A 41,215-nucleotide genomic window follows, 5' to 3' on the forward strand; every position below is an offset into this window, starting at 1 on the left:
CAGCTTGCCGATCTTCTCGTCCATCATCCGGCCGCACATCTTCGGGAACCAGAAGTAGATGCCCGCGTAGGCGGCGAACACGACGGTGCCGAAGACGACGTAGTGGAAGTGCGCCACGACGAAGTAGGTGTCGGAGACGTGCCAGTCCAGCGGGGGGCTGGCCAGCAGCACGCCGGTCAGGCCGCCGAAGAGGAACGTGACCATGAAGCCGATCGACCACAGCATCGGCGTCTCGAAGGTCAGCTGACCCCGCCACATGCTGCCGATCCAGTTGAAGAACTTGATGCCGGTGGGGACGGCGATCAGGTAGGTCAGGAACGCGAAGAACGGCAGCAGCACCGCGCCGGTGGCGTACATGTGGTGGGCCCAGACGGCCAGGGAGAGGGCGCCGATGGCCAGCGTGGCGAAGACCATGCCCTTGTAGCCGAACAGCGGCTTGCGGCTGAAGACCGGGATGATCTCGGTGATGATGCCGAAGAACGGCAGGGCGATGATGTAGACCTCGGGGTGCCCGAAGAACCAGAACAGGTGCTGCCACAGCATCGCGCCGCCGTTCTCGCGGCTGTAGATCAGTGCGCCGAGGTTCCGGTCGGCCAGCAGCGCGAGCAGTGCCGCAGTCAGGATCGGGAAGGCCAGCAGGACCAGCACGCTGGTGACGAGCGTGTTCCAGGTGAAGATCGGCATGCGGAAGAGCGTCATGCCGGGCGCGCGCAGGCAGACGATCGTGGCGATGAAGTTGACAGCACCGAGGATCGTGCCCAGGCCAGCCACGGCCAGCCCGGCGATCCAGAGGTTCGCGCCGGCACCCGGGGAATTGGTGATGTCCGACAACGGCGTGTAGGCCGTCCAGCCGAAGTCCGCGGCACCGCCGGGGGTGAGGAAGCCCAGCATCGCCGTCGTCCCACCGAAGAGGAACAGCCAGTAGGAGAAGGCGTTCAGCCGCGGGAACGCGACGTCGGGGGCGCCGATCTGCAGCGGCATGATCAGGTTCGCGAAGGCGAAGAACAGCGGCGTCGCGAAGAACAGCAGCATGACCGTGCCGTGCATCGTGAACAGCTGGTTGTACTGCTCCGGCGACAGGAACTGCATGCCCGGCCGTGCCAACTCGCCACGCATGAGCATGGCCATCAGGCCGCCCACGATGAAGAACGCGAACGACGTGGTCAGGTACATCAGGCCGATGGTCTTGTGGTCGGTCGTCCGCAGCAGGTTGGCCAGCCGCGACCCCTTCTCCGCCACGTGGACCGGACTCGGCCGACTCACGATGGGCGCCGGTGCAATCGTCACGCTCCGGATCGTAGACGGTGCTTTCCCGGCACTCCGGCGGGACGGTAGAGGCGCGCCGATGACCGCCCCGGACCCGTCCGGCGACGCACCGTCAGGTGCTGCGCGTCGACACTGTCCGGTACGTGCTGATCCGCACGGAGACGGTCACGTCGAGTGGTTCGGGGAGCGCGTCGAGCGACGTCCTGACGTCGTCCCGCGCCAGGTGCCGGGCGTGCGGGCCCATGCCCACCAGTGTCGCGACGGCGGCTCGGTCCAGCCGGAGGCGCTCGCGGTGGACCGCCGTCGTCACCGGTTCCAGGTGCGGCTCCAGGGTCGCCGCGAGCCGGGCCGCCTTGTGCGGGTCGACCCGCAGCAACCCGAGTGGTCCGACCAGCTCGCCCAGGTGGTCCTCGGCCGGGGTGACGACGACGAGGCGGCCGTCGTCCCCCAGCACCCGGGCGATCTCCGGCCCGTTGCGTGGCGCGAACACGACCAGCACCCGGTCGACCGCCAGGTCGGCGATCGGGAGCCGCGCCCACGTGTCGGCCACCACGGCGACCGCCCGTGGATGGGCGCGTGCAGCACGGCGGGCGGCGTACGGGGAGGAGTCGAGCACCACCCCCGCGGCGGCGGGCAGCAGGTCCAGGACGCCGGCGAGGTGGTGGCCGGTGCCGCCGCCGAGATCCAGCAGGCTCGTCGGCGCCGGGCCGTCCGCGACGGCGTCGGCCAGCGCGCCGGTGACACCGGCGTAGTGACCCGCCGCCAGGAACCCGACGCGGTCGGCGACCATCTCGGCCGAGTCGCCCGAGGGGGGTCGGTGGCCGGGCGGCAGCAGGGTGACGTGGCCCTGGCGGGCACGGTCGAACCGGTGGCCCGCGGAGCAGCGCAGGCCGGTCGCCTCCACCGACAGTTCTCCGCCGCAGACCGGGCAGGCCAGGATCTCGACCGCCCGGGGGTCCAGCGGCGGGGCGCTGCTCACGTCCGCGGCGGGACGGCGTGGAAGGTGACGTCCCGCAGCTCGCCGTCGGCCGCGACCGCGGTCACGTAGGTGCCGTGCGGCTGGCGGCGCCGGTCGGTGGGCGACCCCGGGTTGAGCAGCCGCAGACCGCCCGGGGCGGTCGTGTCCCAGGGGATGTGGCTGTGCCCGAAGACGAGGACGTCGGTGTCGGGGAACCGGGCGGCGCAACGGGTCTCGCGCCCCGTCCTGTCACCCGTCTCGTGTATGACGGCGATGCGGACACCCTCGATCTCGGCCCGCGCCACCTCGGGCAACCGCTCGCGGAGCGGCCCGTGATCGTTGTTGCCGTAGACCCCGATCAACCGCCGGGAGCGTGCCTCGAACAGGTCCAGCAGCGCCGCGTCGACCCAGTCACCGGCGTGCACCACGACGTCCGCGACCTCGATCGCCGCCCAGAGGGAATGAGGTAGGTCACGTGCCCGCTGAGGAACGTGCGTGTCAGAGGTCAACACCAGCGAAACAGGCACGACGACATGGTCGCAGGCGGCTACGTTCTGCCCTCGGCCGATGACCTGCGTCCCATCCGCTCGAACACTGAGGACTGCCCGTGACCGACCCTGAGCTGTCCCGCGCCTCCCGGCGCGCAGAACTCCGCGACGACGAGCCCTACGAGAAGCGCTGGCTGGCCCTCGCGGTCATCGCCGTGACCATCCTGCTGGTCATCCTCGACGCCACGATCGTCAACATCGCCCTGCCCGCGGTCTCGACCGACCTGGAGATTTCGGCGGCGAGCCAGCAGTGGATCGTCACCGCCTACACGCTCACGTTCGGCGGCTTCCTGCTGCTCGGCGGCCGCATCGCCGACTTCTGGGGCCGCAAGCGCACCTACTTGGTGGGGGCTGCCGGCTTCGCGGTCGCCTCGGCGCTCGGTGGCCTGGCGCAGAACGAGGCCATGCTGTTCGGCGCGCGGGCGCTGCAGGGCGCCTTCGGCGCACTCCTCGCTCCTGCCTCGCTGGCACTGATCACCGTGCTCTTCACCGACACGAAGGAGCGGGCCAAGGCGTTCGCCGTCTACGGCGCGATCGCGGGCGGTGGCTCGGCGATAGGCCTGCTGCTGGGCGGCGTGCTGACCGAGTACGCCGACTGGCGCTGGTGCTTCTGGGTGAACCTGCCCGTCGCGATCTTCGCGATCGTCGCGGCCATTCCGATCGTGCCGGAGAGCAAGGCACCCGGTGACACGAGCTACGACATCCCCGGTGCCGTTCTGATCACCCTGGGCCTGGCGTCGGTCGTCTACGGCTTCACGCGGGTCGCCATGGAGTCGCAGGAGAACGCCCAGCCCGGTGGGAGTGGTGCGAGCGGCTGGTCCGAACCGCTGGCGCTGCTGTTCATCGGCGCGGGGGTCCTGCTGGTCGCCGCCTTCGTCGTCCTCGAGCTGAAGACCCGAAATCCGCTGCTACCCATGCGGATCGTCCTGGACCGCAACCGCGGCGGGGCCTACCTGACCTCCACGTTGGTCGGGGCGGGCCTCATCGGCGCGTTCTTCTTCCTCAGCCTCTACTTCCAGCAGGTCCTGCAGTACACCCCGGTCGCGGCCGGCTTCGCCTCGCTGCCGACGACGCTGGGCGTGCTCCTGTCGGCCGGGGCGGCGAGTGCGCTGGTGCCGAAGGTCGGACCGAAGCCGCTGATGGTGCTCGGTGGGCTGCTCGCCGCCGCCGGCCTGTTCACGATGTCCTTCCTCAAGGTCGACAGCGGCTTCTGGGAGCTCGCCTTCCCGGGCCAGCTGCTGCTCGGGCTCGGCCTCGGGTTCACGTTCGTGCCGCTGTCCAACCTCGCGCTCATCGGCGCCGGTGTGCATGACGCCGGTGCGGCCAGCGCGATGCTGAACGCCACGCAGCAGGTCGGCGCCTCCATCGGCACCGCGCTGCTGGCGACGCTCTCGGTCGGTGCGATCACGAACTACTTCACCGACGTCGCCGCCTCCGGCGGTGACCCGTCCAGCCCCGCGGTCGGGCTCCAGGCCCAGGTCGAGGGCTACACGACGGCCTTCACCTGGGCCGCCGTCCTGCTCGTCATCGGGGCCCTGGTCTCCGCCTTCCTGATCAAGGCGACCAAGGAGGACCTGCCGGACGAGGCCGCGGTGCACGCGGCCTGACGCGTCGCCTGATGATCAGGTGACCTGATCATCAGGGGTCCTGGCTCACCGTCGACAGTGAGCCAGGACCCCTTCACGTGAGCCAGGACGAGCGCTCGGCCCGCGTCAGCCCTTGTCGGCCATGGCGCGGAGTCGGGCGTTGTAGGCGGCCAACTCGGCGTCGTGCGTCCGGTCGGCCGTCCGGTCGACGGCGCGGCCCCGACGCTCCTCGGAACCGGCCCAGGAGAAGAAGACGACGGCCAGCACCAGCACGGTCGGCAGCTCACCGAACGCCCACACGATGCCGCCGGCCTCGCCCTGGTCGCGGAGCGGGTCGATGCCCCAACCCGCGGGCGGCTGCGCGAACGTCTCCACCACGAGCGACCCGGCCATCATGATCGCGACGCCGAAGAAGGCGTGGAACGGCACCGGCAGGAACAGCTCCAGCAGCCGGCCCGGATGGCTCAGCGTCCGCGGCCACGGGTCCTGGGCCACGATCGGGCCGAAGAAGAGCAGCCCGGTGACGACGAAGTGGGCGAGCATCAGCTGGTGCCCGACCGCGTTGCGCATCAGCGCGTCGAACAGGGGCGTGAAGTAGACGCCGTAGAGGCTCGCGATGAACAGCGGCACCGTGAACAACGGGTGCGACACGAACCGCGCGAACCGGCTGTGCAGGGCGTCGAGCAGGAGCGCCCGCGGGGTACCGGCGGCGCCGTGCCCACGCGGCAGGGTCCGTAGGGCGAGCGTGACCGGCGCGGCCACGAGCAGGAGCAGCGGCGTGATCAGCGACAGCACCATGTGCTGCGTCATGTGCACGCTGAACAGCACCATCGAGTAGCCGTTGAGCCAGGTTCCGGTGACGGCGAACAGGGACGCCGTGCCGCCGATCCACGCCAGCGTCCGCCACCACGGCCACGCGACGCCGGTGCCGCGCAGGCGCACCACGGCGGCGAGGTAGACGAGCAGGCCGACGACGCTGAGCACGGCCAGCACCGACTCCGGCTCCAGGTGCGGCAGGAACATCCGGCCCCACGTGGGCGGCTCGTCGGGCACCCACATGCCCGAGTGGTGCCCGTGCTCCACCGACGCCTCCTCTGCCGCGCGCGCTCTGGTCGGCTCCACTGTCCCACCGCGGCCGGATCGGCGGATGGCCCCCCTGCAGGGGCCGTGCTCAGTCGTGGACGGGCGCCTCGTGGCCGGCGTGCGCCGCGCCCTCCAGTTGGAAGGTGCAGTGCTCCAGGTCGAAGTGCTCGCCGAGACAACTGCACAACGCGTCGAGCACCCGTCCCCCGTGGCCGGCGGCCAGCGCCTCGTCGGTGACGACGACGTGCGCCGAGAGCACCGGCAGTCCGGAGGTGATGGTCCAGGCGTGCAGGTCGTGCACGTCGAGGACACCGTCGACACCCAGGATGTGCGCCCGCACGTCCTGGAGGTCCACGCCTCGGGGTGCGGCCTCCAGGAGGACGTCGAAGGCCTCGCGCAGCAGGTGCCAGGCGCGCGGCACGACGAGGACGCCGATGACGGCGGAGGCGACGATGTCGGCCGGAGTCCAGCCGGTGGTCGCGATGACCACGGCCGCGACGATGACCGCCACGGACCCGAGAGCGTCGGCAGCGACCTCGAGGTAGGCCCCCCGGATGTTCAGGGAGGAATCGCGTCCGCCGTGGAGCACGAGCAGCGAACCGAGGTTGACCACGAGGCCGACCGACGCGATGACGAGCATCAGCCCGGAGCCGATCTCGGGCGGGTCACCGATCCGGCGGATGGCCTCGACCAGCACGTACGCCGCGACGGCGAGCAGGAGCAGCCCGTTGGCCACGGCGGCGAGGATCTCCACGCGCTGCCAGCCGAAGGTGCGCCGTCCGCGTGCGGGGCGCTGGGCGAGGCTGACGGCGGCCAGCGCGAGCGCGAGGCCGGCGGCATCGGTGGCCATGTGCCCGGCGTCGGCGAGCAGGGCCAGCGAACCGGAGAGCACGCCGCCGACGACCTCGGCAGCCAGGACCGCGAGCGTCAGGCCGAGGACGACGACCAGCCGGCGGCGGTGCGCGCCCCCGGCAGTGGCCGGGGCGTGGATGTGCCCCTGTCCCATCCCCCGCCTCCCTGTGTGCGCCGCGCTACGGCGAAAGTGTCCCCCACGAGCGACGCCCCCTGCCGGAAGTCCGGCAGGGGGCGTCATCACTACGGGCGACTCAGATCGCGACGCCGCGCTCGCGCAGCCACGGCAGCGGGTCGATCTTCTCGCCGTTGAGGCCGCCGACGTGCACCTCGAAGTGCAGGTGCGGGCCGGTGGACTGACCGCGGTTGCCGAGCAGCGCGATGGTGTCACTGGCGCGGACGACCTGGCCGGCCTGGACCAGGATCGAATCCATGTGGCCGTAGACGGTCACGTCGCCGTTCTCGTGCTGGATGTAGACCGCCAGCCCGAAGCCGCTCGCCGGACCCGCCTCGAGGACGACGCCGTCCATGGCTGCGTACTCGGGGGTCTGCATCGGAGCGGCCAGGTCGATGCCGGCATGCAGGGTGCCCCAGCGGGCTCCGAACGTGCTCGTCAACCGGGCGCCGTTCACCGGCAGGATCGCCTTGGGCCGGGCTGCCTCGGCGGCCGCCTGCGCAACAGCCTGGTCGGCGGCGGCCTGTACCTGTGCGGCGGCGGCCTGCTCGGCGTCCCGCGCGTTACGGCTGACGGTCAGCTCGCCCAGCCGCTCGGCGGCGTGGGTCTCGGTGACGGCGTCGGTCGGCTGCGACTCGAGGCCGAGCTCCTCGGCGATGCTCACCGAAGAGCTCATCGTCTCCGTGGCGGAGGCGACCGGGTCACCGCTGGTGAATCCGCTGACGCTGATCGCGCCGACCAGGGCGGCGGCCAGGTACAGCGACGGACGACGACGGATCGACGGCGGACGGCGGCGGAGGAACCGCGAGCGGCGCCCCTCGGCAACTGCGGCGACGACCTCGCCGGCCAGGAAGTCGGCGGCCGAGCCTTCGGCGGGGGCCTGGACCTCGACGGCCACGGGCTCCGCGGAGGCGACGCGCTTGTAGGGGGTCGGCCGGACCGCAGCAGCCTTCGCTGCCGGCTTCGCGGTGGCGGTGCGCTGGGCAGCCGCTGTCACCTTGGCAGCAGCCGGCTTGGCGACCGCGGTCGCCTTCGTAGCGGCGGCCGGGGTCGCCTTGGCGGCTGCGGGCTTGGCGGCCGGGGTCGCCTTGGCAGCGGCCGGCTTGGCGACCGGGCTGGCCTTCGCCGCCGCGACCGGCTTGCCGACCGGGGTCGCCTTGGCGGCCGCGGGCTTGGCGGCAGGAGTGGCCTTCGCCGAGGCAGCGGGCTTGGCACCTGCCGCCGGCTTCGCAACCGAGGCAGCCTTCGCGACCGCCGCCGGCTTGGCAGCGACCGGGGCGGCCTTCGCGACCGCAGCCGGCTTGGCAGCCGGGGTGGCCTTGGGAGCGACGGCCTTGGGAGCGACCGTCTTGGGAGCGACGGCCTTGGGAGCGACCGTCTTGGGGGCGGCGGCCTTAGGAGCGACGGCCTTGGGAACGGCGGTCTTGGGAGCGGCGGTCTTCGCAACGGCGGCGGGCTTCGCCGTGGTGCGAGCGGCCGCAGTGCGGTTCGACACCTTGGCAACAGCAGCGGCCCGTGCGGCGGTGGCCGCCTTCGAGGTCGCGGCCTTGGCAGAGGCAGCCCCGGCGGCCGCGGCCTTCACAGTGGCGGTCCTGGCCGTCGCGGCGCGGGCGCCCGCAGCCCTCACGGTGGCGGCCTTCGCAGTCGCCGCCTTGGCCGAGGCGGCCTTGCCGGTCGCCGCAGCCTTCGTGGTGGCCGCAGCCTTGGCCCGCGAGGCCAGGGTGCCGGCCGTCGACGCGGCGGTCTTGCTACGGGTGGCGCGGGAGGCGGGGACAGCCGAGGTAGGCGTCGACCCGTCCGTGATGGTCGAGGTGGACCCGGTGCGCTGCGACTTCCCCTGCCGCTGCGTCGGGACCGTGCTGGTGGCCTTCTCCTCGGTCGACCGGCGAGAGGTTCCGCGGGCCGGGGCGGGGGTGGCTCCAGTGCCCGTCACGGGCTCCGGTCCCTCGACGAGGAGGTGGTCCTGGTGGAGCGAACTCATGCACCTGACTTCCGTTGGACGGCATTACAACGCGCACTCCCGGGGAGAGGAGCGGGACCCATGTAAACACGCCGTGACCAGTTCGTGATCTGAGCCGAGGCGTACCCACCCGCCGTTTAGTGGCGGGCGCCACAAAGCGCCATCAATGTGATTCCGCAGTGCGTGAGGGTTGCGTTACAGCGTGTGAGAAACGCGCCGTGAATTGTTGAAACTGGGGCGATCCAGGTCACGACGGGGCAAAAGACCCTGGAAGCGGCCGACGAACGGCCCTATCGAGGGAGAAACAGACATGCGCGCAGTGACCTGGCACGGCCGAGCCGACGTGCGGGTGGACACCGTTCCCGACCCGGTGATCCAGGAGCCGACCGACGTCATCATCGAGGTCACGTCCTCGGGCATCTGCGGCTCCGACCTCCACCTGATCGAGGTGATGGCGCCGTTCATGTCCGTCGGCGACGTCATGGGTCACGAGCCCATGGGGATCGTCCGCGAGGTCGGCTCCGAGGTGACCGAGGTGAAGGCCGGCGACCGCGTCGTCGTCCCCTTCAACATCTCCTGCGGCACCTGCTGGATGTGCAACCAGGGGCTGCAGTCCCAGTGCGAGACGACGCAGAACCGCGAGCAGGGCTTCGGTGCCTCCCTCTTCGGCTACACGAAGCTGTACGGGCAGGTCCCCGGCGGCCAGGCGGAGTACCTGCGCGTGCCGTTCGGCAACACCCTGCCGATCAAGGTGCCGGAGGGTCCGGCCGACGACCGGTTCGTCTACCTCTCCGACGTGCTGCCGACGGCCTGGCAGGCGGTGCAGTACGCCGGCATCCCGAAGGGCGGGAGCGTCCTCGTCCTCGGACTCGGCCCGATCGGTGACATGGCCGCCCGGATCGCGTTGCAGCAGGGGGCGGGCCAGGTGTTCGGCGCGGACGTCGTCCCCGAGCGACTGGCGCGGGCGCGGGCACGCGGCGTCACCGTCATCGACACGACCGAGCAGGCGGACGTCGTCAGCCGCGTGCGGGACGCCACCGACGGCCGCGGGCCGGACGCCGTGATCGACGCCGTCGGCATGGAGGCGCACGGCTCGCCGCTGGCGAGCTTGGCCCAGAAGGCCACCGCCGTCGTCCCCGACGCGATCATGGAGAAGGTCATGCAGGTGGTCGGCGTCGATCGGATGGCCGCGCTCAACACGGCCATCGAAGCCGTCCGCCGTGGCGGCACGATCTCCCTGTCGGGTGTCTACGGCGGCGCGACCGACCCGATGCCGCTCATGCGGATGTTCGACAAGCAGGTCCAGCTGCGCATGGGCCAGGCCAACGTGTGGCGCTGGATCCCCGACATCCTGCCGCTGCTCACCGACGCGGACCCGCTCGGCGTCGACGACTTCGCCACCCACCACGTGCCGCTGGCGGAAGCACCGCAGGCGTACATGAACTTCCGGGAGAAGAAGGAAGGCACCGTCAAGGTCCTCCTCCAGCCCTGAGCGAGCTCCCCCGCCGGCCTGCGCATGTCCGCGGGCCGGCGGGTAGGGAGGCCCTATGACGACCACCGCGGAGAAGTCCGGCCAGTACGCCCTCGGCGACCGGTCGGTGAACCGGCTCGGGTACGGAGCCATGCAGTTGTCCGGCCCGCACATCATGGGCCCGCCGGCCGACCGCGACGCCGCGATCGCCGTCCTGCGCCGCGCGGTGGAACTCGGCGTCGACCACATCGACACCAGCGACTACTACGGGCCGCACCTCACCAACGAGCTCATCCGGGAGGCGCTGCACCCCTATCCCGATGAGCTGACGATCGTCACCAAGGTCGGCGCCCGCCGCACCCGGGACGGCGAGTGGCCCGAGGCGCTGACGCCCGAGGAGCTGCGGCAAGCCGTCCACGACAACCTCGACCACCTCGGCCTCGACGTCCTGGAGGTCGTGAACCTGCGCCTCCCCGGGTTCGAGCGGCCGATCGAGCGCTCGCTCGCCGAGCCGTTCGAGGCGCTGCTGGAGCTCCAGGAGCAGGGGCTCATCCGCCACCTCGGCGTGAGCAACGTGACCGTCCAGATGTTCGCCGAGGCTCGGTCGATGGGCCGGGTCGTCTGCGTGCAGAACCACTACAACCTGGTGCACCGGGACGACGACCCGCTGGTCGACGCCCTGGCGCGCGAGGGCATCGCCTACGTGCCGTTCTTCCCGCTCGGCGGGTTCACCCCCATCCAGTCCGCGGCACTGGAGGCGGTGGCGCGCAGGCTCGAGACGACACCGATGGAGGTCGCGCTCACCTGGCTGCTCGCCCGCTCCCCCAACCTGGTGCTCATCCCCGGCACGTCCTCGGTCGCGCACCTGGAGGAGAACCTGGAGTCGGCCGCCCGGGTGCTGGGCCCGGTGGAGATGCAGGAGCTGGACCAGATCGGGGGCACCGGCGAGCTGAACCCTGAGCTCTGAGCTCTGAGCTCTCAGCGAACGGAGCGGATCCGGGCCACGGAGGCTGCGCCGAGCACCGTGAACACCCCGGCCACGGCGAACAGGACGCCGTAGCCGCCGAGTTGGGCGATGACCAGGCTCGCCAGCAGCGGGGCCAGCGCCTGCGGGGCGACGACGGCGACGTTCATGACGCCCAGCTCCCCGGCCACCGCCCGCGGATCGGGCAGCACCTGGGTGACGAGGGCCTGGTCGACCGACGTGTAGGCGCCGTAGCCGGCCCCGAGCAGGAGGCCGGCGACCAGGGCACTGGGCCAACTGGGCGCCACGACCAGGACGGCGCAGGCCAGCGCCTGCAGCGCGGCGGCGCCGGCCACGAAGATCCGGCGCCGGCCGGTCCGGTCGGACAGGACCCCGCCTCCCCAGGTCGCCGCCACGGTGGCCACAAGATAGACGAGGGTGAGGATCAGCAGCGAGCCCTCGGGGTCGTCCACCCGCAGCCCGTCGGTGAGGAAGTACAGGAGATAGGTGGTGCCGAGGGCATTGCCCAGGTTGACCAGCAGCCGGCCGGCGAACGCCCAGGCGTAGTCCGGGTGCCGTCCCGGGGCGGCCCAGCTGGATCGCAGCGCGGCGGCCAGCGACCGGGGCCGGCCGCCCGCCCGGGGCTCGCCCTCCCGGGTGCGCAGCACCCAGGGCAACGCCGCGGCGACGAGCAGCACGGCGAGCAGGACGTAGCCGGCGCCCGGCGCACCGCCGAGGGCCGTGACCAAGCCGAGCCCGACGACGATGCCGAGCGCCTGCGGCCCGTAGATCGCCGCAGACACCGTGCCCCGCTGGTCGGGCGGCACGTCGTCGGCGATCGTCGCCGTCAGTCCCGCCATGGCGGCGTACATGCCGAGCTGGGCCACCAGCCAGGCGACGGCGACGGCCTGCCAGGACCCTGCGGCACCGGTGAGCAGCAGCCCGACGACGTAGCCGACGACCCCGCCGGCGACCCAGACCCGCCGGCGGCCCCAGCGGCTGCGGGTGCGGTCGCACAGGGCACCGAACAGCGGCAGCGCCAGGAGCGCGGCGAGGCCGGCCACGCCGTTGACGAGACCGAAGTCGCGCACCTTGTGCGTCGGGTCGAGGGCGGCCAGTTGCAGTGGGAGCAGTAGCTGGATCGGGGCGAGCTGCGCCGCCCACAGGCCCAGCCAGATCAGCGCGAACCGCAGCGTCCAGGCGCGGCCGACGGGCACGCTGGGGACGTCGTCCGCGACGACCGCCGCGGACGGGGAGGCGTCCATCTCAGCCGCGCCGGCCGGCCGGGCCCAGCACGCGGTCCAGGTAGGCGTTGGTGAGGACGCCGCCGGGATCGAGCCGGTCCCGCAGCGCCACGAACTCGCCGAACCTTGGATAGCGCGCCCGCAGGATCTCGGCGTCGAGGCCGTGCAGCTTGCCCCAGTGCGGCCGGCCCCCGACCTCGCCGGCGATGGACTCCAGCGCCGCGAACCAGGATCCCGGATCCGTTCCCGCGGGGACGTGGGCGGCGATGTAGGCGCTGTCCCGGTCGGACGCGGTGGACAGCGGGACGTCGTCCGCGGCGGCGACGCGGACCTCCACCGGGAACGCGGCCCGCCAGTCGTTGGTCTCGTGGACCCGGCGCAGCTCGGCGAGCACGGCCGGTGCGTCGGCGCGCGGGATCGCGTACTCCATCTCCAGGAAGCGCACCCGGCGGCGGCTGACGAAGACGCGGTGGGAGTGGTCGGTCCAGGTGCGGGCACCGAGCGCCTTCGCCGACATCCGGGCCAGCGGCGGGATGAGCGCGGGCACCCGGCGACCGGCAGCGACCACGCCGGCGAAGGCACCGTTGGCGAGGATCTCGTCGTCCCAGACGGCCCGCCACCGTGGCAGCGGGGCGAGCCCCTCCTCCAGAGGCACGCGGGTGTTGCACTTCAGCAGGGTCACGTCGGTGTGCGGGAACCAGTAGAACTCGACGTGGTCGGTCGAGGTCATCAGGTCGTCGAAGCCCTCCAGCGCGGCGGTGAGCGTGCCCGGCCCCTCGACGGCCCGCAGCGCGAACGCGGGGACGGCCTGCAACGTCACCGTCGTCAGCACCCCGAGCGCCCCCAGCCCGATCCGGGCCGCGGCGAACACCTCCGGATGGCGGGTGGCGTCGCAGTCGAGGACAGCGCCGTCCGGCGTCACCAGCTGCAGGCCTCGCACCTGCGTGGCGAGCCCGCCGAACCGGGCTCCCGTGCCGTGCGTCCCGGTCGACAAGGCGCCCGCGATCGTCTGCCGGTCGATGTCGCCGAGGTTGGTGAGCGACCAGCCGCGCCGGACGAGCTCGGCGTTCAGCCGGTGCAGCGGGATGCCCGCGCCGACGGTGACGAGCCCGTCGTTGCCGACCTCGCCGAGACCCGCCAGACCGGCACAGCCCAGCTGGATGTCCTCGGGCCGGCCGATCCCGGTGAAGGAATGGCCACTGCCGATGGGCCGCACCCGACGGCCGGCCGCCGCGGCAGCGGTGAGGACGGCCGCCACCTCGTCGGTCGACCCCGGGTGCACCACCTCGGCGGTGGTGCGCTCGTTGCCGGCCCAGTTGTGCCAGCGCGTACGGGTCCCGGGGGGCGCCGGAGCTTCCGTCACGCAGGCCTCCTTCATCGGTCGCACGCACTCTGCTGCCCCGGGAGTGTGCAGGTCAACGGCTGGTCGGGTTGACCCGCCACCGTGCTCACCGGCACGCTGCGCCGTGATGAGCCTCCCCGAGCCCGCCCTCGCGGCCGACCGCGCCAGGGCCCGGCTGGACGGCGCGACCGCCGACCTCGACCCGCCGCTGGCCGTCCTCGACCTGGACGCACTCGACGCCAACGCCGCCGATCTGGTGCGCCGCGCAGCGGGGACACCGATCCGGGTGGCCAGCAAGTCGGTCCGCAACCGCGGCGTGCTGCGCCGGGTGCTCACCCGGCCCGGCTTCAGCGGCGTCCTGGCCTACACGCTGCCCGAGGCCCTCTGGCTCAGTGGTGGCGAGGACCCGGTGAGCACCGACGTCGTCGTCGGATACCCGTCGGCCGACCGGTCGGCGCTGCGGAGGCTGGCGGCCGACGAGACCGCGGCGGCGAGGGTGACCCTGATGGTCGACTCGGGCGAGCAGCTCGACCTCGTCGACAGCGTCGTCCCCCCGGACCGGAGGGCGCCCCTGCGGATCTGCCTGGACGTCGACGCCTCGCTCCGGGCGGCCGGGGGGCGGGTCCACGTCGGCGTGCGCCGCTCACCCGTGCACTCCGTGGTCGACGCCCTCGCCCTCGCACTGGAGGTGACCGCGCGACCGGGTTTCACGCTGGTCGGCCTCATGGCCTACGAGGCGCAGATCGCGGGCGTCCAGGACGCCCCCGCGCACCGGCCGCTGCGCGGGCTCGCCGTCCGCGGGATGCAGAAGGTGTCGGCGCGCGAGCTGGCCGGGCGCCGGGCCGACGTGGTCGCCGCCGTCTCCGCCGTGGCGCCGCTGGAATTCGTGAACGGCGGCGGGACCGGCAGCGTCGAGCGGACGGCGGCGGAGGACGCGGTCACCGAGGTCGCCGCAGGATCGGGGCTGTACTGCCCCGTGCTCTTCGACGGGTACCGGGCGTTCGCGGCCCGGCCGGCGACGTTCTTCGCCGTCCCGGTGACCCGGATCCCTGCCCCTGGCACGGTGACCGTCGCCGGGGGCGGCTGGACCGCCTCCGGCCCGCCGGGCGCCGACCGGCTGCCCGTGCCGACCTACCCGACCGGGCTCGCCTGGCTCCCGCCGGAGGGGACCGGTGAGGTGCAGACCCCCCTGCGCGGCTCCGGGACGGCGGGGCTGCGGGTCGGCGACCGGGTCTGGTTCCGCCACGCGAAGGCCGGCGAGATCTGCGAGCACGGAAACGAGCTGCACACCCTGGCCGGCGACCGGCTGACCGGCGCGCTGCCCACCTACCGCGGTGAGGGCAAGGCCTTCGGCTGATCGACCCTCGCTGTTGTTGATCAGCGGATGAGTGCACGCGATTCGGGTGGCGACGGGCGGACACACCGACCGCGCGTGCACGTATCCGATGATCAACTCGGGAAGCCGACCGGCCGGCCCTCAGCGGGCGCGCTGGACCCGCGTCTCGTCGAACACCGGCTCGGTCGACTCGTAGACCCGCCCGTCGGCGCCGAACACCAGGAACCGGTCGAACGAGCGGGCGAACCAGCGGTCGTGGGTGACCGCCAGGACCGTCCCCTCGAACGCCCCGAGCGCGTCCTCCAGCGACTCCGCCGAGAGCACGTCGAGGTTGTCGGTCGGCTCGTCGAGCAGCAGCAGCGTGGCGCCGGAGAGCTCGAGCAGCAGGATCTGGAACCGCGCCTGCTGCCCGCCCGACAGCGTCCGGAACTGCTGCTCCCCCTGGTCGGCGATGCCGTAGCGGCGCAGCGCCGCCATCGCCCGCCCGCGGTCGACGCCCGGACGTCCCGGCTCGCCGTGCCAGAGCAGGTCGACCGGCGTCCGGTCCTGCCACTCCGGGTGGGCATGGGTCTGGGCGAAGAACCCGGGGACGACGCGCGCGCCGAGCCGGCATTCCCCCGTGTGCGTCACCGCCTGACCCGCGAGCAGCCGCAGGAAGTGCGACTTGCCCGCGCCGTTGGCACCGAGGACGCCGACCCGGTCGCCGTACCAGATCTCGGCGTCGAAGGGCTTCATCAGCCCGGTGAGCTCGAGCTGCTCGGCGATGACCGCGCGCACGCCGGTGCGTCCACCGCGCAGCCGCATGGCCACCTTCTGCTCCGGCGGGCGGTCCGGGGGCGGGCCGGCGGCCTCGAACTTCGCCAGCCGGGTCTGCATGGCGTGATACCGGTTGGCCATGTCGGGAGAGTTGGCCGCCTGCTGCTGCAGGGTGCGGACGAGGTCGATCAGCCGCTGGTGCTCCTCGTCCCAGCGGCGCCGGAGTTCGGCCAGCCGCTCGTGCCGCGCCGTCCGGGCCTCGTGGTAGCTGACGAACCCGCCGCCGTGCACCCAGGCGGACCCACCCTCGACGGTCACCACGCGGTCGGCGACGCGGGCGAGGAGCTCCCGGTCGTGGCTCACGAAGAGCACGGTCTTCCGGGTGTCCAGCAACCGCTCCTCGAGCCACCGCTTGCCGGGGACGTCGAGGTAGTTGTCCGGCTCGTCGAGCAGCAGCACCTCGTCGGGGCCGCGCAGCAGCGCCTCCAGGGCCAGGCGCTTCTGCTCACCGCCGGAGAGCGTCGACAGCTCCCGGTACTTGCAGCCGTCGTACGGGATGCCGATCGCGGCGACGGTCACCGTGTCCCAGGTGACCTCGGCCTCGTAGCCGCCGACGTCGCCCCAGTGCGAGAGCGCGTGGGCATACGTCATCTGGCCGCGTTCGTCGTCGGTCTCCATGAGGGCCAGCTCCGCGGCCTCCAGTGCGTCCCAGGCCTCGCGGACGGCGGGCGGTGAGAGGTCGACGAGGAAGCGTTGCACGTTCGTGTCGTCGCGGACCGAGCCGATGAACTGGCGCATCACGCCGAGCCCCCCGGTGCGGGCGACCGATCCCGCCTCCGGGACGAGGTCGCCGGCGATGATCCGCAGCAGCGTCGTCTTGCCGGCCCCGTTCTCACCCACCAGGGCGGCGCGGGCGCCCTCTCCGATGCGGAAGTTCACGTCGTCCAGGAGCACCCGCCCGTCGGGAAGGGTGTGCCTGACCCCGCTCACGTCGACGTAGCCCACCGCTCCATCATCCGGGACGCGGCAACCGGGTTAGCGCAGCGGCTCAGTCGAGGGAGACCCGCAGCCGCTGGCGGGCGAGGCGCTCGACCAGCTCCGGGAGCGCGTCGGCGGGCGACCCGCGGAGCTCCTCCCGGCAGGTGCGCACGACCAGGACGATGGAGTGGGCGCTGAGCTCCGGGAACTCCTCAGCGAGTCGGGTGGTGGCGGAACGGACGGACAGGTCAGGGCCGGTGGGCAGAACTGCCAACGCCATGGACGGTCCTTCGATTCGCGTGCCGCCGGAGCAGCAGGGGGCGGATTCCCGTAGAGGCACACCTTCATCGCCGCGAGGGCCGGGGACCAGGGACCAAGGTCCCCGGTGCGACGGCCCCCGGCGTGTCCGCTCCGGAGAGCACGCGGCCGCCCGATCGGGTCCGGTCCCCTGTCGGTCCGGCCGCGGATGGTCGAGCATCCGGGTACGTACGCATCGACCTTCCCGGAGGTGCCCGTGCGGTTCCGCGACCGGAAGGACGCCGGGCGGCTGCTCGGTCGACGGCTGGAGTTCCTGCGCCGTCAGGACGTCGTCGTGCTGGGGCTCCCGCGGGGCGGCGTCCCGGTGGCTGCCGAGGCCGCCCGGGCACTCGGCGCGCCCCTGGACGTCATCGTCGTCCGCAAGGTGGGCGTCCCGTTCCAGCGCGAGCTGGCCATGGCCGCCGTCGGCGAGGGCGGCGTGGTGGTGGTCAACGACCGCGTGGTCGGGCTGGCCGGTGTCGATCAGGAGGACCTCGAGCAGGGCGAGCGGCGGGAGCAGGCGGAAGTGGAGAGCCGCGTCCGGTACCTGCGGGGGGACCGGCGGCGCATCCCGCTCACCGGGCGGACCGTCGTCCTCGTGGACGACGGGATCGCGACCGGCTCGACCGCCCGGGCCGCGTGCGCCGTCGCGCGGGCCCTCGGCGCGGCACGCATCGTGCTCGCCGCACCGGTCTGCGCACGGGAGGCCGCCCGGCAGCTGGCCGACGACGCCGACGAGCTGGTCTGCCTCCAGGTGCCACGGGACTTCGGGGCGGTCGGGCAGTTCTACGTCGACTTCCGGGCGACCGAGGACGACGAGGTCATCGAGCTCCTCGAGCGGGCCGCCAGGTCTCAGGCGGGTGCGGCCGAGTAGCCGTTCTCCCCTGCCGCGGTGGCAGCGACGGCATCACGGACGAGCTCGCTCAGCGCGCCGGTGTCCACCCGGTCCAAGGAGGTGAAGCGGATGCAGCTCTTGCCGCAGGAGACCGTGCCGAGCCGGTCGGCGCGGGTCTCGGCGAGGTAGCCGCCGTCGACGACGGCCGCCACGTAGAGGGAGAGGTGCCGCTTCTGGGCGGCGAGGGCGATGAGCGGCCACATCGTGGTCTCCTTGGCCGACCGGGGCCGGTAGGGCATCAGCCCGTAGCCGAGCATCGCCGAGGCACCGGCCGGCACCAGTTGCCGGTCGATCCCGGGTGCGGCAGCGGTGACGAGCGCGTCGACCCGGCGGAGCTCCTGCTCGCGGTCACCCGCGGCGGCGAACCAGGCCTCGACGTCGTCGGGCATGCCCGTCTCCTCAGCTCAGGACGATGGACAGCAGCGTCGCCCCTACCGCCAGCACCATCGCGAACACGACGACCATGGCCACCATCCGCTTGCGCCGCTCGGCGTCGCTCCGTCCCGTCATGCCGACACGCTACCGCCGGAACTGGGCATTTCCTCAGGCCGGCGGCCCCACAGCAGGGTGTCCAGAGCCGTACCGGCCGGCGTCTGCCGTCGAATCTGCTCCAGCCGGTCGACGTCGAGCAGGGCCTCGACCGGTGCGAGCCGGTCGACGCTGTGCAGGATGCCGGGCTCCTGCGGTCCTCCCACACCGGCGGTGAGGTTCTCGACGTCGTGCCCGAGGACGAGCAGCCGCCCGCCGGGACGCAGCCAGCCGACCGCCCTCGTGAACAGCGCCGTGGTGTCGGCCTCGGCCAGGTGGAGATAGGCCACGAGCACGAGGTCGAGGCTCGCCGGCTCGGCGGACCAGGTGGTCACGTCGGCGGTCACCCAGCTGACCCGGTCGGCTCCCGGCTGCGCCCGGCCGCGGGCCAGGCCGACGTCGGAGAAGTCGACGGCGGTGACGTGCCAGCCGAGCCCGGCCAGCCACAGGGCATGCCGTCCCTCGCCCGCCGCCAGGTCGACCGCGTCCCCCGGGGGAAGGTCCGCGAGCAGCGCGGCGACCTGCGCATTGGGTTCGGCCGACCACTGCTGCCGCTCGGCGTACCGCTCGTCCCAGTCCTCCGCCCGCATGCACTGGAGTCTGTCGCACCCGCCTGGGACGGTGTGGCCATGTTGCCGGTGCCGGAGGTCGCACTGCTGCGGCTGGCCGCCCAGTGGGTCGCCGGGCCGGGGGGCGCCTCCCCCGTCGACGTGGTCCGGCGGCTCGGTGCCGTGCAGGGTCAGGACTTCCCGGGTGCGGTCACCTCCATCGCCCTGCGGACGGCGGACCGGCGCCGCTCGGACGTCGAGATGGCTCTGGACGACGGCGAGATCGTCCGGTCGTGGCCGATGCGCGGCACCCTGCACGTGCTCGCCGCCGACGACCTGCACTGGATGCTCGCACTGCTCAGCACGAGGGCCATGGCCGGCCTGGCCGGCCGCCGGGAGCGCCTGCTCCTCACCGAGGCCGACGTCGAGCGCGCGCGGGAGATCGTGCTCGGGGCACTGGACGGCGGTCGCCGGATGCGCCGGGCCGACCTGCTCGCCGCGATCGAGGACGGCGGTGTCGCGACCACCGGCCAGCGCGGCTACCACCTGCTCTGGTACCTCGCGCAGACCGGCACGCTCTGCCTGGGCCCGACCGACGGCGCCGGCGAGCAGCTGTTCGTGCTGCTCGACGACTGGGTCCGGACACCCCGGCGGCTGGCCGGCGAGGAGGCGCTGGGCGAGCTCGCGCGGCGCTTCTTCCTCGGACACGGGCCGGCGACGGTCCAGGACCTGGCGCGGTGGGCCGGGATCCCGCTGCGCGACGTCCGTGCCGGCCTGGCCGTCGCACGCCCGGAACTCGAGGCGCTCGACGTCGACGGCGTCGAACATCTGATGGACCCGGCGACACCCGACCGGCTGGCCGGCTGCCGGAAGGCGGCGGGCGGGCTGTTCCTGCTGCCCGGCTTCGACGAGTTCGTGCTGGGCTACGGCGACCGGCGGGCCATCCTCGACCCGGAGTTCGCCGACCGCATCGTGCCGGGCAACAACGGCATGTTCCGCTCGACCGTCGTGCACGGCGGGCGCATCGTCGGCACCTGGCAGTGGACCGGTCGCGGCGCGAAGCGGACGGTCACCGCAACCCCGTTCACCTCGTTCCCCGAGGCGCTCACGGCCGAGATCCGCGACCGCGCCGCCCGCCTGCCGTAGCGCTCAGTCGCAGGGCGCCGGGCGGGCCGACTCATCGGCCGCGCGCAGCCGGACGACGTGGCCCGCGTCGTCGGCGAACACCGCCTCGTCGGCGGTCACGAGGGTCAGCGTGCCCGGCTGGTACGGGTTGCCCCAGCCCGGCGGCGGGTTGCCGGCACCGTCCACCAGCGGCGGGTCGGCCGCAAACCACACGCCACCGACGTCGGTGCCGAGCACGCCGCAATGCGTGTACAGGTCGAGCGGGGAGGCGACACCCGGTGCGACAGAGTCCGTGGACGAGGGGACCGGCCCCTCCGGCGCACCGGCCGCCGCGGCGGCGTCGCCCGTCGGCAGTTCGGCGGAGCCCTCCGTGCTCGAGAGGGCCGTCCCCGTGGCGGTCTCCACGCCTGTGTCGTCGTCGGTGACCACCCAGAACGTCCACGTCACGACCGCCGCGGCAGCAGCCGCCGCCAGGACCCCTTCCCGCCAGCGGCCGGAGCGGGCCCGCGGAATCTCCGTCCGGGGGGCCGGGAGCTCGTCCTCGTCCGGCTCGTCCACCAGGTCGGCGTACGCGCGCAGCGAGCTGCGGAGCCGCTGCTCCAGCTCATCCGGCACGGCGGTCTCCCAGGTGCTTCTGCAGGGACGCCAGGCCCCGGGAGGCGCTGGACTTCACGGTGCCCCGGGCGATCCCGAGCGCTGCCGCGATCTCGGCCTCGCTGAGCTCGGACCAGTAGCGCAGCACGAGCACCTCCCGTTGCCGCCGGGGCAGCGTCCGCAGCGCCTCGACGACCTCCCGGTGCTCCTCGGTGAGCAGCACGGCGAGGTCGGCCGACGGGACGTCCTCGGGTCCGGCCGTGTGCAGGTGCCGGCGCGCCACCCGGCGGCGCCGGTAGAGGGTGCGGACGCCGTTGACCACCGACGTCCGCAGGTAGCCGACCGCCGCGGCGGGATCGACCGCGTGCCAGCGGCGCTGCAGGGCGAGGAAGGCGTCCTGGACGACGTCCTCGGCCGTGCCAGCGTCGTCGGTGAGCAGCACCGCCAGGCGCAGCAACGGCGGCCGCTGCGCCCGGTAGAGGTCGATCAGGGCGCCGTCCCACTCCGCCCCGATCGCGACCGGCTGGTCCACTCCACCCGCCTCTCCCGCGCTGACCGCGACCAGCATGATCCCGACTCCCTCTGCCCGGGACGCTGCGGACACACCGCAGGCCACTACGACAGAGACGCTCGGAATACGCCGGGGGTTGTCACGGCGGGAGCACGGCTTCGGGGCCGGGTAGTCCCCCGGGGGGTCAGCCGCGCCGTTCGACGAGGAAGACGGGGATCTGGCGGTCGGTCTTCTTCTGGTAGTCGGCGTAGTCCGGGAAGGCTTCCACGGCCCGATCCCACCACTCGGACCGCTCGTCGCCGGACAGCTCGCGGGCGACGCCGTCCCACGGCTCGGGCCCGTCCTGCACCGTGACCTGGTCCGGGGCCGCGCGGAGGTTGGCCACCCACACCGGATCGTCCGGAGCGCCGCCCTTGGAACCCACCATCAGGTAGGCGCCGTCGTGCTCCACCCGCATCAGCGGCTGCTTGCGCACCGTGCCGGTCTTCGCGCCACGGGTGCTGAAGACGACGACCGGCAGGCCACGGTCGCGCAACGTGTTGCCCTCCCGGCCACCGGTGCGCTCATACAGCTCTACCTGGTCGCGAACCCACTTCGCCGGACTCGGTTCGTACTTCCCCTCCAGTGGCATGCACCGAACCTAGGACTCCTGGCGCCGCCCGGCACGGGGAGGGACGTAGTCGACCGTGTGCGGCACGAAATAGCTGAGGTTGTCGGTGATCAGCCCGTCGCTCTCGCGGATCCCCATGCCCGCGGGCTCCCCGTCGACCACCCAGACGCCGAGGACGGGGTGGTGCGGACCGTCGACCCCCGCGAAGTCCGGCAGCGGGGCGAACTCCTGGACGACGAAGCCCTCGGTGCCGTAGCGGCCGGGCTGCTCCGCGGTCACCGCACCGTCGCGGACGATCGCGACGTTGGCACCCTCGCGGCCCCACAGCGGCTTGCGCACGTAGTCCCGCCACGACCCCGGCATCTCGTCGGCGAAGTACGCGGGCAGCAGGTACTGGCCGAGCACCGGGTCGGTGCCGAACAGCTGCCAGAGGACCGGCAGCAGCGCCTTGGTGCTCCACAGCATCTTGTAGGCCGGCTCCACCCACGTCGTCCCACCGGAGCGCATCCCGTCAGCGAGGACGGCTGGGCCGAACTCGTCCTCGATCAGCCACTCCCAGGGGTAGAGCTTGAAGACGACGTCGAGGTGGCGGCCCTGCTGGTCGTAGAACCGGCCGTCGCCGTCGTCGAGCACGATGTCCTCGACGATGAGCTCGATCGCCTCGTAGCCCGCCTGCACCACCGTGTCCATCAGGTAGGCGACGGTCATCCGGTCCTCGCCGGAGGTCTCCTCGCTGGTCCAGGCCAGGTGCACCCGGGGGCGGATGCCGGTGCGCCGCTCCCACTTCAGCAGGTTGCGCTGCCAGGCCGCGACCAGCTTGTCGTGCAGCGCGTTCCACTGGTCGGTGCCCTGGCCGGTGAACAGGTGCCAGTTCCACTGCGTGACGGCGGACTCGACCAGCCCGGTCGGGGTGTCGGCGTTGAACTCCAGAAGCTTCGGGGAGCCCTCGCCGTCGTAGCGCAGGTCGAAGCGGCCGTAGATGCTCGGCGGCTCGGACTCCCAGGTGCGCCGGATCTGCGGTCGGGCCATCGGCGGGATGCGCAGCCGGTCGAACAGCTCGTTGTCGACGATGTGGTCGCCGGCGGCCACGCACATCTCGAACAGCTGTGCCGCCGCACCCTCCAGCCGCTGGATCTCGGCCATCGAGAAGTCGTAGAAGGGACCCTCGCGCCAGTAGCTGCGGACCTCGCCGCCGGGCAGGTGCGTGCGGTTGTAGACCAGGCCCTGGGCCTCGATCTCGGCCTCCCAGCCGGGCCGGACGACGCCGCTCTCGATGCGTCTCACGTGGGCGCGACGGGCACTAGCTGCCGGCGCCGGTACCCGAGCGGTTGCCGACCCCGCTGCCGATCCCGCCGCTGACCCGGGTGCCCGCGCTCACCTTGCCGGTGCTCGGCAGGCCGGCCCGCTGGCGGGCGGCGGTGTCGGTCGGGTTGATCCGAGTGCCGCCGCTGGGGAGGACGGTGCCGACCGGCAGCCCGCGGCCGAATCCGCCGAGGTAGAGGAAGAAGAAGCCGGCGCCGGGGCCGTTGTAGCCGTCGTCGCAGTACTCGTCGTCGACGATCTCGCCGTTCTCGTCGGTGCAGTACGCGACCTGCTCCTCCTCCTGGCCGCCCACTCCGCAGCCGGCCATGAAGCCGGTGGCCGCGGTGGTGAGCACGGTCGTCGTCAGGGCGGCGCGGACACGGTTCGAGACCGCCATGTGCCCTCCTCGATGCCGTCGGTCGCCCAGAACAATAGGTCGGCCCGCGCGCCGGCGAGCGGGCCCGGTCCCGGGGATCGGCGACCTGCGTACGGCCAGGTCCCCGGCTACCGTCGCGCCGTGACCGATGCTCCCGGGGTCCCGGCACCGGACCAGTCCGAGGCCGCGGACCGGATCGCTGCCGCCTACGCCACCGACGGCCCGGCGATCGAGCTCGGCTCGGTGGTGCTCGGCGGGACCCCGCATCCCACGGCCCAGGTACGGGTGCCGTTGGCGATGCTGAACCGGCACGGACTCATCGCGGGGGCCACCGGCACCGGCAAGACCAAGACGCTGCAGCTGATCGCCGAGCAGCTGTCCGCGGCGGGGGTGCCCGTCGTGCTCGCCGACCTGAAGGGCGACCTGGCCGGGCTGGTGCGGCCGGGCGAGGCGGGCGACCGGGTGACCCGGCGGGCCACCGACACCGGCGACCCGTGGGCGCCCACCGGCTTCCCGGTGGAGTTCCTCGCGCTCGGCGGCCTGGGCACCGGGGTGCCGGTCCGCGCGACGATCACCGACTTCGGACCGGTGCTGCTGTCGAAGGTCCTCGACCTCAACGACACCCAGGAGAGCTCCCTCGGGCTGGTCTTCCACTACGCCGACGAGGCCGGCCTCCCCCTGCTCGACCTCAAGGACCTCCGGGCCGTGCTCACCTGGCTGACCAGCGACGAGGGCAAGGCCGACCTCCGCGGTCTGGGCGGCCTCTCCCCCGCGACGGCCGGTGTCATCCTGCGTGAGCTCATCGCGCTCGAGGACCTCGGCGGCGACGTCTTCTTCGGCGAACCCGCCTGGGAGCCCGCCGATCTGCTGCGGCAGGCGTCCGACGGGCGGGGGGTCATCAGTGCGGTGGAGCTCGGGGCGGTGCAGGACCGGCCGGCGCTCTTCTCGACCTTCCTCATGTGGCTGCTCGCGGAACTGTTCGAGGAGCTTCCCGAGGTCGGCGACCTCGACCGCCCGAAGCTGGTGTTCTTCCTCGACGAGGCGCACCTGCTGTTCACCGGCGCCAGCAAGGACTTCCTCGAGGCGGTCACCCAGACCGTGCGGCTGATCCGGTCCAAGGGCGTCGGCGTCTTCTTCGTGACGCAGAACCCCACGGACGTCCCCAGCTCGGTCCTGGGCCAGCTCGGCAACCGGGTGCAGCACGCCCTGCGCACCTTCACCCCCGAGGACGCCGACGCCCTGCGCAAGACGGTGCGCACGTTCCCGAAGAGCACCGACTACGACCTCGGCGAGCTGCTCCCCGCCCTCGGCACCGGCGAGGCGGCGGTGACCGTGCTCTCCGAGCGCGGCGCACCCACGCCCGTCGCCTGGACGATGCTGCGGGCGCCGCGGTCGTGGATGGGGACGGTCGAGGAGCCGGTGCGCTCGGGGATCGTGGCCGCCTCCCCGCTGCAGGCCCGCTACGGGACGAGCATCGACCGGGAATCGGCCTACGAACGCCTCGCCGCCAAGCTCGCGCCGGAGCCGGAGCCGGAGCCGGAAACGAGGGAACCCGCGCCCCGGGCGGAGCGGACGCCCTCCCGACGACGGAGCCGGGAGCCCGAGGCCGCCGAGGGCGGCGTCGTCGGGGCGGTGCTCGGCTCGTCGGCCTTCAAGTCCTTCGCCCGCTCGGCCGCCTCCGCGCTGGGACGGGAGATCAGCCGCGGGATCTTCGGTACACGGCGTCGGCGCTGATCGCGCGGTACGCGAGACTGCCGGCATGAGCAGTCCGAAGCCGGGCGGTCCCACCGTCGTCGTCCGCGGCGAGGCGACGCTGGTGGTCGAGCCGGAGATCGCCGACGTCGACGTCACCGTCCGCGTGCGCGCCCGTGACCGGCAGACCGCGCTCGAACGGTGCAGCGCACGCCAGGACGAGGTGGCCGGGGTGGTGGCGGCCGCCGGCGACGCGGTCGAGGTCGTCGAGACCACCGGGGTGTCGGTCTACCTCGAGGTGCGGGACCGGCGGGCGCCCGGCGAGCCGGTGGCCTCGCTGCACACCCGGCTGACCCTCGGCCGTCTCGAGGCGGTCGGCGAGCTCGTGGTCGCGCTCGGCCGGCTCGACGACGTGGAGGTGTCGGGTCCGTACTGGCGGCTGCGCCGCGACAGCCCCGCCGCCGAGCAGGCGCGCCTGGCCGCCGTCCGGGACGCCGTCACGCGGGCCCGCCAGTACGCGGCGGCCTTCGGCGCACGGCTGACCGCACTCGTCCAGGTCAGCGACACCGGGCTCGGCGGCGGCGACTTCCAAGTCGCGGGGGCGATGCCCGCGATGGCACGGTTCGAGAGCGAGCCGCACCTCGACCTCGTGCCGGCCCGGCAGCAGGTGCACGGCGCGGTGGAGGTGCGGTTCACGATGTCCGAACCCGATCAGGAGGTCTTCCGAGGATGAGGTACCGCGAGGGCGGCCGGCTCGACACGTCCGGCGTCAGCGACCGCCGCGGTCGCGGGGGCATGGGCGGCGGCCGCGGGATCGCGGTCGGCGGCGGAGGCCTCGGCCTGGTGGGCCTACTCATCGTCGTCGTCCTCCAGCTGGCCGGCGGAGGCGGCGGTGGCGGTGGCGGCGCCGCCCTCGGCGGGCTGAGCGGGCTCGGTCAGGGCGAGACGACGGACAACACCGCGCTCGACCAGCGGTGCCAGACCGGGGCGGACGCGAACGACTCCGTCGAGTGCGCCGTGGTGGCCGACGTCGAGTCGATCCAGGACTTCTGGACGACGGCCCTCGGCAACCGCTACCAGCCCACCGACACGGTCTTCTTCCAGGGTTCGGTGCAGACCAGCTGCGGCGGTGCCTCCAGTGGCTCGGGGCCCTTCTACTGCCCGGCCGACCAGCTCGTCTACATCGACCTGACCTTCTTCGACCAGCTCCAGCAGCAGTTCGGCGCCCAGGGCGGCCTGTTCGTCGACGCCTACGTGCTGGCCCACGAGTACGGCCACCACGTCCAGAACCTGCTCGGCACCAACGCCCAGGTGACCCCGGGGGAGACCGGTCCCACCAGCGGCACCGTCCGCCTCGAGCTGCAGGCCGACTGCTACGCCGGGGCGTGGGCCAACCACGCCGAGACGGTGCCGGACGAGTCGGGCGCCCCGCTCATCGAGGAGATCAACGCCGACGACATCAGCCGGGCGCTGGACGCCGCGGCGCGGATCGGCGACGACTTCATCCAGGAGAACCTGGGCAGCGGCCGGGTCGACCAGAACGCGTTCACCCACGGCTCCTCCGAGCAGCGGCAGAAGTGGTTCACGACCGGCTACGAGACCGGCGACCCGAACCAGTGCGACACCTTCGGCACCGACGATCTCGGCTAGGAAAAGGACCCCCGTGCCCCCCACCCCTCGCAAGCTCGCGGCGGGTCCCTGCACGGGGGCCACGCTCCGGGTGTCCCGCGAGGGACACGTCGCACGGCTGACGATCGACCGCCCCGAGAAGCGCAATGCCATGACCGCCGCGATGTGGGCCGGCCTCCCCGGCGTCCTCGCCGGACTCGCCGACGACGCGGACGTCCGCGTGCTCGTGGTGACCGGTGCCGGCCCGAGCTTCTGCGCGGGCGCCGACATCTCCGAACTGCTCGGCGGTCCGGATCCGGCCGACCCGATGGCCGTCGTCCGGCGGGACAACCTCGCCGCCCAGGCCGCGCTCCGGAACTTCCCGAAGCCGACCGTCGCGATGATCCGGGGGCACTGCATCGGCGGTGGTGTCGAGATCGCCACCTGCTGCGACCTGCGCTTCGCCGATCCCACCGGCGTGTTCGGGGTGACGCCGGCGAAGGTCGGCATCGTCTACACGCCGTCCTCCACCAAGGCCCTCCTCGACCTCGTCGGGCCGGCGATGACCAAGTACCTGCTGTTCAGCGGGGAGCTGATCGACGCGCCCACAGCACTGCGCGTGGGGCTGGTCGACCAGCTCGTCCCCGCCGATGACCTCGAGGCGGAGGTGCACCGCTTCGCCGACATCCTGGCGAGCCGCTCGGCGCTGTCGCAGCGGGCCACCAAGGAGACGGTGGCCGCGCTCGCCTCGGGCAGCGACGGAGAGCACCTGGTCGCGCGCTGGTACCGGGAGACCATCGCCGTCGGCGAACTGGCCGAGGGAGTGTCCGCCTTCGCCGACCGGCGGCCTCCGCGATTTCCCTGGTCAGGCTGACAGGACGTTTCCGTTTCGGCAGCGGCACACCCGGGGTACCAGGTGGCTGCGGCGCTCCCTGAAGAAGACGGGGACCGATGCGGCATCCGCCGCGTCACCTTGCCTGCCCGCTCACAACCAACGGCGCATGGATGCGCCGGGTTGAGGTAGCGGCCAGGGGCGCCATTCCTGACCGTGAACCACTTGCCGAGGAGGACCGATGACTCACTCCATCGACGCCCCGTTCCCGCCCCCCGCCACCACCGGAACGGGCACCACCACCACCACCACGACCGCGCCGTCGACCGCCGACGTCGCCAAGGACGAGGCCAAGAACGTGCAGCAGACCGCTGTGCAGGCCGGCAGCCAGGTCGCGTCCACCGCGACCGATCAGGCCAAGGAAGTCGTCCAGGAGACCCAGCGCCAGGCCAAGGACCTGCTCGACCAGGGACGCACCCAGGTCAAGGACCAGGTCGTCTCCCAGCAGCAGAAGGCCGGGCAGAGCCTCTCCTCGCTCGCGCAGGAACTGCGCGGGCTGGCCGACGGCACCAGCTCCGGTGCTCCCGGTCCCGCGCGTGACCTGCTCCAGCAGGGCGCCGGGATCGTCGAGAGCTTCGCCGGAAAGCTGCAGAACCGCGAGCCGGCCGAGCTGCTCGACGAGGTCCGCAGCTTCGCCCGCCGCAAGCCGGGCCTGTTCCTGCTCGGCGCAGCCGCTGCCGGCATCGTCGCCGGTCGGCTGACCAGCGGCGTGAAGGCCGCGCACAGCGACTCCGGTCCGTCGTCCAACGGGACCAGCGGCTACCGGGCGCAGTCGAACTACGTCGACCCGACGCCGTCCTACGCGGACACCACGAGCACCTACACGGGTACCAGCGCGAGCTACTCGACCGCCGGATCCGCCCCGCTCCCGCCGCCCCCCTACGGCACGGTGCCGCCCGAGGGCAGCGTCGTCCCGCCGTCGGCCCAGGCAGGCTGGGACGACCCGGCGCGGCGTCCCGGCGGGGTGGGCTGACGCATGAGCACCCCCTACTCCGGCGCGACCCCCGCGGGCGCACCACAGGGCTACGCCGAGCCGACGCCGCAGAACTACGCGGCCGACTACAGCGGCACCATGGGCACGCCCATGACCGAGGAAGGGCGCCCTGACGTCGAGGGCACCTCGGTCGGGGCGCTCATGGGCGAGGTCGCCAAGGACCTCTCCACCCTGATGCGCCAGGAGCTCGAGCTGGCCAAGGTGGAGATCAAGGCCGAGGCGGTGAAGGCCGGCACGGGTGCCGGTCTGTTCGGCGCCGCCGGCTTCGCCGGCTACATGGTGCTGATGTTCCTCTCCATCGCTCTGTGGTGGGCCCTCTCGCACCTGGTGGGACACAGCTGGTCGGCCCTGATCGTCGCCGTCCTCTGGGGCGTCATCGGATTCGTCGCCTTCACGATGGGCCGCAAGAAGTTCAAGGAAGTCAATCCGAAGCCCGAGCGCACCGTGGAGACCCTGTCGCAGGTCCCCGGCGCTCTGAAGCCCAACTGACCACGAGGGAGTACCAGACATGACCAGCAGTGACCCGGACGTCATCCGCCGGCAGATCGAGGACACCCGTCGCGAGCTCAGCTACGACGTGGACGCCCTCAACGAGAAGGTCAACCCCGCTCGCGTCGTCGACCGCCGCGTCACCGCGGCCAAGGGACGCATCAGCAACCTGAAGGAGAAGGTCATGGGCAGCGCTCAGGACACGACCTCTTCGGCCCAGGGCATGGCGTCCAACGCCGCGGGTTCGGTGCAGGGCGCCGCATCCAGCGCCGTTGACACCGTGTCGGGCGCCGCGTCGTCGGCAGCCGGTGCGGTACAGCAGGCCCCGGACGCCATCGTGAAGCAGACCCAGGGCAACCCGATGGCCGCCGGGCTCATCGCCTTCGGCGTCGGCTGGCTCGTCTCGAGCCTCCTGCCGGCGTCGGAGAAGGAGAAGCAGCTGGCCCAGCAGGCCGAGACGGCGATCCGCGAGAACAAGGACGCGCTGCTCGAGCCCGCGAAGCAGGCCGCTCAGGAGATCGGCGAGCAGCTCAAGCCGGCTGCGCAGGACGCCGTGGAGTCGGTCAAGGCGACCGCTCAGGATGCTGCCTCGACCGTCGCGGAGGAAGGCAAGTCCGCTGCCGCCGACGTTCAGGGCACCGCCCAGCAGGCCAAGCAGAAGGTCCAGAGCAAGTCCGGATCGTGATCCACGGGTCGACCTGACCCACCGCACCAGACAGCGCCCCGCCGGGTTCTCCCGGCGGGGCGCTGTGCTGTCCCCTCCCGCAACGCCTTCATGGCTCACCCGCAGGGGTGAGAGCGGCGTTCCACGGGCTGCAGACCCCTCCTCGGCAGGCCGTTGTCCCTGGTGACGACGCCATAGGCCCCGTTTCCGGGGCCCGCCTGACCGAGGGGAGCCATCGTGGACGCGGCCCAGCCCGCACCTGCCGCCGTGGCGACCCCGGACACCGCCGGCGTGCGCGTCCTGGTCGCCGACGACGAGGACGACATCCGCGCCCTCGTGACGCTGGCCGTGCGCAAGGCCGGCTGCACCGTCGTCGGCTCGGTCGCCGACGGATCGGCTGCACTGGACCTCGCGCGCGCCGAACTCCCCCATCTCGCCGTCCTCGACGTCTCCATGCCCGGCGCGACCGGCCTCGAGGTGTGCGTCGCGCTGCGCGCCGACCCGGCCACCGCCGGGATCCGCATCCTGCTGCTGTCGGCCGGGGCATCCCTCGAGGACGTCGCCGCCGGGCTCGCTGCCGGTGCCGATGCCTATCTGGCCAAGCCCTTCCAGGTGTCCGGACTGGTCCAGCAGGTCCGCGCGCTCACCGCGCGGCAGCCCGCATGACCGCCGTCGAGGTGGGCCCCGCCGTCCTGGGCCACCCCACGCCGCGCCGCTTCGGGCGTCTCACGGCCCTCTTCTCCGGGCAGAGCACGGTCCTCGACCGCTCCCTGCCCTCCACCGTGCTCTTCGCGGTGGCCGCACTCCTGCTCGGCACCGGGACGCTGCCCGTCGCGGACGGCGAACTCGTGCTGGCCGGCCTGGCCTCGGCGTTCCTCGCGACGCTGGTCGCGCGCCTGGTCACCCAGCCCGCGGTGGCCGGCGACCTCGCGCTGGTCGTCCCGCTGGTGCACCTGGGTGCGGTCGGCCTGCTGTCCGCCGGCACGGGCTCGGCCGGCGTGCTGTTCCTGCTGCTGGGGCCGGTACTCACGCTCGTCGCGACCCCCGGACGACGCGGCGTCCTCGTCGCCGCGCTGGGCACGGCCGGCGCCCTGCTGCTTCCCGAGCTGCTCGCGAGCAGCACCGCCCCGGGCACGTCCCTTCCCGGCGCGCTCCTGCTCGGCCCCCTCGCGGTGGGTCTCGGCGGTCTCGGCGTCAACGAGGGCGCCCGGCGGCTCGCCGGCCAGGCGGCCCGGATCGAGCGCCTGGAGAACGAACGGGCCGTGCTGCTCGCCCAGGTGCAGACCCGGGCCGACGAGCTCGACCAGGCCACCCGCATGCTCGCCGCGCGCGCACAGACGATGACCAGCGTGATCGACGCGGTCACCGAGCAGTCGATCATCGGTACCGACCGCGACGGCGTCATCCGCGTCTGGAACCCCGGTGCGGAGAAGATGCTCGGCCTGCCGCGCCCCGAGGTCGTCCGCAAGCGCTCCATCCTCGAGTTCCACCTGCCGGAGGAGCTCGAGGCGGTCTCCGAGGAGGACGGGTCGGCCACCGGCCTCGCCGCGCTCGTGCACGCCGCCCAGGAGCACGGCAGCGACGTCCGCGACTGGACCTACGTGGCCGCCGACGGGCAGCAGCGGACCGTCTCGGTCGCCATCACCCCGCGCACCGACGACCAGGGAGCGCACGCCGGCTGGAACTTTGTGGGCACCGACATGACCGAGGCCCGCGCCACCGAGCGCATGAAGGACCAGTTCGTGAGTCTGATCAGCCACGAACTGCGGACGCCGCTCACCTCGATCCTTGGCTACCTGGAGCTGGTGCTGGAGGACGAGGAGCAGCCGCTGACCGACGAGCAGCGCTCGTTCCTGACCACGGTCGAGCGCAACGCCGACCGACTGCTCCGTCTCGTGGGCGACCTGCTGTTCACCGCGCAGGTCGATGCCGGCCGCTTCACGCTCAAGCCCGAGGACGTCGACCTCGCCACGGTGGTCCGCTCCGCCGAGGAATCGGTGCGGGTGACCGCCGCCGCGGCCGGCGTCGGGATCGTCGTCGACGTCCCGGCGGGCGGGCTCGTGGTCCCCGGTGACGCCGTCCGGCTGGGTCAGGCCTGCGACAACCTCGTCTCCAACGCCGTCAAGTTCACGCCGGACGGGGGCCAGGTGACGCTCACGCTGCGCACCGCGTGGCAGACGCCCGACGGTGCCGTCTACACCGATGCGCGTCCCGACGCTGCCCCGGTGGCCCAGCTGGCGGTCAGCGACACCGGCATCGGCATCCCCTCGACCGAGCAGGGCAAGCTCTTCACCCGCTTCTTCCGGGCCTCGACTGCGCAGAAGAACGCCGTCCCCGGTGTGGGGCTGGGCCTGGCCATCACCAAGGCCATCACCACCGCGCACGGCGGCATGCTCGACCTCGTCAGCGCCGAGGGTGCGGGTACGACCTTCACGCTGACGCTCCCGCTGTAACACTGTGCTCATCGTCGTCCTTCGGACGACAACCACCGCGGCGGCGTCGTCCAGTGTCGGGTTGTCGTCGCCTCGGGGGTCGTGAGGGGACGAGAAGCCGACAGTCGGCAGATCCCGCCTGGTTCTCAGGGCGGTTGACGAGTAGGCGAGCGGCCCGGACAAAGCCCGAAAAGCCCGGAAAACCGGGAAAAGACCCCGATCCGCGGCTACTCCGCGCATCCCTTGCGGATTCCTTGCGGATCGCTGGCGGGTGGCCTGCGGTTACCCCTCCAGAGTTCTCCTTGTCGCCGGAATCCCCGGTCGACACGAACCGGACACAGGGAGAACGCAGACATGAACGCCAAGAACATCGCCTCCAGCACCAAGGCCCGCAAGGTCGTCGGCTCGCTCGGCGTCATCGGTGCGGCTGCGGCCGTCGCCGGCCTGGGCACCTTCGGTACCTTCACCGACAGCTCCACCCCGGTCGCCACGACCATCCAGTCGGGCACCCTCTCGATCGACGTGACGCAGCAGGGCTTCACCGTTCCGGTCACCACGAGCAACTTCGTGCCGGGCGACTCGCTCACCCGCGCCGTGAACCTCATCAACGACGGTTCCTCGGCTCTCGGCTCGGTCACGCTCGCCTCGACCGTGGGTACCCCCAGCATCCTCACCACGGACGCCACCAACGGCCTGCAGCTGGCCGTCAAGGCGTGCTCCGTCCCGTGGACCCAGGGTGGCACCGCCTCCGCGGCGACCTACACCTGCTCCGGCACCGAGCGTCTGCTCGGTTCGGGTCCGGCCGTCACCAACATGACGCTCAGCAACCCCGCGTCGCTGGTCGCCGGTGCCACGGACTACCTGACCTTCGCGGTCTCGCTGCCCGTGTCGGCCGACAACACCTTCCAGGGCAAGTCCGCCGCGCTGAGCCTGACCTTCACGGGCACGCAGCGCACCGGCACCTCCCGCTGATCACGGCCTGACGACCTAACGGAGATCACGTCATGACCGCAGTCCTCCCTGTCCGTCGCCCGGGGGCAGCAGCTCAGCTGCCCCCGGCCGAGGACAAGCGCTCCGCCGCCGGCCTCGCCGGCAAGGCCCGCCACTACGTGGGGCTGCTCGCCCCGTGGCTGGTCCGCGGACTGGTGGGACTGGCTGTACTGACGTTCGCTCTCCTGGCCGTCGGACCGCACGTGCTCGGCTACCGCACGATGACCATGCTGACCGCGAGCATGGCGCCGGAGATCGACCCGGGTGACGTCACCATCGTCACGCCGATCGCGACCTCGGAGGTCACCGAGGGCATGGTGATCACCTACCACCGCCCGATCGAGGACCACAGCCTGGTCACCCACCGCGTCATCTCGGTGGAGACCGCTCCGGACGGCACCGTCAGCGTCCAGACCAAGGGTGACGCCAACCAGGCGGCTGACCCGTGGACGGCGACGCTGGAAGGCGACACCGCCTACCAGGTACGTGCAGTCATCCCGGAGCTCGGCCACGTGATCCAGGCCCTGCGCGCCCCCGTGGTCACGCAGGCACTGCTCTACGGCGCTCCGGCCCTCCTGGTCGGCTGGCTCCTGCTCACCATCTGGCGCCCCGCCCGCGACGAGGAGGACGAGACATGAACGGCATCCGCCGCGGTCTGATCCTGCTGGGCCTCACCGTCGCCGTCATCATCGGCGCCAGCGTCCCGGCGTCGGCCACCTACTCGGAGGCGGTCGCGGTCAAGACGACCATCAGCACCACGACGGTCGCCGCCCCCGCGAACGTGGTCGGGAAGCTCACCTGCGGCCGGCCGGCGACGATGTCGGCCACCTGGGCCCTGAGCGGCTCGCCGCGGGTCTCGGGCTACGTCGTCTCCGTCTACTTCAGCGACGGATTCGTCCAGACCGCGCAGCTCGGCCCCACGGCCACCAGCTGGAGCCAGACGATCGACCCGTACTACGTCACCGCCTACTCCATCAAGTACACGCTGACCACTCAGACCGCCTACGGCTGGTCGAAGGAATCGGCGCAGTCGGTCGCCTTCCAGTGCTGACCGCCGGCTCCTGAGCATTTCCGCACCACCGCCCGACACACACCCCGACACGAGTGAGGAGACCTGGTCATGAACGCCGTTCGCCGCATCCTGATCCTGATCCCGCTCACCGTCGCCATCATCACCGGCGCCAGCTTGCCGGCCTGGGCCGACTACAACGACCTCTCTGCCATCGACCCCACCACGGTCAGCACCCTCACCGTGGCGGCCCCGAGCTCGGTGACGGTAAACAACTACTGCGTCACCACGAAGACGACGACCAGGCAGACGGTTCGCACGGATCCGCTCACCGGCGTCGCGACGACGACCGCCTACAGCTCCTCGTCGAGCAGCGTCACCAGCCCGAGCAACGTGCAGAGCTACACCACGAGCTCGGCGGCCGGCCCGGGCGCCGACGAGACCACGACGACGACGGTCACCGAGAACACCGATCTGCGCGTCACGACCAACTGGTCGGCCAGCGCCACTCCGGGAGTCAGTGGCTACCTCGTGTCGGCGCACCTCGCCGACGGTTCCTCCTATGCCATGGCCCAGACCGGGGCGGCGACGCTGTCGACCAGTGGTGGCGCGGACGCCGACTACATCGCCTACTCCCCCCGCCTGTCGGTCACGACGCTCACCAGCTACGGCTGGACGGCGACGACGGCACAGACTCCGGTGCTGTCGTGCTGACCGCCCTCGTCGTGGACGACGAGCCCGACGCCCGCCGCCGCGTGGCCGGCCTCCTCCGCCTCGGCGGCTGGCAGGTCCGCGAGGCCGGCAACGCCGAGGACGCGCTCCGCCAGTCCGCCGTCGCCGATTTCGACCTCGTCGTCACCGACGTGTCGATGCCCGGTGAGAACGGGCCCGCGATGCTCCGCCGGATGCGCCGCAACGGCTCCACCGCACGGTTCCTGGTGGTCACCTCCGACCCCACGGACGCCGTCCGCGCCGAGTCGGTCACCGCCGGTGCGATGGCGTGCCTCGCCAAGCCGGTCGAGGCCGGCATCCTTCTCGACTTCCTGCGCAGCCGGACCACGGGGCTGGCTGCGCAGGGTGAACTCGGGGCCGTCCACGAGGTGGACGACCTGCAGGACGAGGACCTGGACGCCGAGCTCATGGACCGGCTCCAGGAAATGTACGCCACCGCCCTGCCCGGCCGCCTCTCGGCGATCGCGCGGAGCACGACCTCGGGCGACGCCCCGGGCGTCGTCTCGGCGGCGCACACCCTCGCCGGCACCAGCGGCCAGCTCGGGCATCCGGAGGTGGCCTCGATCTGCCGGGCCATCGCCGCCGACGCCCGGCGGGGCGTGATGGCCCACGCCCGGGTCGTCGAACTGCAGGCGCTGGCCCTCGCCGGCTGACCGTACCCACCCACCCACGACGAACGCAGGACGGAGGACCGACATGGAACGCCACGACCACGCCAGTCCGTCCGTCCTGACCGCCCTCGTCGTGGACGACTCGTTCGCCTCCCGCACCCGGATCACCATGCTGCTGCACCTGGGCGGCTGGCGGGTCCATCAGGCTGTGGGCACCGAGGACGCGCTGCGCCTGGCCGCCCTGCTGCAGCCCGATCTCGTGGTGACCGACATGGTCATGCGACAGGGCCACGGGGCGACGCTCATGCGCCGCCTCCGGGAGCAGGGCTCAGCGGCCCGGTTCCTCGTGGTGGCCGCCCGCCGCACGCACCAGACCCGCGCCCTCGCCGCGGCCGCCGGGGCACTGGCCTGCCTGGCCAAGCCCGTCGACCCGCGGCTGTTCGTCGACGTGATGCGCGGACTTGCTCCCTCCGCCCTCGCGCCGGCTCGTGCGGACGTCGCGCCGCAGCCGGCTCAGGAGATCGGGCCGCAGGCCGAGGAGATGTTCCTCAGCGCGCTCCCCCACCGCCTCTCGGCGATCGCGATCAGCGCGCAGGCCGGTGATGCGGCAGCGGTCGCGGTGGCCGCCGACGCGCTCGGCACGGCCAGTGACCGGCTCGGGCACGCGGAGATCGCGTTCCTCAGCAACTCCATCGCCCGGGACGCCCGCCGTGGCACGGTCTCCCACGGACGGCTGGTGGCGCTGGTGGAACTGTGCGCGCGGCTCGACACGAACAGCGCGTTGGCAGCTCAGGCAGCGACGAGCCGGTAGCCCACTCCCCGCACCGTACGGATCTCGGGAGAGTTCAGCCCGGCCGCCACCAGCTTGCGGCGCAGGTTGGACATGTGGGCCTCGACCAGCCGGAGGTTGCCCTCCCAGTCGGTCTGCCAGACCTCACGCAGGAGCGTCTCGCGCTGCAGCACGCGGCCCGGCCGGGAGGCCAGCGCCGCGAGCAGGTCGAACTCGGTACGGGTCAGGTCGACGACGACGCCGTCCACCCGGACCTCGCGGCTCTCCTCGTCCACCTCGAGCTCGGCGAGCCGGCGGACCGACTCCTCCGTCTGGGCGGCCGGCCCGGCGGCCTGCACCTGGCGGGGGAAACGCAGCATCGCCTGGACCCGCGCCACGAGCTCGCGCGGGGAGAACGGCTTGGCCATGTACCCGTCGGCGCCGACGGCGAGGCCGATCAGCAGATCGACCTCCTCGGCGCGGGCGGTCAGCATCAGGACGTAGCACTGGGTCTCGGCGCGGATCTGACGGCACACCTCGGTGCCGTCGGCGTCCGGGAGCCCCAGGTCGAGCACGATGAGGTCGGGTGCGTCACGGCGGACCTCCGCCAGGGCGGCTGCCCCGGAGCTGGCCTCACGGACGTCGAAACCGGCCCGCCGCAGCACCGTGGTGACGAGCTCACGGATCTCGTCGGTGTCCTCCACGACGAGCACGGACTGTTCGGCCACGACCTCTCCTCCTCACCGACGACACGCGGCGCGAACGGCAGAGCCATTCGTCACCTGACCGGGTGATCGGCAGATCGGACGCTCAAGTTGAGTCCACCGGGAATCGGACCCCTGTTCTTCCTCCCCCGTCCGGGTGGTGCGGCCCCCGTCCCGAGGCTCGCCCCGGGCCTGCGAGGGGGAGAGGACGGGGTCCTTGTTCAGTTCAGTGCGCGGGTGCCCTCGGGCAGGGTGCCGCCACCCACGACGGCGGCCACCGCGTCCTGCAGGGCCGTCAGGGCGACCCGCTGCGTGAACGGGCCGGTCGACACGCGCGCGACCCCGAGCGACTGGAGCTCGCTCACCGGCAGGGACCGGCCCGGGACGCTGATGACGGTGAGCTTCTGGGGGCCCAGCCCGTCGACGAGCGCGGCGATCTCCTCCCGCGCGATCGCACCGGGCACGAACACCACGGGCGCTCCCACCTCGAGGAACGCCTGCCCGCGGCGGATGGCCTCGGCCACCAGTTCGCCCCGGTCGGCGTCCCGGGGCGCCCGGACGAAGGCGTCGGTGCGGGCATTCAGGACGAAGTCGATCCCGGCGTCCCGTCCCGCCGCGACCACCGCCTCGACGGCGGCGACCGCCTCGTCGAGCGGCTTCATCCGGTCCTCGAGGTTGCCGCCGACGACGCCGGCCTCGATGGCCCGCCGCGCGGTTGCACCGGCGTCGCCGTAGCCGGCCTCGAAGTCCATGGTCACAGGAACGTCTACGGCGGCGACGATGCGGGCCACCATGTCCAGGTGCAGGTCGAGCGGGATGTTCTCGCCGTCCTCGTAGCCGAACGTCGCGGCGATGGAGTGGCTGGCGGTGGCCAGCGCCCGGACACCGTCGGTGCCGGCGACCACGGTCGCGGAGATCACGTCCCAGACGTTGGCGAGCACCAGGATCTCGGGGGCGGTGTGCAGGTCGAGCAGAGTGCGGGCGCGTGCGGCGAGGTCCGGCATGTCCCCGAACCTAGTGAGATCGCCGTGCGGTCGCGACCAGACCCTGGACGGAATCTCTTAGGTCAGGCTAACCTCCTACGCAGTGCCGTGCGGTGGTCCGCCTGGCATGCGACCCCCGCCCAGTTACCGGTAAGGCGTCTGACATGTACGTGTGCCACTGCGCCGTCGTCACGGATCGCGACGTGCTCGAGTCGATCGCCAACGGCGCCCAGTGCGTCGCCGACGTCGCGCGCCAGACCGGTGCCGGTCGCACCTGCGGGAACTGCATCAGCTCGCTGCGCGACCTGGTGTGCCAGCATTGCCCAGTCCGAGCCGAGCGCGGCGCCGTCGAAGCCCGCGAACTCGAAGCCGAAGTCGAACTGGGAGTTGCTGGTGCAACCCGTTAGTCCCCGTGTGGTCGAACTGCTCAACGATGCGTTGACGTTCGAATTGACCGTCACCAACGGTTACTTCCTGAACGCGCGCATGCTCGACGCCTGGGGGCTCCCCAAGCTCGGCAAGGTCTTCTACGACCTCTCCATCGAGGAGATGAAGGACGCCGACTCCCTCATCCAGCGGGTGCTGCTGTTCGACGGCCACCCCAACGTGCAGCGCCTCGGTGCCATCCGCGTCGGTGAGACGGCGGAGGAGATGCTCGTCCTCGCCCTCGACAGCGAGAAGGCCGCGGTCGCGCAGTTCAACGCCGCGGCGCAGGAGTGCCACGACCTCGGCGACCACGCCACCGCTTCGGTGTTCGAGGAGATGACCCTCGACGAGGAGACGCACGCCGACTGGTTCGAGGCCCAGCTGGGCGCCATCGAGCGGGTCGGCCTGCCGCAGTACCTGGCCGCGCAGATCTCCACCGAGACCCCCTGACGGCCTCCTCCCCCAGCGCGCCGAGGGCCGCTTCCCGACACGGGAAGCGGCCCTCGGCGTCATCCCGATCAGGCCGGACGGCCGCTGACGGCGACCGGTTCCGCTACGCGGTGAGCGTGTGCCACACTGCCCGTAGCGAGGTGAGGCTAGCCTAAGTAATGCGCCTTGCCCCCGGCAACCGGAAGAGTGCTCATGACCGTCGAGGCGCCGCAGATCCCCGCCTACCGGACCTTCGCCGTCCGGGTGTCCGGGATCCGCCGGTTGAGCCCGAGCTTCCTGCGCGTGACGTTCACCGGTGACGACCTCCGCGACTGCGCACCGAACGGCTGGGACCAGCGGATCAAGCTGCTGCTCCCGCTCCCGGGGCGCGGCATCAGCGACTGCCCGACCGGCCCGGACTGGTACGAGGAGTGGCGAGCCCTCCCCCCGGAGCGCCAGAACCCGATCCGCACCTACACCGTTCGCGCCACCCGCCCGGAGGCGCGCGAGATCGACGTCGACTTCGTCCTGCACGGCGCGACCGGTCCGGCCTCGGCGTGGGCCGGGCAGGCCGCCGTCGGTGACGAGGTGGCCCTCGTCGCACCGAACGCCCGCTTTCCCGGCCCGACCGGCGGTTACGAGTGGCATCCGCCGGCCGACGCCTCGTGCCTGGTCGTCGCCGGCGACGAGACCGCGGTACCGGCCGTCTGCGCGATCGTCGAGTCGCTGCCGGCGGGGCGACCGGCGCGCATCCTGCTCGAGATCCCGACGGCCGACGACGTCCTCCCGCTGGCGGCCCCGGACGGCGTCGAGGTGACCTGGCTGCCGCGCCGGGTCGCCACGGAGCCGGCCGCCCCGCACGGCGCCCTGCTCACCGCAGCCCTCGTCCGCGCCGTGCAGGACCTGCCCGGCGCGACGGGCACGTCGCGTCCCTCGATGCTGGACGACGTGGACGTCGACGCGAGCATCCTGTGGGAGGTGCCCGAGGACACCGCCGACGGCCGCACGTCCGGCCCGTACGTCTGGCTGGCCGGGGAGGCCGGGACGATCAAGGGGCTGCGCCGCCACCTCGTGCAGGAGGCCGGCCTCGACCGCACCTCGATCGCCTTCATGGGCTACTGGCGCCTCGGCAGGGTCAGCGACTGACCACCGCCACCACTCCGGGCTCCGGGGAGGGACGCCGGGCGTGACCTAGGTTGACCCGGATGGACGACCGGCCGGAGAAGACGGTGGCGCTGCTGCGCACCGACGATCTCGTGGTCGGCCACGACGGCGTCCAGGTGTGCGCCCCCGTGACGGTGCGGCTCCTGCCCGCGGCCGCCCTGGCCCTGATCGGCCCGAACGGCGTGGGGAAGTCGACCGTGCTGCACACCCTCGTGGGCCTCCTGACGCCGCTGGCCGGGGAGGTCCTGTTCGACGGGACGCCGGTCGACGAGCGACGCTCCTCCTTCCGCCGCGACGTCGCGCAGGTGCTCGACGACGACGCGTTCTTCCCCTCGCTCACGGCACGGGAGCACCTGCTGCTGACCGCCCGCGGCCACGGCGTCGTCGACGCCGAGGCGACCGTGGACGGGGAACTCGCGGCCTTCGGCATCGAGGACCGCGCGGACGCGCTCCCCACCAAGCTGTCCTCCGGGCAGCGCCGCCGCCTGGCGCTCGCGGCCGCCTTCGTGCGACCCGCCCGCCTGATGGTGCTCGACGAGCCGGAACGGCGCCTGGACGCCGACATGCGTCAGGACCTCGCCGGGCGGCTGGCGAGCGCGAGGGACGACGGGCTCGCGGTGATCTTCGCCAGCCACGACGGGGACTTCGTGCAGACCGTGGCCGACCACGCCCTGCTGCTCGGCGACGAGGAGTGCCGGTTGCTGCCGCCCGGCGACGCCCCGGAGGCCATGTCCGGGATGCAGGGTTGACGTGCCCGGTCCTGCCGCAGTCCGCACCGCTGAACTCGACGGTCCCGGCGTCCGCCGCCTGACCCGCCGCAGCGCCGCCCAACGGGCCGTGACCACCTGGGGCGCGCGCCTCGGCGAGGCCTGGTCGACGACTGCCTCCGTGGGCATCGGGCTGGCCGTGGTCGGCGGCTGGCTGGCCTCGGTCCGCGACGAGATCGCCGGCACCTCACCCGGGTCCGGGACGTCGCTCCCCGCCACGGCGACCGCCCTCGCGGCGGCGATCGTGGGAGTAGCGGCACTGACGACACTGCTCGACCGGCTGGGTCCGGTCAGCGCCAGCCCCGCCGCCGCCGCGTGGTGGCTCCCCCTCCCCGCCGCGCGGGCGGGCCTGCTGCGCAGCGACCTCGGCCGCGTCGCCGGCGTCTGTGCAGGCGTCACCGCGGTCGTCTGCACGCCGCTCGCGATGGTCTGGGCCGCGGCGCCGTCCGTCTCCGGAGTCGCCGCGACGGTGGTCGGCGCGGCGGCGTCCGCCTCGGTGCTCGTCGGTGCGGTGGCGCTCCTGCAGAGCCGCGGCAGCAGCGGCGTCCTGGCGCC

Annotated in this window: 45 protein-coding genes (1 of these 45 only partly in view); 26 read left to right on the forward strand and 19 right to left on the reverse strand. The window is 72.6% G+C overall.

Features of this window, described 5'->3' with window-relative positions; all coding sequences use genetic code 11:
* The 3 genes from ctaD to E4P38_RS18515 form a co-directional block, all read right to left on the reverse strand.
* On the reverse strand, nt 1-1,287 hold the 5' portion of the coding sequence (gene ctaD, locus E4P38_RS18505) for a cytochrome c oxidase subunit I (RefSeq protein ID WP_135133431.1). It extends 465 nt beyond the left edge of the window; only the first 1,287 of its 1,752 coding nucleotides appear in the window; its start codon is at nt 1,285-1,287; its stop codon lies beyond the left edge, outside the window.
* 91 nt (nt 1,288-1,378) lie between these two features.
* Entirely contained in the window at nt 1,379-2,245 is an 867-nt protein-coding gene (locus E4P38_RS18510) for a putative RNA methyltransferase (protein WP_245161133.1), read from the reverse strand.
* Nucleotides 2,242-2,736, reverse strand: a complete 495-nt coding sequence (locus tag E4P38_RS18515) for a YfcE family phosphodiesterase (protein WP_245161134.1) — start codon at nt 2,734-2,736, stop codon at nt 2,242-2,244. The genes E4P38_RS18510 and E4P38_RS18515 overlap by 4 nt, the downstream gene beginning before the upstream one ends.
* Before the next feature lie 95 nt (nt 2,737-2,831).
* Between E4P38_RS18515 and E4P38_RS18520 the strand changes: the two genes are divergently transcribed.
* Complete coding sequence (locus E4P38_RS18520; protein ID WP_245161135.1) at nt 2,832-4,379, forward strand: MFS transporter; 1,548 nt, start codon at nt 2,832-2,834, stop codon at nt 4,377-4,379.
* 105 nt (nt 4,380-4,484) lie between these two features.
* Here the strand turns inward: E4P38_RS18520 and E4P38_RS18525 are convergent, their stop codons facing one another.
* The 3 genes from E4P38_RS18525 to E4P38_RS23255 all read right to left on the reverse strand — a co-directional run bounded on the left by E4P38_RS18525 (nt 4,485) and on the right by E4P38_RS23255 (nt 8,449).
* Nucleotides 4,485-5,441 (reverse strand): cytochrome c oxidase assembly protein, encoded by a 957-nt coding sequence (locus E4P38_RS18525; RefSeq protein WP_245161136.1) that lies wholly within the window; start codon nt 5,439-5,441, stop codon nt 4,485-4,487.
* 88 nt (nt 5,442-5,529) lie between these two features.
* Complete coding sequence (locus E4P38_RS18530) at nt 5,530-6,447, reverse strand: cation diffusion facilitator family transporter (protein WP_135133433.1); 918 nt, start codon at nt 6,445-6,447, stop codon at nt 5,530-5,532.
* 100 nt (nt 6,448-6,547) lie between these two features.
* The gene (locus E4P38_RS23255; protein ID WP_209309186.1) at nt 6,548-8,449 is read right to left on the reverse strand and encodes a M23 family metallopeptidase; all 1,902 of its coding nucleotides are present in this window, start codon (nt 8,447-8,449) and stop codon (nt 6,548-6,550) included.
* Between the two features lie 289 nt (nt 8,450-8,738).
* Here E4P38_RS23255 and E4P38_RS18545 point away from each other — a divergent pair, with 289 nt between their 5' ends.
* Entirely contained in the window at nt 8,739-9,920 is a 1,182-nt protein-coding gene (locus tag E4P38_RS18545; protein WP_135133435.1) for a zinc-dependent alcohol dehydrogenase, read from the forward strand.
* Between the two features lie 55 nt (nt 9,921-9,975).
* Complete coding sequence (locus tag E4P38_RS18550) at nt 9,976-10,866, forward strand: oxidoreductase (RefSeq protein ID WP_135133436.1); 891 nt, start codon at nt 9,976-9,978, stop codon at nt 10,864-10,866.
* A gap of 11 nt (nt 10,867-10,877) precedes the next feature.
* Here E4P38_RS18550 and E4P38_RS18555 read toward each other — a convergent pair whose 3' ends face one another.
* Together E4P38_RS18555 and E4P38_RS18560 are read right to left on the reverse strand one after the other, a co-directional pair.
* Nucleotides 10,878-12,128 (reverse strand): MFS transporter, encoded by a 1,251-nt coding sequence (locus tag E4P38_RS18555; protein ID WP_135133437.1) that lies wholly within the window; start codon nt 12,126-12,128, stop codon nt 10,878-10,880.
* A 1-nt stretch (nt 12,129) separates the two neighbouring features.
* Nucleotides 12,130-13,470: a D-arabinono-1,4-lactone oxidase gene (locus E4P38_RS18560; protein WP_245161137.1), complete on the reverse strand. Its 1,341-nt coding sequence runs from the start codon at nt 13,468-13,470 to the stop codon at nt 12,130-12,132.
* 106 nt (nt 13,471-13,576) lie between these two features.
* Between E4P38_RS18560 and E4P38_RS18565 the strand changes: the two genes are divergently transcribed.
* Complete coding sequence (locus E4P38_RS18565) at nt 13,577-14,806, forward strand: amino acid deaminase/aldolase (RefSeq protein WP_135133438.1); 1,230 nt, start codon at nt 13,577-13,579, stop codon at nt 14,804-14,806.
* Between the two features lie 120 nt (nt 14,807-14,926).
* On the opposite strand, the gene E4P38_RS18570 is transcribed toward E4P38_RS18565, so the two are convergent.
* Nucleotides 14,927-16,546, reverse strand: coding sequence for an ABC-F family ATP-binding cassette domain-containing protein (locus E4P38_RS18570; RefSeq protein WP_135133439.1), 1,620 nt, complete (start codon nt 16,544-16,546; stop codon nt 14,927-14,929).
* A gap of 43 nt (nt 16,547-16,589) precedes the next feature.
* Entirely contained in the window at nt 16,590-16,799 is a 210-nt protein-coding gene (locus tag E4P38_RS18575; RefSeq protein WP_135133440.1) for a hypothetical protein, read from the reverse strand.
* A gap of 228 nt (nt 16,800-17,027) precedes the next feature.
* On the opposite strand from E4P38_RS18575, the gene E4P38_RS18580 reads away from it, so the two are divergent.
* Nucleotides 17,028-17,690, forward strand: coding sequence for a phosphoribosyltransferase family protein (locus E4P38_RS18580; RefSeq protein WP_245161138.1), 663 nt, complete (start codon nt 17,028-17,030; stop codon nt 17,688-17,690).
* Here the strand turns inward: E4P38_RS18580 and E4P38_RS18585 are convergent.
* Together E4P38_RS18585 and E4P38_RS18590 are read right to left on the reverse strand one after the other, a co-directional pair.
* Nucleotides 17,669-18,100, reverse strand: a complete 432-nt coding sequence (locus E4P38_RS18585) for a DUF1801 domain-containing protein (protein ID WP_135133441.1) — start codon at nt 18,098-18,100, stop codon at nt 17,669-17,671. The genes E4P38_RS18580 and E4P38_RS18585 overlap by 22 nt on opposite strands.
* A gap of 117 nt (nt 18,101-18,217) precedes the next feature.
* Entirely contained in the window at nt 18,218-18,829 is a 612-nt protein-coding gene (locus E4P38_RS18590) for a class I SAM-dependent methyltransferase (RefSeq protein WP_135133442.1), read from the reverse strand.
* 39 nt (nt 18,830-18,868) lie between these two features.
* Here E4P38_RS18590 and E4P38_RS18595 point away from each other — a divergent pair, with 39 nt between their 5' ends.
* Complete coding sequence (locus E4P38_RS18595) at nt 18,869-19,933, forward strand: winged helix DNA-binding domain-containing protein (protein WP_135133443.1); 1,065 nt, start codon at nt 18,869-18,871, stop codon at nt 19,931-19,933.
* Nucleotides 19,934-19,936: 3 nt separating this feature from the next.
* Here the strand turns inward: E4P38_RS18595 and E4P38_RS18600 are convergent, their stop codons facing one another.
* The 5 genes from E4P38_RS18600 to E4P38_RS18620 form a co-directional block, all read right to left on the reverse strand.
* Nucleotides 19,937-20,527 (reverse strand): hypothetical protein, encoded by a 591-nt coding sequence (locus E4P38_RS18600; protein ID WP_135133444.1) that lies wholly within the window; start codon nt 20,525-20,527, stop codon nt 19,937-19,939.
* A complete protein-coding gene (locus E4P38_RS18605) occupies nt 20,517-21,074 on the reverse strand; it encodes a SigE family RNA polymerase sigma factor (RefSeq protein WP_135133445.1) in 558 nt (185 codons plus the stop codon). Before E4P38_RS18605 ends, E4P38_RS18600 begins: the two co-directional genes overlap by 11 nt.
* A 127-nt stretch (nt 21,075-21,201) precedes the next feature.
* The gene (locus E4P38_RS18610) at nt 21,202-21,648 is read right to left on the reverse strand and encodes a nitroreductase family deazaflavin-dependent oxidoreductase (protein WP_135133446.1); all 447 of its coding nucleotides are present in this window, start codon (nt 21,646-21,648) and stop codon (nt 21,202-21,204) included.
* A 9-nt stretch (nt 21,649-21,657) separates the two neighbouring features.
* Nucleotides 21,658-22,911, reverse strand: a complete 1,254-nt coding sequence (locus E4P38_RS18615; protein WP_135133447.1) for a glutathionylspermidine synthase family protein — start codon at nt 22,909-22,911, stop codon at nt 21,658-21,660.
* A 16-nt stretch (nt 22,912-22,927) separates the two neighbouring features.
* Nucleotides 22,928-23,326 carry a hypothetical protein gene (locus tag E4P38_RS18620; protein ID WP_135133448.1) on the reverse strand — a complete coding sequence of 133 codons (399 nt, stop codon included), beginning with the start codon at nt 23,324-23,326 and terminating at the stop codon, nt 22,928-22,930.
* Nucleotides 23,327-23,446: 120 nt separating this feature from the next.
* Between E4P38_RS18620 and E4P38_RS18625 the strand changes: the two genes are divergently transcribed.
* From E4P38_RS18625 to E4P38_RS18690, 15 genes are all read left to right on the forward strand, one after another.
* On the forward strand, nt 23,447-25,039 hold the full coding sequence (locus E4P38_RS18625; RefSeq protein WP_245161139.1) for a helicase HerA-like domain-containing protein: 1,593 nt from the start codon (nt 23,447-23,449) through the stop codon (nt 25,037-25,039).
* A gap of 25 nt (nt 25,040-25,064) precedes the next feature.
* Nucleotides 25,065-25,730 (forward strand): SIMPL domain-containing protein, encoded by a 666-nt coding sequence (locus tag E4P38_RS18630; protein ID WP_135133449.1) that lies wholly within the window; start codon nt 25,065-25,067, stop codon nt 25,728-25,730.
* Nucleotides 25,727-26,647: a neutral zinc metallopeptidase gene (locus tag E4P38_RS18635; RefSeq protein ID WP_135133450.1), complete on the forward strand. Its 921-nt coding sequence runs from the start codon at nt 25,727-25,729 to the stop codon at nt 26,645-26,647. The genes E4P38_RS18630 and E4P38_RS18635 overlap by 4 nt, the downstream gene beginning before the upstream one ends.
* A 13-nt stretch (nt 26,648-26,660) precedes the next feature.
* Complete coding sequence (locus E4P38_RS18640; RefSeq protein WP_209309187.1) at nt 26,661-27,479, forward strand: enoyl-CoA hydratase/isomerase family protein; 819 nt, start codon at nt 26,661-26,663, stop codon at nt 27,477-27,479.
* Nucleotides 27,480-27,678: 199 nt separating this feature from the next.
* Entirely contained in the window at nt 27,679-28,470 is a 792-nt protein-coding gene (locus E4P38_RS18645; protein ID WP_135133451.1) for a hypothetical protein, read from the forward strand.
* A gap of 3 nt (nt 28,471-28,473) precedes the next feature.
* The gene (locus E4P38_RS18650; RefSeq protein ID WP_135133452.1) at nt 28,474-28,980 is read left to right on the forward strand and encodes a phage holin family protein; all 507 of its coding nucleotides are present in this window, start codon (nt 28,474-28,476) and stop codon (nt 28,978-28,980) included.
* Nucleotides 28,981-28,999: 19 nt separating this feature from the next.
* Entirely contained in the window at nt 29,000-29,665 is a 666-nt protein-coding gene (locus E4P38_RS18655; protein ID WP_135133453.1) for a DUF3618 domain-containing protein, read from the forward strand.
* Nucleotides 29,666-29,881: 216 nt separating this feature from the next.
* Nucleotides 29,882-30,310 (forward strand): response regulator, encoded by a 429-nt coding sequence (locus tag E4P38_RS18660; RefSeq protein ID WP_245161140.1) that lies wholly within the window; start codon nt 29,882-29,884, stop codon nt 30,308-30,310.
* On the forward strand, nt 30,307-32,097 hold the full coding sequence (locus tag E4P38_RS18665) for an ATP-binding protein (RefSeq protein ID WP_135133454.1): 1,791 nt from the start codon (nt 30,307-30,309) through the stop codon (nt 32,095-32,097). The genes E4P38_RS18660 and E4P38_RS18665 overlap by 4 nt, the downstream gene beginning before the upstream one ends.
* Before the next feature lie 333 nt (nt 32,098-32,430).
* Nucleotides 32,431-33,048, forward strand: a complete 618-nt coding sequence (locus E4P38_RS18670) for a TasA family protein (protein WP_135133455.1) — start codon at nt 32,431-32,433, stop codon at nt 33,046-33,048.
* A 32-nt stretch (nt 33,049-33,080) separates the two neighbouring features.
* Nucleotides 33,081-33,704, forward strand: coding sequence for a signal peptidase I (locus E4P38_RS18675; RefSeq protein ID WP_209309188.1), 624 nt, complete (start codon nt 33,081-33,083; stop codon nt 33,702-33,704).
* Nucleotides 33,701-34,117 carry a hypothetical protein gene (locus E4P38_RS18680; protein WP_135133456.1) on the forward strand — a complete coding sequence of 139 codons (417 nt, stop codon included), beginning with the start codon at nt 33,701-33,703 and terminating at the stop codon, nt 34,115-34,117. The genes E4P38_RS18675 and E4P38_RS18680 overlap by 4 nt, the downstream gene beginning before the upstream one ends.
* 69 nt (nt 34,118-34,186) lie before the next feature.
* Entirely contained in the window at nt 34,187-34,789 is a 603-nt protein-coding gene (locus E4P38_RS23015; RefSeq protein WP_167760617.1) for a hypothetical protein, read from the forward strand.
* A complete protein-coding gene (locus E4P38_RS23020; protein ID WP_167760618.1) occupies nt 34,783-35,460 on the forward strand; it encodes a response regulator in 678 nt (225 codons plus the stop codon). Before E4P38_RS23015 ends, E4P38_RS23020 begins: the two co-directional genes overlap by 7 nt.
* A 43-nt stretch (nt 35,461-35,503) precedes the next feature.
* Nucleotides 35,504-36,229: a response regulator gene (locus E4P38_RS18690; protein ID WP_135133458.1), complete on the forward strand. Its 726-nt coding sequence runs from the start codon at nt 35,504-35,506 to the stop codon at nt 36,227-36,229.
* On the opposite strand, the gene E4P38_RS18695 is transcribed toward E4P38_RS18690, so the two are convergent.
* Together E4P38_RS18695 and E4P38_RS18700 are read right to left on the reverse strand one after the other, a co-directional pair.
* Nucleotides 36,208-36,915 carry a response regulator transcription factor gene (locus tag E4P38_RS18695; RefSeq protein ID WP_135133459.1) on the reverse strand — a complete coding sequence of 236 codons (708 nt, stop codon included), beginning with the start codon at nt 36,913-36,915 and terminating at the stop codon, nt 36,208-36,210. The two genes, E4P38_RS18690 and E4P38_RS18695, sit on opposite strands and share 22 nt — an antisense overlap.
* 197 nt (nt 36,916-37,112) lie before the next feature.
* Complete coding sequence (locus E4P38_RS18700) at nt 37,113-37,895, reverse strand: isocitrate lyase/phosphoenolpyruvate mutase family protein (protein ID WP_135133460.1); 783 nt, start codon at nt 37,893-37,895, stop codon at nt 37,113-37,115.
* Between the two features lie 143 nt (nt 37,896-38,038).
* On the opposite strand from E4P38_RS18700, the gene E4P38_RS18705 reads away from it, so the two are divergent.
* From E4P38_RS18705 to E4P38_RS18725, 5 genes are all read left to right on the forward strand, one after another.
* Nucleotides 38,039-38,281: a (2Fe-2S)-binding protein gene (locus E4P38_RS18705; protein WP_135133461.1), complete on the forward strand. Its 243-nt coding sequence runs from the start codon at nt 38,039-38,041 to the stop codon at nt 38,279-38,281.
* A 7-nt stretch (nt 38,282-38,288) separates the two neighbouring features.
* Nucleotides 38,289-38,750 carry a bacterioferritin gene (bfr, locus tag E4P38_RS18710; protein WP_245161141.1) on the forward strand — a complete coding sequence of 154 codons (462 nt, stop codon included), beginning with the start codon at nt 38,289-38,291 and terminating at the stop codon, nt 38,748-38,750.
* Between the two features lie 192 nt (nt 38,751-38,942).
* Nucleotides 38,943-39,875 (forward strand): siderophore-interacting protein, encoded by a 933-nt coding sequence (locus tag E4P38_RS18715; protein WP_135133463.1) that lies wholly within the window; start codon nt 38,943-38,945, stop codon nt 39,873-39,875.
* 59 nt (nt 39,876-39,934) lie between these two features.
* Nucleotides 39,935-40,642, forward strand: coding sequence for an ABC transporter ATP-binding protein (locus E4P38_RS18720; RefSeq protein ID WP_135133464.1), 708 nt, complete (start codon nt 39,935-39,937; stop codon nt 40,640-40,642).
* Between the two features lies 1 nt (nt 40,643).
* Nucleotides 40,644-41,215: DUF6297 family protein (locus E4P38_RS18725; RefSeq protein ID WP_209309190.1), on the forward strand; the 572-nt coding region annotated here is incomplete at its 3' end.

Origin of the sequence: Blastococcus sp. CT_GayMR16 (genome assembly GCF_004570875.1) — a bacterium.
Taxonomy (GTDB): Bacteria; Actinomycetota; Actinomycetes; order Mycobacteriales; family Geodermatophilaceae; genus Blastococcus_B.

What these genes read in the sequence shown, in the direction of transcription:
- E4P38_RS18555 (WP_135133437.1), bottom strand. Translation starts at nt 12,128, where the DNA reads ATGGACGCCTCCCCGTCCGCGGCGGTCGTCGCGGACGACGTCCCCAGC.
- E4P38_RS18700 (WP_135133460.1), bottom strand. Translation starts at nt 37,895, where the DNA reads ATGCCGGACCTCGCCGCACGCGCCCGCACTCTGCTCGACCTGCACACC.
- E4P38_RS18605 (WP_135133445.1), bottom strand. Translation starts at nt 21,074, where the DNA reads ATGCTGGTCGCGGTCAGCGCGGGAGAGGCGGGTGGAGTGGACCAGCCG.
- E4P38_RS18655 (WP_135133453.1), top strand. Translation starts at nt 29,000, where the DNA reads ATGACCAGCAGTGACCCGGACGTCATCCGCCGGCAGATCGAGGACACC.
- E4P38_RS18635 (WP_135133450.1), top strand. Translation starts at nt 25,727, where the DNA reads ATGAGGTACCGCGAGGGCGGCCGGCTCGACACGTCCGGCGTCAGCGAC.
- E4P38_RS18550 (WP_135133436.1), top strand. Translation starts at nt 9,976, where the DNA reads ATGACGACCACCGCGGAGAAGTCCGGCCAGTACGCCCTCGGCGACCGG.
- E4P38_RS18670 (WP_135133455.1), top strand. Translation starts at nt 32,431, where the DNA reads ATGAACGCCAAGAACATCGCCTCCAGCACCAAGGCCCGCAAGGTCGTC.
- E4P38_RS23255 (WP_209309186.1), bottom strand. Translation starts at nt 8,449, where the DNA reads ATGAGTTCGCTCCACCAGGACCACCTCCTCGTCGAGGGACCGGAGCCC.
- E4P38_RS18590 (WP_135133442.1), bottom strand. Translation starts at nt 18,829, where the DNA reads ATGCGGGCGGAGGACTGGGACGAGCGGTACGCCGAGCGGCAGCAGTGG.
- E4P38_RS18715 (WP_135133463.1), top strand. Translation starts at nt 38,943, where the DNA reads ATGACCGTCGAGGCGCCGCAGATCCCCGCCTACCGGACCTTCGCCGTC.
- E4P38_RS18665 (WP_135133454.1), top strand. Translation starts at nt 30,307, where the DNA reads ATGACCGCCGTCGAGGTGGGCCCCGCCGTCCTGGGCCACCCCACGCCG.
- E4P38_RS18575 (WP_135133440.1), bottom strand. Translation starts at nt 16,799, where the DNA reads ATGGCGTTGGCAGTTCTGCCCACCGGCCCTGACCTGTCCGTCCGTTCC.
- E4P38_RS23015 (WP_167760617.1), top strand. Translation starts at nt 34,187, where the DNA reads ATGAACGCCGTTCGCCGCATCCTGATCCTGATCCCGCTCACCGTCGCC.
- E4P38_RS18545 (WP_135133435.1), top strand. Translation starts at nt 8,739, where the DNA reads ATGCGCGCAGTGACCTGGCACGGCCGAGCCGACGTGCGGGTGGACACC.
- E4P38_RS18630 (WP_135133449.1), top strand. Translation starts at nt 25,065, where the DNA reads ATGAGCAGTCCGAAGCCGGGCGGTCCCACCGTCGTCGTCCGCGGCGAG.
- E4P38_RS18610 (WP_135133446.1), bottom strand. Translation starts at nt 21,648, where the DNA reads ATGCCACTGGAGGGGAAGTACGAACCGAGTCCGGCGAAGTGGGTTCGC.
- E4P38_RS18595 (WP_135133443.1), top strand. Translation starts at nt 18,869, where the DNA reads ATGTTGCCGGTGCCGGAGGTCGCACTGCTGCGGCTGGCCGCCCAGTGG.
- E4P38_RS18650 (WP_135133452.1), top strand. Translation starts at nt 28,474, where the DNA reads ATGAGCACCCCCTACTCCGGCGCGACCCCCGCGGGCGCACCACAGGGC.
- E4P38_RS18720 (WP_135133464.1), top strand. Translation starts at nt 39,935, where the DNA reads ATGGACGACCGGCCGGAGAAGACGGTGGCGCTGCTGCGCACCGACGAT.
- E4P38_RS18620 (WP_135133448.1), bottom strand. Translation starts at nt 23,326, where the DNA reads ATGGCGGTCTCGAACCGTGTCCGCGCCGCCCTGACGACGACCGTGCTC.
- E4P38_RS18690 (WP_135133458.1), top strand. Translation starts at nt 35,504, where the DNA reads ATGGAACGCCACGACCACGCCAGTCCGTCCGTCCTGACCGCCCTCGTC.
- E4P38_RS18645 (WP_135133451.1), top strand. Translation starts at nt 27,679, where the DNA reads ATGACTCACTCCATCGACGCCCCGTTCCCGCCCCCCGCCACCACCGGA.
- E4P38_RS18705 (WP_135133461.1), top strand. Translation starts at nt 38,039, where the DNA reads ATGTACGTGTGCCACTGCGCCGTCGTCACGGATCGCGACGTGCTCGAG.
- E4P38_RS18680 (WP_135133456.1), top strand. Translation starts at nt 33,701, where the DNA reads ATGAACGGCATCCGCCGCGGTCTGATCCTGCTGGGCCTCACCGTCGCC.
- E4P38_RS18530 (WP_135133433.1), bottom strand. Translation starts at nt 6,447, where the DNA reads ATGGGACAGGGGCACATCCACGCCCCGGCCACTGCCGGGGGCGCGCAC.
- E4P38_RS18585 (WP_135133441.1), bottom strand. Translation starts at nt 18,100, where the DNA reads ATGCCCGACGACGTCGAGGCCTGGTTCGCCGCCGCGGGTGACCGCGAG.
- E4P38_RS18565 (WP_135133438.1), top strand. Translation starts at nt 13,577, where the DNA reads ATGAGCCTCCCCGAGCCCGCCCTCGCGGCCGACCGCGCCAGGGCCCGG.
- E4P38_RS18675 (WP_209309188.1), top strand. Translation starts at nt 33,081, where the DNA reads ATGACCGCAGTCCTCCCTGTCCGTCGCCCGGGGGCAGCAGCTCAGCTG.